The organism is Polynucleobacter sp. UB-Tiil-W10, assembly GCF_018881605.1.
In the GTDB taxonomy this organism is placed as follows: Bacteria; Pseudomonadota; Gammaproteobacteria; order Burkholderiales; family Burkholderiaceae; genus Polynucleobacter.
Genome location: NZ_JACVPZ010000001.1, coordinates 1 through 57,671 on the forward strand (window position 1 = coordinate 1; position 57,671 = coordinate 57,671).

Below are 57,671 nucleotides of genomic sequence, written 5' to 3' on the forward strand. Positions count from 1 at the left end.
TATGACCGTAGTCGTCTTTACCATCGCGGCCATAAGATTCTCTATCTTTGCCATCATGGTTGTAGCCTTCGTGGTCATAGCCATTTACATAGCCATCGCCTGCTTTATAGTCATCGCGAGTATGACCGTAGTCGTCTTTACCATCGCGGCCATAAGATTCTCTATCTTTGCCATCATGGTTGTAGCCTTCGTGGTCATAGCCATTTACATAGCCATCGCCTGCTCTATAGTCATCGCGAGTATGACCGTAGTCGTCTTTACCATCGCGGCCATAAGATTCTCTATCTTTGCCATCATGGTTGTAGCCTTCGTGGTCATAGCCATTTACATAGCCATCGCCTGCTTTATAGTCATCGCGAGTATGACCATAGTCGTCTTTACCATCGCGATCGTAACCATCCTTGTCTAGACCTGTTTTTTCGTCATAGCCACCATCAACCGATATTGAAAGCTTATTGCCAGAATTATTAGTCACTATCAAATCAGAAACATTAGCATTTGTATCTGGGTTAGCAGTATTTATATAAGCGGTAATATTAGAATTATTATTTCCAGCACCCTCAATATCACTTACTTTAATAGAGCCTGTCTTTGCAATTACCTGCCCATCAACTTTATTAAATGTTACCTTGTAACTATTATTGTTAACGGTAACATCAAGGGATTTACCCTCTAGCTCGGCAACATCTCCACCAGTAGCATGTACTGTAAACACTAGGGAGCCTTTCGCATCGGCTTTATTATCGGTTGCATCGCTAGACAAAGTTAGGGTAGTACGATCATCGACTACATGGACCGATTGCAAGCTATCAGAGGCAGTCACTGAAGAGACCTTGTAGTCGCTTTCAGCAGCTTCTAATGGAGAGGTAAAGCCATCTGTTGTGCCTGCCCCTACTGCAACCACCTTAACGCTGTAGTTGCTACCGTGTTGCTCGGCGCCAATCTCAAAAGATTGATCTAACTGATTTAAAGGAATGTACTTGGTGATAACAGCAGTGCCACTGCCATCGGTAGTGTTGTGCAGCTCTACTTTAGCAACTAGACCTGATAGGTCTGAGTTAGAAACATCTACCCCGTGCTCCACATTCAGGTGATAAGTAATCGTGCCGGTTTCTTCGTTAACTGTTACGCCTTGACCGTTACCAGAAGCTAGACTCACAGTGACATGGTCATCTTGAACAGTGAATGTATCAGTCGTATTTACATGCGTCAGATTCGGATAGTTGCTAGCAGTAAAGTTATTAGGGTTTGAATAATCAGTAGCTCCAGCATTGAGTTTATAGAGATGAGAATCATCAACAGTTACTGTAAATGTATGGCCATGAAGCTCGCTAGTATCTATCTGAAACAACTCAGTGCTTGAAGACTTGACAGGCACGAAATATGGGGATTCGCTAACTTTATTGCCGTTAGCGTCAAACTCAACAAGCATAACCTTTGCGTAATACCCGGTGGTGATATTTCCCGATGTAGCCGTAATATCTAATTGGTAAGTGAATTTGGAATCGTCAGCAACGCTAGCACCTCTATCAGTGGTGAGATTCAGGGAAATATGATTTACATCTGCTGTACCGGAAGTGTGATATTCAGTATTAGAAGCAGATGGGTCAGGATTAGTAACTGCATCAGGGCCAGTTGCATTCTTATGGTTATCGCTGCTAGGAGAATTGGAAGATGTCGAGCTAGCTTGTGTAGGCGAAGATGCGCCCTCTGCATTGCTTTGGGGGCCTTGAGATCCCTCTCCACCTTGTCCGCCTGTTTGACTGCCCGCAGGTCCTCCAGGCACTTTTGTGACACCTGCTGGACTAGTGCTCTCGCCACCCCTACTACCACCTCGAGATGAATTAACTGCATCAGCCGCTTGCTGCGTTGCAGTCTCTGCACCTCCACCTGTACCAACGCTAGAGCTTCCATCATTTCTAATAGTTGCGTTGATTTTTGAGGTTGATCCAGGCCCGTTACCATCAACCCCCGCGCCATCTAAACCAGAGTTATTGCCAGCACTGTTGTAATCGGGGCGATTATCGTTAGGGCTGGTTCCCTTATTTAAGAGACTGGGTCCATCTGGCGAGGATACATTGTTAGGTTTTACGTCACCTTGTGAACCGGCAGTTTCCGGGCCAACACCCTCAGATCCCGTAGTCGGCTGCTGCAAGGAAGTCACATTATCTAAATGCTCTGCATCTTGAGCTTGTTGAACTACATTTGGGTTTGCGTCAGCCATGGCGGTCTCTCTTTTTAATCAAGAATGGGGCATAAAACCCCTGTTTACGCCACTACTCTATGCCCTAGCAAGGCTAGCTACAATTGGAAAATTGGTTATATAACTAAAGTTATAAATATAACTATATTAGCTCAACGTTTAAATACCGCTACACCTTGAACAACGTTGCTTCCTGTAGAGAAATTATATGAAAGTCCAGCTGCCTGAGCTGGGTTTCCAGGGGCATTCCCATAAAAAACTACATTTCCAGAACCATTACATGCTGCAGTACATATGGAATTTGATCCGCTAGTTTTCACCACAGAAGTAGAAACAGTATTACTGTCAGCTGCTGCACTAAGGGAACCAGCAATATTCATATTCAAAAATGCATAACCCGTTGGTTGGTTGGTATAAAGAGCTAAATTGCCAGTTAACTGACTGCTAGCAAAATTAGCTGTGAGATTGCCGCCAGTAACAGCCCATTGAGAACCTGCAACAGTATTAACATAGGTTGGGGTTGTAGCACCAACCAAAGAAAAGTTGAGAGTGGTTGGTCCTGTATTGAGGTACTGTTGGAGACTGGTTGGATTGGTACGATCCCCTACTATGAAATGGAAACCATTGCCAGCCGGCATAGCCAACAGATTGCCGTTGTTATAGTCCGCGATGATCACATTACCATTAGCCCAGCGCCCCCAAGAAACTACGCCAGCAAGATTACCGCCCTCCATTTGTTGTGCAGTTCCAATAGCAAATGTCATAGGTATAGATGGGTTACCTTGCGCAAAATACGTAGGGTACTCAAGACCAATGTAGGTAATGTAAGTATTCAGACCGCTTCCAGCGGTAGTAATCGCATTAAGGCCAGTCTGGGGTAGCGCGGGAGCAGAGGTAGTGCTTGGCCAGCCAGGCCAATTGGAGTCAGGCAATATATTGTGCTGAGGCAAACCATCTGGTTGAATAGATCCTCCACTAGCAAGAGGCCATACCTCCGCCTTCTGCAAATAATAAGAATAGCTTGCTGGAGTTGGAGCAATCCCATCGCCCTCAGGCTTGTTGTAAAGCTGAGATGCATAAGGTGCAAATGGTGAGATGCCTGTTGCTAAATATGGGGAGGGATTGACTACTATCCCCATCATCATGGGTAGCGGCGAGCTTGGTATGGCTACTTGCTCATCTGCGCCTTTTGCTGGCGGAGTTACGGCAACCGCCAATGAAGGTATATCGGTCGTGTTTCCCCTGCCCTTCGGTTTGGCAGACTTTTGTCCGGCAAGTGGATCAGGTAAGAAATTGGGTGGTTGCGATAAACGTTTTGCTTGTGAATTGTCATCAGCAACATAGGCATATTGATCGACACCTAAAGCTTCAGTTCCTGCCTTATTCTTAATCGTAATTTGCCCCTCAAACACGCCTGCATATAAGCCATCTTTTACAGGGGTCTTATCAGTATTCAGGCAGTTACCTTCGCAATAGTTCAGGTTATAACCTGTACCGCGAATACCTACAGTAGCTACAACGGCATTTACTTGCAGGTTATCTTTGTTCTCACGACCAATCGACCCCGTCACTGCGCGAACACCGCCCTTGACTAGGCTAAGGTTTGCTTTTTCTGATCCATCAGATTTGCCGTTGAACTTGTATTCATTAATCTTAAATTCGGTTTGCGCACGCAAAGCAATCACAGCAGCATCACTCATCCGAATTTGGGCATTACTTGCAATGCCTGTAATAACAGTATCGCCCGATTGAATAGCAGTGTTTTTAGGTGCAGGAATAGTCTGGCCATTACGATTAATTTTGACATCGCCAATCGACATCAAGACACGACCAGCTTCTGCAGTGGATTGTGCGTGGGCGACTGGAGCTATTAGAGACGATATCAAGATAGTCACTACCGCAACGCTCTTTGCGGCTTTAGCCAATCGCGAGAAGAATGGGTGCATAAATGATTGACCCTGTAGATGACTCATCAGTTTGAACTCCAATCGTAGCGCAGTTTTAATGCGCCTGTCCATTGCTGATAGGAATACAGAGGTAAATTAGAGGTGTTGTTGTAGTAAGTCGCCTCTAAGCGTGCACTCAGTTCTTTGGTTAACTTATATTGCAGCACGGCATTACCAGAAAGTAAATTATCACCGCGACCTGTTTGATAAACAATATCGGATGCCTGATAGTTACTGCGCGCATAACCTGCGCCGAGGGTCAGACCCCACTTATCAGTTGGCACCACACTCAATTGCACAGTACCGCCACCAATATGACGTGCTAAATCCGGTCTATTAGAAGTATTAATTTGACTGGCGTAATTAGCCCCTATGTCAACAACGGGCTTCCATCGTGTTGTTGGAAATGCCTTACGGTAACCTACGGTCCCTACGTTTAACGTAGAGTCATAAGCACTATATTGTGTGGAGTAATTCATCCGTGTACTACCACCACCCACCATAACGGACTGGGTTTCTGTTAGTTGGCGTACATATTCAGCGCCACCACCACCTGTATTTGGAACGGGGATTTGATCGAGTCTTGCCAAACTACCAAAAGCAACCACCTTATACAAGTTAGGGCCGTCTGCATATTTGACACCAGTAGTTGCATTGCTGACGTCTAAGTTATATCCACTAATCTGGGAATAGCGTTGCTGACTGGTGTTGACGCTGACAAAGCCACTGACATTAGTGGCAAGCGGAACAACTGCATTCACACCAACACTGTCATAAGAAAAAACGGAGGGTTGCGGTAGCGACGTGGGAGACAAAAATACGGGCCCCCAATACGGCAAGACAATATTGTTAATAGCGGCAGCAGTATTCACATTGCTGTTGTAACCCATGCCGAGTTCGATGTAAGCACCATAGACTGGCTTGTAACGCCCTTCTTTTTCTTTAATCGCATCTAAGTAAGTATTGACAGTTGCCACTACACCGGCTGGTGGCTGACGTTTTTTGACTTCTTCAAACTCTTCTTTTGCCCGTTGATACTCCCCTAAGGCAAAGTAGGCGCGGCCCAATTCCAGTCTAACTAAATCATTATTAGGATCAGCTAAAAGCACACGCTCTAGAGATAGCACGCCTAAAGAAATTCGACCTGAATCAACGGCAGCAACACCGTAGTAGTAATCAAATAAGGTATCGCCCATGAGCTCAGGATGCTGATTGCCTAATTCATATGCTTCCTTTGCTTTCCCTTTTTCAATTAATACCTTCATCTCATCAGGTACAGCTGCAAAGGAAACCGCAGCACTGGCGCTGAGCAAAACAAAGCAGAGCATCTGCAATAGATTTCGCATCTCTCGACCATACGGTCTTATTGGAGAAAAGTTGATAAAGTTCAGCACGCTATAAATGAATAATTAATTTAAATAAGGATCTTTAAGTACTTTTTTATAGCACTGAATAAAGGCAGTATGTTGTTGATCGAACTCTGCGCAACGTGATGCCACTTTTAAAGTGCGTCGATGCAATTCGTCTTTGTCCATATGATAAGGACCTTTTATTTCTTCAAAAAGTTGCGCACGACGAGCTAAATAATTCGATTCAAAACCGCTCAAACCATAAAAGACGATTTCTTGGCTACTGAGGCGATATACACCTTTATATTGGTGCGATTGCATAGCCTGGAATAAATCTGGTGGCATACCCATCTCAGAAAAATAGGATGAGAGTGAACTCTCAAAGTTTTCTAACAGGCGTTTAGCGGCTGGATTGGAATTTATATCCACTTCCTTTAGGATTTTGGCATTGTTGTCGCTGACAGTAATGCGACCCCGATGAATTCCAATGGAATAAGCAGGTGCTGCTCGTACTACCCCACTAGCCAATACCAAGATGCAAGCGCTAGCGCACTGCCCAGTAACAAAGGTATGGGCATTTGCTTTACGCAACAAACGTCCCATTTCCATGGCAGCCATACCATCCCCGCCTGCAGAATCCAACAACACGATCAATCCAGCTGGAATCGGGTCACCCTTCACTTTAGGCAAGGCCTGCTTGAGGGAGATCAGGGTATTTTTTGATATAGGACCTTGAATACCAATCACAACTGCCCGATCCCCGTTTTCATCAACAAGAGGGGTAGACTGATTTGTAGACCCCTCTCTTACAGAGCTATTAATAGACTTGCTCACTTCGTCATCTAGGGAAACAACATAAAGAGAGGCATTGACTACCGGCAAAGAAACGTGACTTGCGCTGACAGCAGTACTCATAAATAGAGCGAGGAATGCACTTGCCCCTAATTGGCATGCTTTCTGTAAAGTGGAAGCAATCATTGGAGTATTCATGATTTAGCCGCACTCACAGGCATCGCCCCTAAATGGCGAATAGCTTCAGTGGTATTGATATCCCTAAAATCAAATCCACCTTCAATGCCAGGAACAATCAAACCAAAACTCGTTAATTCATGAATTGCGGCTTGCGCTTTGTGATGAGAGTCACACTCTTGCTCTATTGCCGCAGTAAGAGAGACCTCTGGATTATTCGCGGCATTATTCAAAATCGTGCGCGCTGTATCAGAAAGATTATCTAGGATGACTTGGTAATCCACCTGGATACCCTCTGGGAATACCGCACCCTCAGGCTGTGTCATCGTAAATGTACGTGAAAAAGGTTGTTCATTTGGCCGCGACCCCAGTAGGCGCGCACATGTTTGACGATTTCCAGTTTGCGGTAAATTTGCAGCCACAATAATGATCGGTCGAGCAGCCAGCAAATCGATGCCCGACTCTCCAAGCAGCATCTTGAACGAATCTAAAGTTTTAAGCCCATAAAGCTCAACCATCAAGGGGGTTGACTGAGCAATCTGACCAAGCAATCCAGCAATGCGCTCGCCAGCAGTGTTATAGATTTTTTTCTCTTCTAAACCAAGCGACTCAAAGAAGACTTCAATTTGCTTGGAGTAGCTCGCCAGCAAACGATCACGGCGATTATTGTTTGGAGCCCTTAAGCGCAATAACAAAATACCTCTTGCATGAGCAAAGTTACCCATCGCATCCATGAGAGAACTCGCAGCCAAAGGAGGCCAGGACTCTACAGAGAGCCATTGCGCAATACCTTCTTGTACGTTGTCGCAAACCCTACTCATGAAAGGCAAACCACCCCACTGCAAACTGCTATCCACCAGAGGTGCAGAACTTGGTCCAATAGCGCAAATCTCACCAACATTCCGTAGCTCAATCGCCTTACCGCCATCACGCGTACGGATATCCAACCAAGGTAGCGAATGAGGTGATAATTTTTTGGTTAAAAAATCAGATAAGGGGCGACGTAAAATTTTAGAATGCTGTGCTAGCAAGGTCGCTTTACGATAAGCATCGGCAGCATAAAGACTCTCTATACCCTCTTCTACCAACTCAGGGTGAGATGCCACTCCAATTCCCAGGTCATGCTTACCTGCCAGCATAGCCAAATGCTGAGTGGCATAGAGCTTCATCCATTCAGCCATATATTGAGCGAAATAAGCAGCCCTATCACTATCATCTAAATGGGCTTTAGGATGGCCAAACCAAGCCACCAAACTACCATCAGGAGAAATAGTGAGACGTCCATCCAAACTATCAAGTAAGGACTCTGCTTGTTTTTGCAAATCCACTAAAAAGTGATTTCTGATGGTGATTGACTCAAAGCTACTAGCAGACGCTACAAAGTCCGGTAACGCTAAGCTCACCGCTGAAATTAAGCGCCACTGATAACGCTCAGCCTTTTTATGAGCAGCAGTTCCTTTTGAGGAGCTGCTTTTAAGGGGGCCGTGTTCAGACTGACGACTACTGTTTGATTTGAGCAATTGCTCGGCAACCACTGCTGCCTTGGCGCGGCTAACTACGCCTAATTTTTTAAACAGCACAAATAAGTGCTGTTTAACGGTGCCCTGCTCAATCGCCAAATCCGTAGCAATCTCTTTGTTGCTCTTACCTTCCGCCAACAGCCCAAGAATTTGCTGTTGGCGTTCGGATAGGGACAGGCTTTTATCAGGGCTATTTTTTAAGGTGGCCATGATCTTTTTTCAGCGCAGTCATCAAGTATTGAGATGAATACATCCGTCAAGTTCTAGCGCTCGCGCATACCCTGTTTAAAGGCAACAAAGATAGGACGCAATAAGTACCTTAAAACAGACTGATGGTCGGTCACAATATCGGCCTGCACTGTCATGCCTGGATCAATTGTCTTGTCCTCGCTATTGCCAACAAAAGTCTGTGGCAAGCTAACAATGACTTTGAAATAAGGCTGCTGCTTTTCATCCAAGGTACTGTATGAAGAGACCATGGAGACGGTGCCATTGATCGTGCCATAGCGCATGAAATCAAACGTACCAATCTTTAAGCGAGCTGCTTGGCCTTTTTTCACAAATCCAATATCAGTTGGCGCAATACGCACTTCAGCATGCATCTTGCCATCCAAAGGAACGACGTTCATTAAAGTAGCGCCTGGAGGAACTACTCCGCCAACAGTACGGAACTTTAAATCTTGAACTACGCCATCAACTGGGGATAGTACGTCTACGCGATCTAAACGATCACGCAATTTATTAAGCTGCTCTTCTGTTTGAGCTAATTCAGATGAGGAGTTATTTAAGTCATCCATATTGGTACGGCGGTAACGCAATAACTCTGCTTGTGCCTGACTCAAGCTACGCTGGGCATCCAAAGCCGCTACACGTGTTGCCAACTTCTCTTTAGCCAAGTCGCTACGAATGGCGCTCACTTCACCCAAAATCTTAATTTCGTTTTGCAACTGACTGATCTGATCTTTAGATGTTTTTAAGGTGAATTCCTGCTCTTTCACCATATCGCCATACTCTTCTGGAATCTTTGAAAAATCTGCAGGGCGATCACTCAAGAGAGCACGCAAGCGCTCGACCCTGGCATATAGGCTCCAGTATTTAGCTGCCAAGGTTTGGTATTCAGCGCCAGCTTCCGTAGAATTCAAGCGCATTAAGACCTGACCTTCGGTTACTGTCTGACCATCCACCACATCAATGGTTGCGATTCTGCCGCCATCTACGTGCTGAATAATCTTCACGGCCTGAATCGGCATAATTTGACCCGGTGCCACAGCAACGACATCCAAGGTTGCAAATAGTGACCATAAAAAGAAGATGCCAATAGCGTAGCAAATCAACTTTACAGTTGTACGCATATATGCAGGTGGCGAAGCCTCTTCAAGCAATATTGCTTTCGCAACATAGTTATCAGTGCGCCCGCCCAAAGTTAACTTTGTTTTTTCTTCAGGATTCGTATCTGGTTGCGTACTCATAAGGTCAACTCGTTTTGTGAATAATTAATTAAATTGCATTAACTGCATTAAGCAGCGGTTGGCTGTTTCAACAGTACATCGGGAGGACCCGCCGCCCTGAGGTAGCCTTTATCTAAAACTAACAAGGTATCGGCCATGCGAATATGGCTTGGACGATGGCTAATAAACAGAACGGTTGCCTTACCCTTCAGAGCTTGCAACGCTTCCATAAACTTCTGATCGCCATAGTCATCTAGTCCAGCGCCAGGCTCATCAAACAACATGATGGGTGCACGGGTCAGATAAGCACGCGCCAAGGAAAGTTTTTGCTTCAAGCTCGATGGGAGCTCATTCGTGTTATCGCCAACACGGTAATCAATGCCCTTAGGCAAAGCCAAGATTTGATCTAAGGCACCCGCCATCTCTAGGGCTTGATAAACCTCATCATCCGTTGCGTCTGGCCTTGCTAAACGCAGGTTCTGAGCAATCGTCGCACGGAACAATTGGGTATCTTGGGGAGCATACCCAACAATACGTCGAAGCTCTAAAGGATCGAGCTGGCGGATATCGACGTTATCGATCAAGATCGAACCCGCTTGCGGCTGGTACATACCCAAGATCAATTTAAGCAGCGTTGATTTACCACCGCCATTAGGACCGCTAATGGCTACTAAATCACCTGGATTAATGCGGAACTCCACACCAATGAGAGCAGGATCAACGTTCATGGAATACCGGAATGAGACGCGGGCAAAATCAATGCGCCCTTCAAGTCCACGAGAAACCAAGGAAGTATTGGTTTCTTGACGCTCACCTTGAATCTTCATCAAACTATCGATTTGACGTGTCGCATTACGCACACGCTCAATACGAGTCATATTGGTGAAAATCGTTTGAATAGGATTAAGCACTCTCCACATTAAAAGCATTGAAGCAATCAGTGCTCCAGAAGAAACGACTTGCATGATGACTGCCGGAACTGTCGCAGAAATAATCAACAGCGCAGATGCCATCATCACGAAATACGAAATCGCGACCAAAAGTGAAGAGAGTTGCTCGGCTTTGTAAGAAGCCATAGTGGCATTAGCTGAAATCTCACGGAAGCGCTCCAACCATAATCCCTGGGCGCCGCACTCATGAATAATGCGCATCTTGCCAACCATCTCGACTAGGAATTCATTACGCTTCGTAATTGAGCGACCCACCGATGCAACACGATCATGAGTTTGGCCAGCAAAAATCCAATACAAGAGTGCATACACCACCAACATCACGGCAAAAATAATTAATGAAATTGGATTGATGATGGATAGCGCAATTAAAAGCACCAAGGTTGCTGGTGACTCTAGAATCGTTGAGGCCAAGGGTCCCGTAAACATATCGCGAATTGCTTCAAAGCTTTGTAAGCGAGCGGTTTGTGAACCAACTGAAGCACGTTCGGTATAAGCAGGTGACATCTTTAAAACCTGCTGCAAAATCGTAGCGCCAAACAGATACTCAATACGTCCTGCGATATACGCCAGGATATTAGCGCGATGCTTCATGAAGTGATAACCAGCACCTAAAGCGATCCCTGCGCCAATGGCGAGATAAACCAAAGTATCTTTTGCACCCGCTGGGATAACGTGGGTGTAAACAATCGAGAGGAATATTGGGCCGGACATCATCACCAAGCCAGATACCAAGGCGGAGATAGTTGCCTGTCCAATAAGTGGCATAAAACGTCTTAAGACACGCCCTACCCACGAGCGCTGATCTGCAAGATTGACTTCTGCTAAGTCATAGAAATAGGCCTTACCGCGCATATCGAGTCTTGGCTCTAAACGACCTTCACTACTCTCGGTATCGCCCACGCGCATTTGATTGCCGATTTTTCCCATCACCACAAAAGCAGGAATACTCTCATCGGGTACAAATAAACATGGCAGTGAACGTGGCTCTAAAGAACCTAAGTCACATTCCACTTCATTGGTGACGTAACCCAGTTGAGATAAAGCATTATGAAAACCGGTCAAATCAAGACTGTCCGCATAATAAGGGAGTGCTTCCGCTACTTCGCGTGAGGTGCCACGCGCATTCATTAATCTCAACAGTAAAGATAGGCAACCGGATAAATCTGTTTGCACTTTGAAGTTACCGGCAACGGTTTCGTTTGTTTTTTTCCAACGCTCTTTGTCAAGATAGCTAGTTTTATAGGGCGATGAAAAGTACTCTGCTTTAGATACAGGATGGTAATTAGCGGGCAACCCTTGCGAAGAAGTCATTCCTGAAACTGCTGCCGGAGCATTAGAAGCTTCCCGAATTGAACTTACCTTGCCTGGATCCACATCTAATAGCTGACCCTCATTAAGGAACATGGTTCGGTTAGCCAAACGCAAGAATGATGGTCTCTGGGAAACGATCACCAAAGTTACCTTGCCACGAACTGCCTCTAAGAACTTCAAGAAGACCGCGTCCCCTTCTGAATCCATTACAGAAGTCGCATCGTCAAACAAAATAATATTGGGTTGATTAGAGAGTGCTCTGACAATCGCAATACGCTGGCGGTAACCTGGTGGCAATGAATCCGCGGCCATATCACCCACAATCGAATCCCAACCACGTGGCATCTTCGATACAAAGTCGCCCAAGCCTAAGGTTTTAGCAGTGCTTAATGCACGATCAACCCTGGCAGGATCAAAGACACTGACGTTATCTAATAAGGAGCCTTCAAACATCACTGCCTTTTGCGGCAGATAGGCTACTTTTTCTGTAATGCGATTGACATCAATATCCAAGATAGATTGGGCATCGATAGAAACTATGCCGGAGCTTGGCGTCAATATGCCAGCCATCAACTGCAATAAAGTGCTTCGACCAGATCCACTGCCGCCCTTAACAGCCAAACATTCGCCAGGAGCAATCTCAAACGATAGGTTGGTAAATAAATCCGTTTTTAGACCAGGGAAGCGATAAGAAACGTTTTCAAATTTTAGGCCAGCGGGATGCAGTGGGCGATCAACCACGGTTGGCACCAGATCAAAAGAGCGTGGCTCCACAACCAAACCTGGTTGCTTGAGGATATCGGCCAAATTGTCTCTTAACACTTCATCTTGCTGATACTTTGCCCACATGCCACCCAATCTTTGCAGTGGAGCTAAGGAGCGCATACCTAACAAAATACAAGCTGCTAATTCACCATTCGTTAAATGCCCTGTAATGACCAACCAAGCACCAAGCGCTACCACCATCATATTCATGAGGGGTGAAAAAATATTACCAATACCAGAAGACATGTCTAAGGCATAAGTCACCTTTGACATAATCCGCGCGCATCCTTCTTGAAGACGCTCGTATCTGCGCAGCATCAACGACTCCATCGTCATTGACTTCAGCGTATGAACATTGCCTAGGGTTTCATTTAAGAAATTGGCGCGACGCAAGTCAGCTTGCTTTTGCTCTTTAATTAACTCTGGATCCTGACGACCATTTCTCCAGGTGATGAAAATAAATATGCTGTATCCAAACAGCAGCAAAAGGCCTACCCATGGACTCAGGATGAAAACAATAAACACATATAACAAGGTAAACGGCAAATCCATCAATTGCTGAAAGGTTTGTCCAGAGTAGTGATACTTCAACGTAGAGACAGACTTGAAACCATCCATCACCGTACCGGTACCCTTACGCTCAAATTCATTTAAAGGTTCAGCCAAGGTTCTCTCAGCGACAGACATTAATGCGCGGTGCTCAAAACGCGCAGAAATCCATGCAGTAGTGAAGGATCGAAGTGCGCGCACAATCGATTCAAGCGCCACGGCTAGAGCAACCGCCACTGCAACAATGCCCAATGTATCGAGTGATTGATGGGGCAAAATGCGGTCGTACAACTGCAGCATCAGCAATGGAAATGCTAAAGCTAATAAATTAATCACAATGCTGGAGGCAATGATCGTAGTGCGCTCACCATCAAAAGGAGAAAGCAAACCAACGGCACGCTGTGCCTCAGTAGGATTGCGAATCTGTTTTAAACGGATGACAAGATTGCGCATGTCCTCAGCAAATGCACTCCACTCTTTTTCAGATAGGCTTTTAAATTGCTTATAGTGCGCAACAAAAAGCGGCACCCAGTATTGGGGCTTGAGTCTTGCTAACCAGATTTTGGATTGCTCTTTGGCAATACCAACAGCATCGGTGGAGTGGCCTTTGATTTCAGCCCTTGAACCCCAAATTTTGCGTTGTACTGTCAATACATCATTCTTGACTACCTGAAAGATTGCATTGCCTGCACGCAGTAGTAACTCATATATATAACCTAATGCATACAAACAGTAGCCAAAAAGCTGCACTAGCTTTTGGTACGCATCTTTTAGGGATTGAATGAATTTATTCATAACTCAAGAAACCTTTTCAATTCCGCTCTAGGGTTTTTGTTGCACGATTGGCAAAGGCATTGGCTGCGGGTTATTTGGCGCTGTATCGCCAGAATTTGCCGCAGGCGCCTTAGGAAGTGGGCGTAGATCAAAATCAACTTCTGGAGACTGCAATGGATTTTGATTAAGAGATGGGCCAACACCACCTTTGCCATTATTTTTCTCGTAGCCAGGTTGTCCAGCGGCATTCACACCAACAGCTGTTTTCTTCGCAAATGCGGAATCTGTCTTCTCTTGCACTTCAACCCAACGTGCATCTGCCTTTGGAAGACGTCCACCACCAAGGCAGGGATCGTTATCCAAGGATGTACCACCGCCAATGGACTTGAAAAGATCTACTGAAGCACGTAACTGATCATTACGAGCACCAATGGCAGAATCTTCGGCAGCCAAAACAGTACGCTGAATTTCATAAAGTTGAACGTAGTCCATGCCGCCTCTTTCAACCACTTTTGCGCTCATTTCAGCAAGGCGTTGGGCACGTACACGAGAATCGTTCAAAGACTCATATTGCTTAGCGGTTAAGTTCACGCCCGACAAACTATCTTCCACGTCACGCAATGAAGAGAGCACTGCGTTTGCATAGGCCTCAAGCAATTCGACATTCTTTGCACTAGCAACTTGAATTTCAGCGCGCCTTCTACCACCATCAAATACGTTCTGAACAAGGTTAGTAGTAATGTTGTAGAACAAACTTTGCGGCATTGTCAATTGAGACAACAAGAAACTGCCGTAACCTGCACCACCTGTCAAAGCAAAGGTAGGCAACAAATTGGCTCGTGCAGCATAAAGGTCTGCCTTAGCCGCTTCTAGCGCTGCTTCCGCCCTTCTTACGTCAGGACGACGGCATAGTAAGTCCGACGGTAAGCCAGGAGAAATAACGGGAATCTTAATTTTCTCAATCGATCGAGACTGCAACTTCAGTGTCGAAGGTGTTCTGCCAACAAGCGCTGCTAGTCGATTAAATGCACGCTCTCGCTGCAATTTTAAGGCGGTCACTGAAGCATCTGTATTGGTTTGCAAAATGAGCTGCTGTGACAAATCAATAATCGTGGCATCACCGCGATCAACACGGCGCTGCAATCCTCTGCCGACGGTGCGGATGGCCTCTAAGTTGCGCTCTCCAACCGCAATACGCTCATCCAAAGAAACTACCAAGAAATACGTAGTTGCGGTATCCCCTACCAAGCTCAGAGCAACGGCTTGTCGGTTGTACTCACTTGCCAAAGCTTGAGAGAAAGCGGATTGGGTATTAAAGCCTTTTTTACCCCAAAGATCGACCTCGTAGTTGGCCAAGAAACCAGCTTGCCATAAAGGCTGACTTCCCCACTGTGAAGTGCTAGATGCATATCCAGGCCCAAGTCCAGGGGCTTGGTTACGATAAGAAGCGCCAAAATCAATGGTTGGAGATTCGTTGGCCTTAACCACATCAGCCTGAGCTCTTGTCTGGGCAACACGTGCAACGGCAACGCGAAGATCATAGTTATTGGTCAATGCGGTATCGATAAGACCATTAAGCTCTTCACTCTCAAAATCCTGCCACCAGAGTTCTTTGGGGCGTGGAAGTTGTTGCTCCACAGGAGCGCGGAATGCATCTGGCATCCAGCGGATGTATTCAGGGCCATCAGGCGCATCACCCTCTTTGGTTATAGGGGTAGTGCATCCGGTGAAGACCAATGCAGCGCAAGCTAATGCGAGAGGTAGACGCGCAAAACGCAATCGAGGTACAACACGGCGGCTAGGTCTAGTCACAGCGTAACTTTGGTTATATGTAAAAAGTGGAAAAAATGAGCTTAAATTTTGTAAATAAAATCAATATGCATTATGAATCAACACCATAGCCAAATCACCTTGGGAGACTCTAAATTCCTTTCATATTATGAAATATGTTGCTTTTACACACAATTCTTGGGCATTTACCCTTAGGTTATTAGCGAAAAAGTAGGTTTACCAAGGCAGATGAAAGTGAACAAAATTTGAACATTTGTTCATAATGGGCAAGAAGTCGAAATAAGAATGCTTTTGTAATCTTAATGCTCAATAATTCGACCATACAAAGTGATACAAATTAATTGAAGACCATGACTGAACATATTGACAAAAAACTGATGTCCCAACTGCTGCAAGTTGGAGCTTCTCTTAGCAGCGAAAAAGATATTGATCAACTTTTGGAAAATATTTTGCAATCAGCAATGAATATTACTCATGCTGATGGCGGTTCGGTTTATCGACTCACCGAAGAAAATACGCTTCGATTTGAAATTCTGCACACCAAAAGCAAAGGTGCTCATTTGGGTGGCAAAAGCGCCATTCCCGCTAACCTTCCCCCAATCTCGCTTTTTAAAGAGGATGGCAGCCCTGAGTTATCACGCGTTGTTTGCTGTGCGGTTCATAAAGATCAAACGATTAATATCGCCGATGCATACGATTCAACAGAGTTTGATTTTTCTGGCACCCGAAAGTTTGACAGTGCAAACCAATATCGTTCACAGTCATTTTTGACTATTCCGATGAAGAATCATGAGTCAGAAATTATTGGCGTAATGCAGTTAATTAATGCTAGCGATCCCGATACCGGCAAGATCATTCCCTTTTCTGAAACTAACCAAGAAATCGTGGAGGCGCTAGCTTCGCAGGCTGCAGTGGCATTGACTAACCGCCTGCTAATGAATCGCCTAGAAGAATTGTTCGAGTCTTTCATTAGCTTGATTAATCACGCGATCGACGATAAATCACCCTACACCAGTGGACATTGCAACCGCGTTCCAGAATTAACGTTAATGCTTGCAGATGCGGTGAACCGTTGTAAAGCAGGCCCCCTTGCTGAATTTAATATGACTGAAGCGGATCGCAAAGAATTAAAAATTGCTGGTCTACTGCATGACTGCGGAAAAATTACTACTCCCGTTCACGTTGTCGATAAATCAACCAAGCTTGAGAAAATTTTTGATCGCATTGCGCTCGTAAAAACCAGAGCCGCACAGGTTTTACAAAACTTTGATCTCGAAGCCGCTAAGGGAAATCTTTCTGCTGAACAAGCTACCGAACGAAAAGCGCAATTGGTTGAAGACTACGCTTTTATAGAACGCTGCAATGTCGGTGGCGAATTCATGAAAGATGCTGATATTGAACGTGTGAAAAATATTGCCGCCCTTTACCAGTGGCGTGATTTAGAGGGTAATGTCGTACCCTTCTTAAATGAAGAAGAGATTAAAAATCTCACGATTCGTGCAGGCACCTTAAATGATGAAGAACGACAAATCATTAATCACCACATTGATTTAACCATCAGCATGCTAGAGCAGTTACCTTGGCCGAAACATCTGAAGAATGTGACCGAGTATGCAGGCGGCCACCATGAAAAAATGGATGGTAAAGGCTATCCAAAAGGTCTCACCAGAGAACAGATGTCGGTACCCGCAAGATGTATGGGTATAGCGGATATTTTTGAGGCACTCACTGCTCACGACCGCCCTTACAAAAAAGGCAAGACACTCAGCGAATCCTTAGAGATTTTGGGGAAAATGAAATTAGGCGCCCACGTGGATCCGGATTTATTTGATGTCTTTATCTGGGAAAGGGTCTACGAGGAATACGCCCATAAATTCTTAGATCCAAAGCAGGTCGATGATGTAGATGTCACCAAGATTCCGGGCTACAACCCTCCGCCTGAGAACTACCAACAGGTCAAAGGTCTGAATTCTTAATTCTTAATTGAATTTTTGTTGCGCTTGAGTAAGGCTGTATAACTTGGGCTGCTTCCCTGTGATCCGGCCTTAGGATCCCGCTTTAGTACTGTCTACTCGCTGTCACTCTGCGAATTTCAGCAACGGCTAATTGTGCGATATCGCGCAATTTGTCGTGTCTGCCATCCTTGAGGTCAATCAAGGATTCAATTTGAGCGTAAGACGAGTTCACAAAGCGATCGCCGTTTTCTGCGCTACGATGCATCACTCCAAACTCAATGCGGCTGCGTTCATCGCTCGTTAAGCGTGAAACTAAATTTTTGGTTGCCCAAATGCTACCGTGACGCGCAAAATCACTCAATCTAGCGGCGCGATTGATAGTGTCACCTAGCACGGCAAATTCAACATGGTTAGCGGATTGAAAGCTACCCAACCACTCCTGGCCCTCATGCAAGCCAATATTGAGCTGCAATTCAGTTAACCAGTTTTTACGCAATTGCCAATCAGCGCTAATTTTTCGCATCGCATTGCGAAGTTCATCGGCGCAGGCTATTGCATTAAATAGATAATTCGTTTCTGGTTGAGGGAAGAAGTAGTAAACCACCCCATCGCCAGCATGCTTGCCATGAGTACCCGTGTACTTACGCAAGATCGGACTCATAGTCGACCAAATTTGATTGATTAACTCAAAATATTCATCGGGAGGCAGTTCAGAACATATCCGAACCGAATTTTGCAGGTCTGCCACCAGAACCGCTAGCGGCGTCATCACCGGCAAACGCTTGCTCAGCAAACCTTGAATTACTTGGTCGCGCTTGCCCAAGAAAGCTAACAGGTCATCTTCACGATCATTTGATGCCGTGTGAATAACGAGTATTCCCTCGCGGAAATAGACTGCGTACACCCTATACAGCACGGGCAACCCAGCCGGTCCAGTTCGAATCAAATCCAATTCCGTAATGGCAGAAGAAGGATGCTGCTCTTGAGATTTCGTTTGAAACTTCAAATCAACAAATAAATCCAACAAATCAGGGTCAGCAGCCATCACCACTTTGGTTAAAGACTCCTTGCCCATTCTTGCGCTCGCCAAATGCAAATGTAAGTTTGCTAAAGCGCGTTGGTCATTCAGGCTCAGTTTTGACTCTGGACGTGAAAACAGTTCAAAGAGATTTCTCTCTGAACTTTGTGCCGGCGGAGTAGTGAAGCAAAACAATTCGGTGCGCGCAGCCTCATTGAGCCAGGTGAGCTCAAGGTTGTAATTGAGCATATAGGCAGGCTGATCTAATCCATCTAAGGAAAGCATCATGCCTTGACTAGACTGCATTGATTGGTTTTTTGGTGATACCGCAGGCGCTTTACGTACATTAGAGCTCTTGAGTGCCGCAACCTGTACAGGTTCATGGACATACTCCGCCTCCAAATCGGATCCAGGGTCACCCACACCCAACAGCGTATCGGTAGACGCCAACTCTTGGGCAATTAAATTCATGGATAGGCCTTTGGCCTTTAATGCTTGAACAGTCTGAATGCGCTCAACTGCATCGTTCGGGAAATAACCCAATAAACGAGCTGCCCCTGCTGTATCGCCAGCATGGGACTGAACATTCGGCTTAGGCAATATGCCTAGCTGTATGTAGTTATTGAGAGTCGCTCTAGAGATGCCGGTTTGTTCCAGCAACTCCTTACTAGAAATCATTTAGTCAGGTGTCCAATCATTTTTCAATTCCCAGACCCAAAATCAGGTGCCGGGGGATCATTTATACAGCCATACAAATGAATTAGACACGTAAATTTACTAAAAACTCATAAATTGTTGCAATTGGACAACAATTTAGACAGTTGTATAGGACTTAGATACTAGAACTCTCTAGCAATTTAATGAAGTCTTCTTCAGGCACAGGACGGCTAAACAAATACCCCTGCCCCAGTGTGCAGCCCACATTCAACAACGCTTGACGCTGCTCCTCAGTCTCAACACCCTCTGCAATCGTATGCAAACTCAGGCCAGCGCCCATCGTCACCATGGCGCGCACCAATGCTTCGTCAGACTTGCTATGGGTTATCTGACGGGTAAAGGAGAAATCGATCTTGAGATAGTTAAAATTGAAGTTTCTGAGAGCTGAAAGCGAAGAATAGCCCGTTCCAAAATCATCAATCGCGAACTTAAAGCCCGCTTTATGCAGTAAGGCAATTTTTTGTGCAACTCGAGCGTTCTGATTCATCATCGTATGCTCGGTCACCTCAAGAATAATCTGGCTACTCGATAAGCCGCGCTCTTGTAAATAGTCAATCCAATCTAATGCCGAATGCTTATTCGAATTGAACTGACTGGCTGAGACGTTAATGCCAATACTGATGTCTTTATTAATAACCGCTAAGTCTTGTAAGAATTGGCATACCTGCTTAAAAACCCAGTCCCCTATCTCAATAATCAAGCCAGAATCTTCTGCGACTTCAATGAAGTTCACAGGCAGGCTCAACTGACCATTTTCTTTTCTCCAACGCAAGAGCGCTTCGGCATGGAGAATCTTTCCAGATGCAAGGTCTACGATTGGTTGGTAGTGCAAGTAGAACTGATTATTTTGCAGCGCCGTCCTGAGTTCTGAAATCACCCTCATCTTCTGGTCAGCCACTTCTTGCAAAGACTGAGTAAAGTAATGGTAGCCATTTCTACCCTGAGACTTCACGGCATACATTGCCTGGTCAGCCTTCATTAATAAGCCTTTAGTACTAGTGGCATCTTGGGGGTAAAAGGCAATACCTAATGAGGCAGAAATATGAAAGACCTTATTTTCTATTTCAATAGGCTCAGCTAGACGATCTGTTATTCCAAGAAGCACTTTGTCCAAATTCTTAGGATGCTCGAGATCATTCAAGATAATGGTGAACTCATCACCACCAATACGCGCAACTGTATCCGTCTCTCGTATCTCAGCCTTGAAGCGCTCAGAGACTATTCGCAAGAGCTCGTCACCCACATCATGACCCGAGGTATCGTTAATATCTTTAAAGCGATCCAAATCAACAAACAACAAAGCAAAGTTATTTTTGCTACGATCTGCCCGCTTAATTGCTTCGTCTACGCGATCTAAAAATAAGCGGCGATTAGGCAAGCCTGTTAGAGCATCGTAATTGGCCTGACGCGTAATAATTTCACGATATTTCTTTTGATCCGAGACTTGTGAAATCAGTCCCACCCGTTGACGAACGTTGCCTTTGTCATCCAAGGCTGAAAATAGCGATAAGAAACCTAAGTAATTGGTGCCATCACTACATTTAATCCAGACCTGACCTTCCCAATGCCCTACAGAATCTAAGGCAGGCAGCAAATCAGCATATTCACTGGCGCCCTCTGCTTTCACCAATAAGGAGTGCAAGCTAAGGCCTACAATTTGATTCTTTCCATATCCCGTGATGCCGGTAAATACATCATTCACTAAGATAAATTCATTTTTAGGGTTGGTGATGAATACCGCCTCACCGATGGCCTGATACACAGAAGAGGTAATTTTTAAAAGATCTTCATTCTTCTTTCTTTCGGTCAGATCAATTCCATAGATAGCAAATTTATCTCCAGCGCTGACAGAACCCCAGCTGATGTACTTTTTCTCACCATTCTTACAAACGATCCAGGATTCAACTGGCACCATTGGTGTATGGTCATGCCTTGCCTCGTGTACCCGCTCATCCCATAGTTGCTCAATTTCTTGACGGTAAGCTGCATTCGGATAAGCCAAGTTCCACCAGTCATCACTTACTCCAAAATCACTGGCGGTGTACCCAGTCAAGTTTGTATAAGCATCATTCACCAAATTCATGGCGCGTTTATCAATATCCAAAATGGCCATGGAAACCGGAATACGCTCCACAATTTCTTTGAATCGCCCTTCCGCTTTTACTAGGTCGATGTTTTTAGCCTGATTATTTTCAATCAGCAAACTAATCAGCAAACTCACTAAACCGATCAAGCTGAGGAATATCCAAATACTGATCGGCGCTGGGTCATTCATCATGCTGTGATTAAAAAAGCCATGACCGTCATAAGCGCCCAGTAGCGACTGAACCACCGTCATTGCCAGTACTAGCATTGCTCCATGACGGCCGTATCTCAGGGCAGCAATCAACAAGATGGGCAAAATCAAATAGCCCTGATTTACAAAGCTCGCCTCATCAAATTGAGTATTGAGCCAACCAAAGAGAACACCCTGTCCAAACAGAAATACCAAACCAAAAAATGTTAAAACCTCATATAACTTAGGTGTCTTCAGCCAGTCCTTTGGAAATCTTCTCCACACCAAGAGAACAGGTGTAAAAAATGCAGCACCAAAAAAGTCTCCAATAAACCAGGTATAAAACACTGCCTGAAATTGTTCAGTCCCTGCTAAGCCAGATCGATAAATGATGGTGGCATCAATTAAGCCACTGCATAGACCCAAAATAGTTGAAACCAACACCAGCGAGGCAACATCTACTAGAGTAGATAAATTCCGATTAAACGGAAAAACCTTGGATAAAAGGTAGGCCGAGAGAATGCAACTGAGGGTGCTGCCAATAGCCAACAAAAAAGAGATGAAGATGCTAAAACCTCCCAGCATTTCTCCGGCCACTGCAGCGACAAAAAGATAAGGCCAATAGGAAATTCCAAAATTGAGCAGTAGTGCAAGACCAATGCCAGCAGGAACCCAAATCAGACTAGCAACCGAATCTCCAGCAAAATTTTGCAGAATATAGCCAGCAATGTAGGCATATAACAAAGACCAAACCAAGACTTGGTATGTTCTTAAAGATTTAAAATCGGGGGATTGGAAGAGTGTTTTAAGAAAGTTCATCTGTCACTTAATTCTGGGTTCCGGGTCTGAGCTTACAATACTCTAACACCCCCTTTAGGCCTTCACTAGAATGCCCCACTTTGCATCGACACACATAAAACAAGCCTTAAAACCTCAGTCCGGCTTGTCAAGGTAAGATTTAGCATGATTCAAACTCTCTCTACCCCTATTCAATTTGATTATCCCCAGCAGGACTCGGCTGGACTTACCTGTACAGCTCAAGCTTGGGCCAAAGTCCCCTCTCCGTTAACGGCTCGAGAAAAATCGCAAGTACTTGAAAAAATCAAAGTGCTTTTGCGTGAAAAAGATGCTGTTTTAGTTGCTCACTATTATGTAGATGCCGATATTCAGGACTTGGCCTTAGAAACTGGGGGATATGTTGCTGATTCCCTAGAAATGGCCCGCTTTGGGAAGAATCATCAGGCGAAAAACTTGATTGTTGCTGGCGTCCGCTTCATGGGCGAAACCGCAAAAATACTGAGCCCAGAAAAGCGTGTATTTATGCCAGATTTAGAGGCAACGTGTTCTCTAGATTTAGGCTGCAATGCAACAGACTTTGCCACCTTCAGAGCGATGCATCCTGACCGGGTTGTAGTTGTCTACGCCAATACAAGCGCAGCCGTTAAAGCCCAAGCAGATTGGATGGTGACCAGCTCTTGCGCCCTAGCCATCGTTCACCAACTCAAGGTTGAGGGTAAAAAAATCTTGTGGGCCCCTGATCGTCATTTGGGACGCTATATACAGGACCAAACCGGTGCAGATATGCTGCTTTGGAATGGCGCCTGCATCGTGCATGATGAATTCAAGGCTGTAGAGCTAGAACTCCTAAAAGCCAAATATCCCAATGCAAAAGTGCTGGTTCACCCAGAGTCCCCACAAGCCGTTGTCGACTTAGCTGATGTCGTAGGCTCGACCTCTGCCATGATTAAGGCCGTAGTTGAAGGTACTGCAAGCGAATATATTGTGGCAACAGACAATGGCATCTTGCATCGGATGCGTCAACTGGCTCCTCATAAAACCTTAATTGAAGCACCGACTGCGGGTAATAGCGCAACCTGCAAAAGCTGTGCACACTGCCCTTGGATGGCCATGAACGGTCTGGCAGGGATTCTAGATTGCTTAGAAAATCATTCTGGGGAAGTTTTTGTAGATGAACCCATACGCTTACAAGCACTGGGCTGTATAGACCGCATGCTGGACTTTACAAAAAATCACCCAGATCTGCTTGCCAAAGCGCAGCATGGTTTTATTAAAAATATTGGCGCCGCCTAATCTATTAAAAAGCAGATAAGAAATAATCTATGTTTGATTTCAATGAGACTTTAGAGCAAGCGCGCCAACGCAATATTCATGATGCACTTTTAGAGGATATTGGCACCGGCGATTGGACTGCGAAGTTAGTTCCCAGCAAAATTGTTCTGGCCCAACTGATCATTCGCCAAGAAGCCGTCCTTTGTGGCGTTGATTGGTTTGAAGGCACATTAAAAAAACTAGACCCACAAGCTAAGGTGACATGGCATTACATCGAGGGTGATTTGATGAAGCCTAACACTACAGTTTGCGATATTGAAGCAGACTCTCAAGCCCTTCTCTCGGCAGAACGTACTTGTATTAATTTTTTACAAACGCTCTCTTGGACAGCTACCATCACTCGCCAACATGTGGAGGCTATTGCAGGCGCAAGCCCCAACCCCAATGGCTGTGCAGTGCTAGATACTCGCAAGACCCTTCCTGGTTTACGTCAAGCTCAAAAATACGCAGTTCGAGTAGGACGCGGTCAAAATCAACGTTTAGCTTTATGGCATGGAATACTCATTAAAGAAAATCATATTGCAGCTGCTGGTAGCGTCACTGCTGCCCTGAAGAATGCACAAGCCTTGAATGCGGGCGTTGAGATTCAGATTGAAGTGGAAAATTTTTCTGAACTGGAAGAAGCGCTCGCGGCAGGAGCAAAAAATATCCTGATTGATAACTTCAATATCGAGCAAATGAAGCAGGCTGTTGGCATCTCTCATGGTCGCGCCCTACTCGAGGCTTCTGGCGGTATCAATCTTGATCAAATGCGGGCGATTGCCGCTACTGGGGTCGATCGAATTTCTCTAGGTAAATTGACTAAAGATGTTATCGCTGTAGATTTCTCAATGAGAATTCTCGGGTAACACTAATATATTTTCGTGCTACTAAGCGTCTTGAGGGGTTTCACCACCCTCGGCTTGAGGGGTCAAAATCGTTGGGTAAGAAACAGCCCAGGTGCCTGGATAGTCTCGGCTGTAATGCAGCCCCCTACTCTCTCTACGCATTAAGGCCGAGCGCACAATCAGTTCAGCGCATTCCAATAGATTACGTAGCTCAATCAGATCTCGCGTTACTTTAAAGTTTGCGTAGTACTCTTGCACTTCATAGCGTAGCAATTTGATGCGGTGTAGTGCGCGCTCTAATCTACGGTTTGTTCTCACAATACCGACATAGTTCCACATTAGCGATCGCAACTCATCCCAGTTATGGGCAATCACCACTTGCTCATCAGCATCTTCCACCTGACTCTCATCCCACAAAGGCAGAGGTGGTATGGCTGGTGTCTTGAGTGACGAGATATCTTCCGCAGCCGCTTTACCAATCACCACACACTCTAAAAGTGAGTTGCTGGCCAAGCGATTAGCTCCATGCAAGCCGGTATAGGTCGCTTCACCCACTGCATAAAGACCCGGTAAATCTGTGCGCCCTTTAAGGTCCGTTACAACACCTCCGCAGGTGTAATGTGCAGCAGGAACAACGGGAATAGGTTCCTTGGTGATATCCAAGCCAAGACTTAAGCAACGCGCATAAATCATGGGAAAGTGCTCTTTGATAAATGCCTCACCCAAGTGGGTGGCATCTAAATGCACATAATCCAAGCCATGCTTCTTCATTTCAAAGTCAATGGCACGGGCCACAATATCACGAGGAGCCAATTCCTTGCGCTCATCATGCTCAGGCATAAAGCGCGTACCATCTGGCAACTTTAATAGGCCACCCTCACCCCTCATTGCTTCAGTGATGAGGAAGGTTCGATCGCTCGGGTGATACAAACAAGTGGGATGAAACTGAATAAATTCCATATTGCCAACTCGGCATCCAGCGCGCCAAGCCATCGCAATACCATCCCCAGTTGCGGTATCGGGGTTGCTTGTGTAGCGATAGACCTTACCAACCCCGCCTGTTGCCAGCACTACTGACTTTGCTTGAATGGTTTCAACCCGATTATTTTTGATATCTAAGGCATATACCCCATAACAACGATTGGGCTTGCCGCGTAGCGTCTTTGTATCTAATTGACGATTGGTGATGAGATCAAGAGCAATCCAGTGTTCTAAGATTTGAATATTTTTATGTGCTCTAGCCTTATCCAGCAATACCTCATGGATAGCTTTGCCAGTAGCATCTGCAGCATGCGCAATGCGGCGATGGCTATGGCCACCTTCACGCGTGAGGTGCAATCCCATTGGGCCAGTCTCATCCTCAGTAAAAGGCACGCCTTGCTCGACTAACCAACGAATCGCTTCAGCGCTTTCCTCTGCTATGTAGCGTGCAGTAGATTCAACTACAAGCCCTGCGCCAGCATCCAAAGTATCAGCAACATGGGAGTCGATACTGTCATGCTCCTTATCGACTACACCGACAATGCCGCCTTGGGCCCAAGCCGTAGCAGCCTCACCCAGTCCGCGCTTAGCCATCAGGATTACTGGCTGGGTTTCTGCGGTGTGCAATGCCACCGTTAAGCCAGCTAAGCCAGCACCAATAATGAGGACGGGTAAATCCGCTTTTGCTTGGGAGGGAGAAGGTGTTGAGCTAGCCATGTATGAGCCATTCTAAAGGGCAATTCAAAATGATGAGGTCTATGTAAAAAGGCTCCTTTTGGGAGCCTTTTTACCGATTGCCGAAAATGCTTAAATATTAGCAGTCAGACTAGGACCATTAGGAGCGTTGGTACCGTAGCCCATGATTTGTGCAGCCCGCCCACCTTTAGCTAACTTCACTGCACAGTACTTAAACTCTGGAATTTTTCCAAATGGATCTAAGGCCGAGTTCGTAATCAGATTAGCGGCAGCCTCATAGTAAGCAAAAGGAATAAAAATGACGCCTCGTGGAGTGCCATCGTCCCTACGCACATGAATGCCAACCTCACCACGACGTGATTGAACGGTAATCACATCGCCAGCGGATACGCCCAACTGCGTCATATCCTCGCCATGCATAGAAACAGTGGCCATTGACTCAATGGCATCCAGTACCGTTGCTCTTCGAGTCATGCTGCCTGTATGCCAATGCTCAAGCTGTCGTCCAGTGATCAATACAAACGGGTACTCAGAATCTGGGCGCTCGTTTGCAGGAATGATATCGGCAGGAACCAGCTTTACCTTTCCATCCGGAGTTGCAAACTGATCATCAAAGACAATCGGGCGACCTGGATCTTCTAACGATAAGCATGGATAAGTCACGCTAGATTCTTTTTCTAAGCGCTCCCAAGTAATTCCATTAATTGCGCCATGCATCGCTTGACGCATCTCGTCATAAACTTTTGCAACCCCTGCATCAGGTCCTTCGTAATTCCAGTTCAGACCCATGCGCTTAGCAATTTCTTGGATGATCCACAAATCGGGCTTAGCATCACCCGGAGGTTCAACTGCCTTTTTGCCCATCTGTACCATACGGTCGGTATTACTAGCCGTACCCGCCTTCTCAGGCCATGCACTGGCAGGCAAAACGACGTCAGCAAGTAGTGCCGTTTCAGTCATAAAGATATCCTGAACCACTAAGTGCTCCAAGGATGCTAGGGCATGACGGGCATGATTCAAATCAGGATCGCTCATTGCGGGATTTTCACCCTCAACATACATGCCGCGGATCTTATCGGGATCGCTATCAGGCGCAGTGATCTTATGCATGATTTCAACAACGGTATACCCAGGCTTTTTATCTAGCGGCGTATCCCAGAACTTTTCAAACCAAGCATGAGCCTCAGGGTTATCAACGCGTTGGTAATTCGGGAACATCATCGGAATCAAACCTGCATCACTTGCACCTTGCACATTGTTCTGACCACGCAGAGGATGCAATCCAGAACCAGGCTTACCAATTTGGCCTGTAATGCTGACTAAAGAGATTAAGCAACGGGCATTATCAGTACCATGCACGTGTTGACTAACACCCATCCCCCACAAGATCATTGCTGATTTAGTGGTGGCAAATTCTCTAGCGACTTCGCGCAACGTTTCTGCAGGAATACCGCAAAGAGGAGCCATTGCTTCTGGGCTGTACCCCTTGATATTTTCTTTCAGGGCTTCGAAATTATTGGCACGATTCTGAATAAAATCTTTGTCCGCTAATCCCTCTTCGATAATGGTATAGATCATGGCATTGAGCATCGCCACATCGGTATCGGGCTTAAATTGCATCGTGCGCCATGCATGCTTGCTAATTTCCGTCATACGAGGATCACACAGCACAATCTTTGCACCACGCTTAGCGGCATTCTTAAACCAGGTTGCTGCAACAGGATGGTTTGCTGTGGGGTTTGACCCAATCAACAGAATCAAACTGGAGTGCTCTACATCATTTACTTGATTACTAACAGCACCAGAACCTACACCCTCTAACAAAGCGGCGACGGATGACGCATGGCAAAGACGCGTGCAATGGTCGACGTTATTACTGCCAAAACCTGTGCGCACCAATTTTTGAAATAAGTAAGCTTCTTCGTTGCTGCCTTTTGCTGAACCAAAGCCTGCCAATACTTTTAAGCCGTGCTGATCCTTCAGCTTTTTCAGGCCACCACCAGCAAAATCTAAGGCCTCTTCCCAGCTCGCCTCTCGGAAAATATGGGACCAGTCTTGCTTGCCTTCAAGCATAGACTCATCCTTAGGTACTCCAGGCTTGCGAATCAATGGTTTCGTTAAGCGCTGTGGATTGTGGATGTAATCCATTCCGAAGCGCCCTTTGACACACAGGCGATTGTGATTGGCCGGTCCATCGCGACCCTCAACGCTCACAATTTTTTCATCTTTAACGTTATAAGTAATCTGACAGCCCACGCCGCAGAATGGGCAGACTGAATCCACCTTGCGATCAACGATCTGAGAACCAATTAAGCCCTTAGGCATCAATGCGCCTGTTGGACAGGCTTGCACACATTCGCCACAGGCCACACAAGTGCTATCGCCCATGGGATCATTTAGATCAAATACGATTTCGCTATGAGCACCGCGCATGGCGTAACCAATCACATCATTCACCTGCTCCTCACGGCAGGCGCGCACGCAACGATTGCACTGAATACAAGCATCAAGATTGACTGCCATTGCCGGATGAGACACATCGCTGGTCACTTTTTCGCGGCGCAAGGCTTTGAGTTCAGGGCGAACCGTAACATCCATACGAGCCGCCCAAGTGCTGAGCTCACCATGTTGGTTTTTTTGCTCCTCTTCCGCGCTATCACCAACCCATTTAAAACCTTCATCAGGCATATCTGAGAGCAACATCTCGAGCACTAGCTTCTGACTCTTCACAGCGCGTTCGCTGTTAGCTTTGACTTCCATACCAGGTGTAGCACTTCTACAGCAGCTCGGAGCTAGCGTACGTTCACCATTAATTTCAACTACGCAAGCGCGGCAATTGCCATCAGGACGATAGCCATCTTTAAAGCAGAGATGCGGAATATCAATGCCATGTCTCTTGGCGGCTTTGAGAATTGTTTCACCTTCGTAAGAGATGATGGTTTGACCATCTAACTTGAATTCAACGGTTTGCAGCTCAAGTTCTTTTGGATTGGTTGGGGCGTTCATATTTGTCTCGTTCTTCCCTGTTCTCTTTTTATTAGGCAACTTCTTGTGGGAAATATTTATGAATACAGCGAATCGGGTTTGGTGCCGCTTGACCTAAGCCGCAAATAGAAGCATCCACCATGACCGTTGCTAAGTCCTCAAGGGTATCTTGGTCCCAGGATTTCGCTTGCATTAAGGTAGCGGCTTTACCAGTACCAACTCGACATGGAGTGCATTGACCACAACTTTCATGCTCGAAAAAATGCATCACATTTAAAGCCATATCGCGGGCTTTATCTTTGTTGCTGAAGACCATAACCGCTGCAGAGCCAATGAAGCAACCATAGGGCTGCAAGGTATCAAAGTCGAGCGGAATATCATTCATTGTGGCTGGTAAGATGCCGCCGGAAGCACCGCCTGGTAGATAGCCATAGAACTGATGGCCATCTTGCATGCCACCACAGTACTCATCAATCAACTCTTGAATCGTGATGCCTGCAGGCGCCAATTTCACACCAGGATTTTTCACGCGCCCGCTGACGCTATAGCTTCGTAATCCTTTGCGATCATGACGACCATAAGAACTAAACCATTCTGGCCCACGTTGAACGATGTCACGCACCCAGTAGAGGGTTTCAAAGTTGTGCTCTAAGGTTGGTCTACCAAATAAACCCACTTGCGCAATATAGGGCGGACGCATACGCGGTTCGCCACGCTTACCTTCGATACTTTCAATCATGGCGGATTCTTCACCACAAATATAAGCACCCGCACCACGACGCAATTCAATCAGCGGAATTGGAAATGGTGGATTTGCTTGAAGCTTTGCTAACTCCTTTTCAAGCAACGCACGACACCCATGATATTCATCACGAAGGTAAATATAGCAAGCATCAATACCAACTACATTGGCTGCTATCAGAAGCCCCTCTAAAAAACGGTGTGGATCACGCTCTAGATAAGTACGATCTTTAAATGTACCTGGCTCGCCTTCGTCAATATTGACAGCCATGAGCTTGGGTGCAGTCTGATCTTTAACAATACGCCACTTTCGTCCTGCAGGGAAACCAGCGCCGCCCAATCCACGCAGGCCAGAATTTTCCATCGACTTAATGATGCTTTCTGCATCGCGCTTGCCATCAACAATCTCTTTTGCCAAGGTATAGCCACCCTTTGCACGGTAGGCTTCGTAACCAACATAGTCAGGCGAGATTGCTTGACGTTGGCCTTGTGGGGAGATGCCTTGTTCCGCTAGTTCTGCGGGCTCAAAACTTCCATTATCTTGTGCATCTGGTTGAGCAGTTAAATTGTTGTTAACAGCGGCCTGTACTTTGTCAGTAGTCGCAAAAAGAACTGGATACTGATGAACGACTGCAACTGGAGCCTGCTCGCAACGACCTACACACGGCGCAGCGATTACTTTGATATTGGGATTGCCTAAGATGGTTGGTAATCTGGTTAAAAGACTTTGTGCGCCAGCAAGTTCGCAAGCAATACCATCACACACTCTTACCGTGATATCAGCAACCGGATCATTTGCACGAACCACTTCGAAGTGATGGTAAAAAGTCGCTACTTCATAGACTTCTGCCATTGGCAAATTCATTTCTTTTGCCAAAGCCACTAAATGGTGATCATGTAATGCGCGATATTCATCGTTTAGTTTATGAAGATGTTCAATTAATAAATCGCGGCGATGCGGTGCGCTACCAATCAATTCTCGAACTTGCGCAATCGATGCATCGTCTGCCTGACGACCCTTCAATTTACTTTTACGACGAATAGTCTCCCTGAGATCATCTGCAGTAGCAACGGCAACTGCCTTGACTTCTCCGGAAGGTTTTGGGTGATTCATAGTCTCTAGTCTCTAATTTTTGTTGTTTTTAATACCCGTAGCAGCGCAATCCCAATAAAGGAGGCGCACATAAACAAGCTTGATTTTGGGTTATTTCAATCCCTAAGTCCTTGACGGCGCTCAAGGGATTAAAACTAGGGTAAACCCTAGTCTATATCAAAGATGGGGAAGGCTTATCGCCAGGCGGGAGTGAGTAATCCAGCTTGCGCTCATAAAGACGTGCTTTATAGCAGTCTTGATAGCCCTTGCTACCAATTTGCCAGCCAATAGAAGTGCAGTCGTCTTGTGCGGCTGATTCAATGGATCCACAGGCCGATAGGCCGGCAGCTAGGGTCAAAGTAGAAAAAAGTGCGAAAGGTAATTTTGTTAACTTCATAACCGCAGTCTACTTGATTTTGATTTCAACATCGAGGGGAACACCCTCCTTGCCGGCGTCTACAGTTTTTACGTCGCCTAACAAAATACGCGCCTTCAGACCAGGATCATCTTTGACCATGGCGTCGTAGGCTACCCTAGCGCGATTTTTGGCCAACTCCTTTAGTTCAGCATCGCTGACCTCAATTGCAGCAATTAATTCATTATGCAATTGCTCATTACGAGCATCACCTTCGGGAAGCATCAGCAAGCGTTGTCCCAATTGAATTCTGCCAACATATTGCGCATAGGCAGCCCTCAGACCAGACTGCACTCTGGGATCAGCAAAACTAGGGGCTGGAACGGGCTCTCCCGGCTTTAACTTGAAACCTGCATCATTCAAGATTGCAGTATCCGCTCTGACACGCGCAAGCTCTTGCTTATCCTTAACGGGATCGTAAGTTCCAATTATTTCAAGATTCGCATTGGGGCGCTTGACAAGGTACTGACCAAACTTTTCTAAATTGTCTTGATCTACGGGCAAGAAGACAGCCTCCCCCAGAACTGCATTGACACCTTCATTCGCGCTAATGCCAATTAGTGCAGCCAAGGCTCTAAATGGTGCGGTAGCGATATTCGTTAATACATTCCCAATAGCTTGCCAAACTAAGCCACTAGCACTGAACTCAGGAGAATCCACATTGCCAGCAATTTGGATGGTGACATCAATCGTATCGTCAGAGTCTTCTAATAAAGCAATAGCCAAACCTAGGGGTAATTTTTTGCCCTTGAAATCCGGAACCTCATTACCCAACTTGACTTGCTTAATAATGATTTGATTGCTGCCATTCAGGTCGCCATCTTTAGATCGATAAATTAAATTCAGACTTAAGCGACCGCCCACGATTTCATAACCGGCAAAGGTCATTACTGCAGGATTAAATGCAGTAAGAGGAAGGTTGCGGAAATTCACTGCGATGTCGTGATTACGCCGAGGATCATCAAAGGAGGCGCGGCCTTTAGCCTTAAGACTACCTACACCTGCAACCACTCCATCCGCAGCCACTACAGCCGATCGACCAGGCGTATTACTGACCCCAAGCAAAGTGGCATTGAATTTTTTAATATCCACTTTGAAGTTTGGCTTCATTGAGAGATCACTAAAAAATACTTCGCCATTTTTTAGATTAATAGAACGAATGTCCAAGGCAAATGGAGCTTTTTGCTTGATCTGATTAATCTCACCAACCTGACTAACCTGCTCTGATGAAGCCACTGCATTCGCATTGGCTGGAGGAGAAAATAATCTTCTAAAGTTTGAGAAACCTTCTTCATTAATTTCAAATTGCAGGCTGGGTTGATCAATTACGCATTCACCTAAAGTTAAGCTACCACCTCTAGACGCATCTGCTTTGGCTATCTGATATTCAAACTGACGGAAATCCGCTAGCTTCCAAGCGAGGAAAGGCGTCTTCTTGCCGCTCTCGGTAATCAGCAAATCAGTCCATTGCGCACTTCCTGAAATGATGTTGCTATCACCCCCCACCTTTACCAATACATTGGCATCAATAAATCCACTGACCCCCACCAACTCTTTATTTGCAGGCAGTAAGGGAATAAAGGGAGCAGTTGCGAGTTTCTGAATTTCTAACTTGCCCTCCAATAATTTAGAGGCGGTATTCAGGGTCCAATGCGAATGAAGATCCCCCTCATCCAGCTTTAAATTAATCTGCGCACCCAATAGGTTTGGCTCAGGATTGTCTAAGCTACCCGATACCGCAACATGCTGAAATGAAACTGTTTTTTTCAGTCCCGGGATGAGTGCCTGAAGGCTCCCTAAATTAAAATCATATTGACCGCGCACGCCAGTAACGATGCCTTTTTTATCGTAATTTGCGACATCCATGAGCTCGATAGAAAAGGGTTTAAGTTCCTCCTGAATTTGATTGCCGGGATCTAGCAAATGCGCGGTTGCGGCATGGACCTTGAGCTCATCAATAGAAATCTTTAAAGGTGTTTTAGATACCTGAGGATCATTAGGCGGAAGATTATTTTTGACGGCACCGATAAACTCTTCCCAGTTCCAAAGCGGCTCACGTCCAGCATTTACTCTAGGAGAAATCTTTTCTAAGGTCATTTTTGGGACTTCAAGCAGGATCTCATCAAAACCTAATTCACCTACCGCAAGCTTGGTCCATTTCAAAACAAGGACTAACTTATCAAAACTCAATAAGTCTTTACCGCCCTTTTTGGACAAATGCATGCCATCGACTTCAACACTTAAGCGCAGTGGCGAAACACTCAATTTTCGGTAATTAATTTCATAACCAATTTTGTCGCCATAGCTAGAAATCGTCTTTTGTACATACTGAGGTAAAAAAAGGTGGCATGCACCCCAAAATAGGGCAATAAGCACTAGACCTAAAGCTAGCGCGCGCAATAGGTAAGTTTTTAATCTCGTAAAGTCCATGAACAACATCTTCTAACCTAGATTGATTGAGTGGATACCAATAGAAACTATCATAATTCAAGCAATTTTGGCCACTCTATTAGGTGTATTTAGCGCTAAAATAGGCGACTAGTTACCGAGCAGGGGGTTATATGAAGAAAGTCTATATTCATTGCCTGATTTCAGGGGTCATCTTATTGGGGTCTTCACTTTCGGTTGCTCATGCAGGTCAATGTAAGCAAGTGAAGTTAATGAATTCATCCACCGCCATCAATAAGCCCGTTGTTTACCGATATGCGCGCCCCTTGAGAGTTCACTCCGCCTATTACTGCCCTGATAATGGCATGTACTATCCTCAGACCCTTGGATGCATGGGTCCTTGGGTACAGGTACAACGTTGATTTTTATATAAGCCATTTTTAGATGTTCGTGAACAGCAAGCTCAATTACAAATTACTAGCCATTTTTAGCGGATGCCTTGGTGCGATGCTTTCTCAAAATGTTTGGGCCATTGAAGCAAGTCCGCAACAGAATGTGGCATCTGCCAACAAGCCTGTAGCAACTACAGGCTCTCTAAAAGACATTGCCTTCCCTCTCCCTCAAAAATCAAGCATCTCCAGTGGGTTTGGAATGCGCGCTGATCCATTTACTGGGCAGTATCAAAATCATGCCGGTATTGATTTGCCGGCCCACTTTGGAAGCGCCATATTGGCTGCTAGCAATGGACGAGTGAAATTTACTGGGTACCTGCCTCGCTATGGCAATTTAGTTGAGATTGATCATGGCCAAGGCTATATCACCCGCTATGGGCATGCCGATCGAATCTTGGTAAATGTAGGTGATGCAGTGATGGCATCACAAATGATCGCAACGGTTGGAACAACTGGCCGTACAACAGGTCCCCATCTGCATTTTGAAGTGAGTCACAATCAAAACTCGATGGATCCGCGGGCGTTTTTAAGTGGCGAAGGAGTGGGCTTCTTAAATCTGCCAACCCTCACCCCTGTAGCATCCATCAATCGACCGATGCGCTATCAAATACCCCAGCACTCAACGTATCGGGCGCCTACGCTGAATGCTGCCGCTACAACTTATGCTAATAAAAAATTGGCTGCAGCTTCCGATGAAATAAAACCCCGCATCATCTATGTCACCGGAAGATAAGTTGTACTGATTTCTTATTTTGTTACTCAGTTACTTTGCTACTTTGTTAACAGCAAAATACACTTACCAAATTCTTCAGTACCACTCTTAAATCCAATATCGCGACAACGTTTGCGATAGTCCTCATAATTTAATGTGAGGTCATCAGGAGGTGGCTTGCTAGCTGTCACAGGCGGCAATCTAGAATCTTTAATTGGCAATGGCATGCCGTTATCCCAGAACGCATCTCTTACTTTGCCATCCGCATAGGTATAGACGCCACGCCCGTTGCGCTTACTGCCACGCCATTCCCCAGAGTATTTATCTCCATTGGCATAGTTCATGGTGCCTTGGCCGCTAAAAAAATCATTTTTCAAGCTGCCTTCATATTGGTTGCCATTGGCGGACACATAACTTCCCTGCCCATTGCGCTTGCCATCAACCCAATCACCCAAGTAACGATCGCCATTGGCATAGTTCATGGTGCCTCGACCATTTTGCTTGCCATCCTTAAACTCTCCGGTATAGCGATCGCCGTTTGTCAGGGTCATGCTTCCGATTCCATTGAGCTTGTCATCACGCCAATCACCTTCATAGATGTTGCCGTTAGCAGTGCGATAGGTACCTTTCCCATCACGCTTGTCATCGCTAAATTGACCTTGATACTGATCACCTTTGAAAGCATTTTTAGCTAAGTAGTAGAAAGTACCCTGGCCATTGCGCTTACCGTTGCGCCACTCGCCCACATATTTATCGCCGTTAGGGTAAGTCATTGTTCCTTGGCCATTGAAAGCATCATCCTTGAGTGAACCTTCATAACGATGCCCACTTGGCATGATGACTACAGCAATGCCGTTCAAAGTCTCGTCTGTCCAATTACCTTCATAACGAATTCCGGAAGCGCCGGTATAGGAACCAGGGCCATTGCGTTTGCCAGCTTTCCATTCGCCAGAGTATTTATCGCCATTCGGAAATAACATTACGCCCTGGCCATTAAATACATCATCTAGCCAATCGCCATCATATTTAGATCCGGCATGAGAGAAGTAGGTCCCGCGTCCAGAACGTTTGCCCTGTCTGTACTCGCCGTCGTATTTATCGCCCTTGGCAGAATTATTGGCGAGGTATAAATACACTCCAAAGCCATGACGCGCTCCTGAGCGCCACTCTCCCTCATACTTATCACCATTGGCAAAAATCATGGTGCCGCGACCGTCAAATAGGTCGTCTTTAAAATCGCCTTCGTATTTAACGCCGTTTGCTCCAATAAATGAGCCTTTGCCATTGCGCATGCCATCACGCCAATCGCCTATATATTTATCGCCATTAGAAAAGAAAAAACTGCCTTTGCCATTTTGGCGGCCATTTTTAAACTTCCCCACATATCTATCGCCATTTACAAAAGTAAAGGTTCCGTAACCATCGAATTTGCCATCAAGAAATTCGCCGTCATATTTATTGCCGCTTGCTAGTGTTTGTGTTGCGGTACATGCGGTCCAAGTCCCGATATCAGTGCCCAAACAAGATGGTAAATTTGCAGCATAGCAAACCGATGAGATTGGCCAAATAAAGACCAAAAAGAATCTCAACTCCATTAACTTTCTGTACATGCAAAACCCTTAGCCAAGCATTATTAAAATACGAATCATTCAAACAAGATAATAGAGGAAGTAATTACCCATTTTTGCAGTAAATATCAGCATTTATGCAATTATTCCCAATACAGATAGCAAATTGATTAGGGAACCTCATATTAGCAATCAATATCGCCCTAATTGTATAGGCTTGGGGCCAGACTGGGATTACCTCCCCCTCTCATTCGACCCTTGCGACCCCGTATATTGACTGGCAAAATAGCCAATACCCCTAAACTTCCCCAATGACCAATAAATCCACCCTCTCCCTGGTAGTCCCTGTTTTTAACGAGGCCGACTCAATCACACCGTTTATCAACAAGGTAAAAAGTGTATTTTCCAGCCAACCCGATATCGGTCTTGAGATTATTTTCATTAATGACGGTAGCTCTGACCAAACTCTTGAAAACCTCATTGAAGAACAGACCCTGCTTCCCATTATCAAAATCATCGATCTGAGCAGAAATTTTGGCAAGGAGGCGGCCATTACCGCCGGACTTGAACAATCCAAAGGGGATGCCGTAGTGGTCATTGATGTGGATCTTCAAGATCCACCTGAGCTCATATTGCCGATGCTTGAAAAATGGCAAGAAGGCTTTGAAGTCGTTCTCGCCTGCCGCAGCAATCGTGAGTCTGACAGCTGGCTTAAAAGAGCTTCAGCCAATGGTTTTTATTGGGTTCATAACCTCTTATCTAATCCTAAAATTCCGGCCAATGTTGGAGATTTCCGCCTAATGGATCGCGTGGTTGTAGAGGCTTTAAAGCAGTTGCCCGAAACCCATCGCTTTATGAAGGGCTTGTTTTCATGGGTGGGATTTAATAGCACTGTAATTCATTATTCACGCCCAAAAAGAGAATTTGGCGTTTCCAAATTTAATGGCTGGAAATTATGGAATTTTGCCCTGGAGGGCTTAACCAGCTTTAGTACTGATCCGCTGCGGATATGGACCTATATCGGTCTATTCGTATCTCTTTCTTCTTTTTTGTTTGCCGTGTTTATTGCCATTCGGGTGGTAGTTTCCGGGGTAGATGTGCCTGGTTATGCCTCAATCATGGTCGCCGTAACATTCTTGGGCGGTCTACAGCTAATTGGCATTGGTGTCCTCGGTGAATATATGGGGCGTACTTACATCGAAAGTAAACGACGACCGAACTACATTATTCGCAAAATTTTCGACGTAAAAAATTAAGTATGGACTTAAAAGAAACCGAAATATTAGGTGATGGTATTGCAGATCACTGGTACTACAGTTCAAAAGCAAAAATGCTTGAACAAGTGATTGGCCCAATCTCAAAAAACAAAATTCTCGACATTGGTGCAGGCTCTGCCTTCTTCTCGAAGCACCTTCTCAAAAATACCTCAGCACAGGAATGTATGTGCCTGGATATTAGCTATCCCGAAAATACCGAAGGAACAGCGTACGGCAAACCCATCCATTTCTACCGGGATACTGTGCCCTATAGCGCAGATCTTGTTTTGCTCATGGACGTACTAGAGCATATTCCAGATGATGTTGCTTTTTTAAAATCGCATGTCGACCCACTGCCATCGGGCACCCATTTTTTAATTACTGTTCCAGCATTTCAATTTCTCTGGAGTAGTCATGATGTATTTCTTGAGCACCAGCGCCGCTACACCCTGAAAAGACTTGAAAAAGTGGTTCTAGAATGTGGGCTTATCCCTCAGAAGCAATTCTATTTCTATGGCCTCGTCTTTCCGCTAGCTCTGATTACTAGGTTAGCCGATAAATTTAGCAGTCAAGACCAAGTACCTCGATCCAAACTGGTCAAGCATCACCCCATCATCAACTGGCTTCTCAAAAAAATCTGTTCTTTGGAGTTGCACTTGATGGGTATGAATCAAGTTGCGGGACTGAGCGTTGTGTGTCTTGCTAAGAAACCCTAAGGGATCACTATTGAAGCCCTTATTTAGAATATTGAACTTATTCAATTTTTATGGTCGTGCAGATAGAGCGGAATTCTGGAAAATCAATTTGATTGTGCTTTTGATTGGCCTACTACTCCAACTGCTTGCGCTAAGCCCGATGGGAAATGCCGCCGGCCAAATCCAAACCTATATTGATGGAACCTCATCTTGCTTTACTGCGCTGACTTCATTGATCCTATTGGCCCTTGGCTCACGCAGGCTGCATGACATAGGCAAATGTGGGTGGTGGCAGTTAATCATGCTTACGGGGATTGGGATTATTCCCCTAACCATTTGGTTCTTGAGGCATGGTGATAGCAAAGCAAATTGCTATGGCTTACCCACCCAATAAATACAGAAATACTTATAGATGGAATTAAGCTATTGGAGTTAAGGTAGCTTTGACAATCGCATCGGAGAGATTCGCATAGAACGTCAAGGCCAATCTCGTTGGCACTAAATGTTTTTTGCGTGAATCCTCATCATCAGCAACGATATCGATATACCCCTTAGCGATCAGGCTTTTGATTCTGGAGTGCAGGGTAGCCTGTGAAGCAATCATCTTCAGGGCGATTAAGTCGCCCATTAAAGGGAATTGACCGTTGTAATAAGCCGAGATTAATTTATCTAAAAGCTCTTTTTCCACGTGATCCAATTTTGAAGTCAGATTCATGCGGTCGAAAGATTCGGCTAATTGCATAAAACGCAAATATGCAGGCAGAGTTTTAGTAGATAATGGCATGTACACATAATCGATTAAAAGCCATGCCTTCTCAAGGTAGAAAACTACTATATTTAAGGGGACTAAAAGACCATTTTGAGGTCTTTTTCTATGAAATTTTACTTTCAGGGGCTACCTTTGGCCTTTTCTACATACTAAATCTGTCAATGACATCCTCCATTACCCCTATATATGGGGCTCATTGGATATTTCTCCCTGCCGGTGCAAGGCTCTTGCTGACTCTCGTATTTCCAATTAGTGGACCAATTGGCATCGGTATTTCCGCCTTTCTAATTGCTTATTTCTTTCGCCTGCCAGGGCAACTGATTACCGCATTAGGCATTGGAATAACAGTAGGAGTTTCTCCCTTTATTTCTAGGCTCATCGTCGTTCGGCAATTTAAAATTCTGCCCGATCTTAGCAATATTAGTATTACAAAAATCTTCTACTGCACCCTCGTCTTCTCAGCCGTTAGTGCTGTGTTACATCACTCTTGGTATGTTTATCGAGATCTTCGGTTGCCTGGGTTCAATGGCTTTGGGATAGAATTTGTCGGCAATGCCATTGGGACCTTTTTGGTATTGTCATTCTTCAAAATCCTTGCCGAAAAGTTTATCCCGGCAAATAAATCCGTAGATTAAGACTTGTATTTATGCAGGTGGAAATCCTGCTTTTTGTGGCCACATATTATTGAAGACATGAATGATGGGTTTTTCATAAACACCCGCAATCGTGAAAGGCTCTTCCTTTAACCAAGCCTCGACTGCCTGACGATCTGCAAACTCCATCACCAAGAGACTGCCTAAAGTTGTTTGCCCGTCATCAGATGTCAGGGGCCCTGCAAATGCCATGCGTTCGGAATGCTTTGCCAAATAAGCGCGATGCTCTGGGCGAATCTGCACACGCAAATCCGCAGTTCCGGGTTTATCCATTAAGAAAATTGTGAAGATCATACGCGCCCCTTTTAAAACATTAATATAGTACAAAATTAAATTCAGATGAAATGGCCTGAACAGTAAGTTTGATTTCTGCCAGCGTTTTTGGCGTGATACATCGCCTTGTCACAGGCGGCATAATATTTTTTCACAATGGCTGCAGAATCATCCTCCTCATCATTGTTTGGATTGTAAATAGCCGCGCCAATACTAATCGTAATAGAAATTTCTGTGCCCGTTGTGGTGCGAAATGAGGTATTTTCAATTGAAGCCCTCAATCTCTCCGCTATCGCGATAGCCCCTTCCCTCTCAGTTTCAGGCAGGACGATCAAAAACTCCTCTCCGCCTACTCGCCCAAAGATATCTATTTCACGCAATTCTTCAAGACATGTTTTTACAAGTTCAATGAGTACTAGATCTCCTGTGGGATGACCGTAGGTGTCATTCACTAACTTAAAATGGTCAATGTCCAGCATTAAAAAAGATACTGATTTTTTATTTCTGAATGCTTTTTTGATCTCAAGATTAGCTCGCGCAAAGCTCTCTACGCGACTCATCGCCGCAGTCAATGAGTCTGTTTTTGATGACAGGTCTAAGACAAAGTTTTTCTCCTCAAGATCAATTAATAACTTTTTAAATTGAATCATGCCCAGCAGCAGAAAAAAGGAGATGGGCACAGCTAGAAATGCATCTATTAAATTAGGACGGATTCCACTTAGCGCATAAATAATGGGTGAGAGCCGGCGGCCAATCATTAGCACTAACCCAAACAATAAAAACCCAGAAGCCAAGCGATAGGATTTTGATCGGAGGAAAAGATTTAGCGCATATAAGGCGGCTGTAACTTGAGCTAAAAGCGCAATGACATACAAGAGAATGCCTAGATCCATGACTTATTGAGTCTCGATGATTGCCTGAAGCGTGTTACCTTCATTGAGCAACTCAAAGGCCGCATCCACTATCTTTGCATCCAGCTTAGTGCCCGCTTCTGCACGAATTTCTTCCATCGCTACATTTAAGCCCCGTGCTGGCCGATAGGGCCTGTGAGTTGCCATCGCCTCAATCGTGTCGGCAACCGCAAGAATGCGTGCCTCCATGCAAATCTGATCCCCTTTTAATCCCTTGGGATAGCCGCTACCATCCAAGCGCTCATGATGCTGATGAACCATCTCAGCAATTGGCCAAGGGAAGGGAATGTCTTTCAAGATCTGATAGCCCGTCTCCGCGTGCTCTTGAACCATTCTCATTTCTAGATCAGTCAAATGGGTTGGCTTAGTCAAGATTTCTGAGGGAACCGCAACCTTGCCAATGTCATGGACCATGCCCGCCATATACAAAGCTTGAGTAGCTTCATCCGACCAACCTAATTTTTTCGCAATGGAAGTGGCTATAAACGCCACCCGCTTTTGATGTCCAGCGGTATACGGATCGCGCCATTCCATAGTTTTAGCCATTGCCTCAATGGTCGAACGTAATGCGGCGGAAAGACGCTCTTGAATTTTTACCTTCTCAAGAATTTGATCATCCAGCTTATGTTGACGATCAATCGCCCTTAATCCAAAGCCGATTTCTTTTGCTAGGCTTTCAAACAAAAGGACTTCTTCTGGACCAAATGCATTTGGTTCCTGGGAATAAATCAAAAGAGTGCCAAAAGGTAATTTACCGTCCTGTATGGGACAGCCAACGGCCGAACGAATTCCGAATGTGCGAGCTAATTCTTTCCAAGATGCAAAGCCGACATCAACTTCGGTATCCGCAATCACGCATGGCTTTCCCGAACGAATAGAGACACCCGCCGGACCCATACCACTGACATTTTGCTCGGACCAACTCACAGCAATATTCTTGACATATGCAATCGCTGAACCCGCCCCACCGACAACGCTCACGGTCTTATTGTCATCATTCTCCGCTTTACCAACCCAGGCCAAAACATAGCGCCCTTGGGACGCAATGGCACCACAGACCTCTTGTACGAGCAAATCCTGAGACTCTGCTCGCGCCAATGCAGCGGCGGCCTCTGACAAAGCAGATAATGCCCAGCTACGTTTTTCAATAGCAAGCTGCGCTGCGGCTTCTGCTGCATCGAGTGTCATCTTTAATTTTGTAGACATATTGTCATTATTGATCGAATCAAGGTCATGTGGTGATGTATATATATTTTCTCCAAAATGAGGCTTTTTTAGCAAGCGAGATGTGTTCCCTTGCATTAATAACTCAATAGGTAGATGATCAGATGATGTAGATACCCTGGAACTTGCATGAAAGAAGACATCGACAAAATTTATGAGAAGTTGATAGCCCTTGAAACAGAGGTGCTGAACTTACGCCAGGGCTATGTCATTATTAGCGAGCGCTATACGGTGGCTATTTCTAGCCTAAAGTCTCTTACCGCAAGCGCATTAGAGGCGGCAAAGCGCGCCGCAGTAGCAGCAGAAAAATCTCTTCTAGCAGCTCAAAATTCTGCTAAAGCGGCTAAGCTTGCCGCCTCTGAATCTGTGATTGATGCTGCAGAAGCTGCAGCGGATTCAGCAGCCGCCTCTGCGGAAGCATCAATTGAAGCAGCAGCGGCGGCCTCAGCTGCTGCTGCGGCGGCTGCAGCAGCAGTCGCTCATCAGGCCGAAGAGTCGTCCTTGAAGGCATCAGCGGAAGCAGCAGAAGCAACAAAGCGCGCTACTGAAGCTGCGGCTGAAGCAGTCAGAATGTCCAATTTTGCTGCTGAGTCTGCGCGTAATGCCAGAAAAAAACAGTAGCTAAAACGGAAAAATAATTTCTTCCATTACATAGCGGTAAAAGTAGTTTGGCCCTTGAAATCCTGCTGACTTCCCATATCCAGCACGCGTTTTAAAATAGTAATCATTGGATGCAACGGGACTGGTGGCCGCTAATTCATATAGTTGAGTTGTGGTACTAGGATCTTGGCTGACTTTTTGCCTACCCACGCCAGCAGTTCCACTGAGCATCCATCCTGAAATTCGCTTTCTTGCGCCAAAGGCCACCATTGTCTCGGTGTAATGATCTGGATTGAAGTAATTATTGGGGACGGCAGTATTGGTATCTCTGAACTGCCGAAACCGAAGTTGTGCCGTTAAGCCGTACTCAGGAATTAAGTCATAAATCAGCTTTGCACGAACAATCGGTCTTGTATTGGTATCCGAAAAATACATATTGCCCAGCATAGCAATTGCTGTGAGACGTTCAAGTACTTGCTGTTCCACACTAGCTGCACCTAGCGTGTAGTAAATACCATTATTCAAAGAATTCTGCGTCTCTACTCGATCACGATTGAGTATTACTTCAGCCTTAGTAGTATCTGTTATTCGAAAGCCGTAGTTACTGTCGGTAGTAATGAGCTTGTGGCCATTCTCTAGGTTGTAGCCGACATTCAAGTTATATCCCAATCCCGTTCTTGGATTAATGGACTTGGTTAATAGCGTATATACCTCCGCAGAAGAGTCCCATCCTGACTGTGTAAAGTAATTATGTTGATAGCTAATGCCGGTATATTTTTCGCCATGCTCATAAAGAGGGAGATACCCGGCATTGTATTTATAGGTAGAAAAGCCTTCACTATCGGAGGCAATGTACACATTCGGAATCGATACTGCTTGCTTTGAAGCCTGCTCCTCTTCAGCCTTGACATTTGATGCAAGCACTAACAAAAAAAAGTATAGCCATAAAATTTTAGGCAGATTGCTCACTTGGTACCCCAGTTTTTTTTAAGATTAAAGAACTCAGAGAAGTAACCATAAACACAGGCTGGCTGCAATATCAACCCATAAGCAAAGACATAGAAGAAAAATCCAAATACATTAGCCCGCACTTTGAGATGCTCTTTTTCAAACATCTTGCGGCTTTTAGAGAACATATATAAGTTGAGAGCTAGTGCCATAGGCAAAACGGAAAGAGTCATGGGACCTACAATCCAAAAAATTCCAAAACAAGCAAGCACTAAACCAGGAATAAATCCAAGGGCATAAGCAATATCCATCAAGGGGAATAACGTATTCCACCAAATATAGATGGTAGATAAACGGGGTTTTAGGAGAATCATTGGGTTCACTTTAAAAGCCTCAATGAGCCCTCGAGACCAACGTTGTCTTTGCTTAATGAAAGCATTTAGTGTTTGTGGACAATTAGTAAATGCAATGGCATCTTCTGCATGACCGACCCGATAACCAGCAAGCAGGAGCTTCCAAGTGAGCACGATGTCTTCACCCACCATCTCTGGCCAACCCCCTATCTCATTCAATGCCTTCCTGTCGTACAAGGAAAACGCTCCTTGAGCAACTAATGTGCCCTGAAATAAAGACTGAATGCGTTTGATACTAGCGATACCCAAAAAATAATCCCACTCTTGGGCTTTGGTGATCCAATTTACTCTTGAGTTTCTAATGAGAATTTCACCTGCTACTGCTCGGGTATTGGCTGGATCAGACATATAGCGACCCACCAAATTCTTGATGGCGTCAACATGCAGATAGCTATCGGCATCCACAGAAATAATAATATCAGTGATAGACATTTTTAAACCATGGTTTAACGCTGCAGCTTTCCCGCCATTTTTAACTAAGCTAACGAGTTCTATGTTGGAATATATATCTTGATTTGACTTAATGGCATCCACCGTCCCATCGGAAGAACCATCATCTATAACGATTACACGAACTGAGCCATGGTAATTTTGTCGAGCGATTCCTTCCAATGTGGAGCCTATAAAGCCCTCCTCATTAAAAGCTGCAATCAAAATCGTAATGTCTGGATTCTTTTGATCCTCAATAACTGACGGTCTTTTATCCAATAGCAAAGATACGAATACAAAGGCGTTCATACACCCAGGAATAATAGCAATGAAGGTTATTAAGAAGAATGCTAAGAACGGGCCCACGTGGACCGAAAGGTCTTGGTACCAAGGTTGAGAGTACCAAACAGAAAAACATCCCCAAGCCAGTCCAATAATTGAGGCGATTACGAATTTGCTACGGACTGGTAGGTATATTGCCATACACACTTTATTGATCTGTGAAAATTAGTATAGCGCCGCCCAAATGACCGCTGACTGTTATTCACTGACAGCAGACTGTTGAGGGTAAAGAAAAACCACCCGAAGGTGGTTCTGGTATTGCTTGGCGGAAGGGGCGGGATTCGAACCCGCGGTAGGCTATTAACCTACGCACGCTTTCCAGGCGTGTGACTTAAACCGCTCATCCACCCTTCCGGAAACCATGATTATACGTTTGCCGAAAGGGTTTGCTCCAAAAGCTGCTGTGTACTGCTTACAGCGACTCTTTGAGCTGGTCCAGGATATGGGGATTTTCGAGGGTGGAGGTGTCTTGAGTCACCTCTTCGCCTTTAGCAATCACACGCAAGAGACGGCGCATGATCTTGCCAGAGCGGGTCTTCGGCAAGTTATCGCCAAAACGCACATCCTTAGGTTTGGCAATTGGGCCAATCTCTTTACCTACCCAATTGCGCAGCTCAGTCGCAAGCTTCTTAGCCTCATCACCTGTTGGGCGACCGCCTTTAAGCACCACGAATACGCAAATTGCTTCGCCAGTCAACTCATCCGGACGACCAACTACTGCGGCCTCAGCAACCAATGGATTAGCTACCAAGCAAGATTCAATCTCCATGGTTCCCATGCGGTGACCGGAAACGTTCAAGACGTCATCGATACGACCGGTAATAGTGAAGTAACCAGTATCTTTATTGCGGATTGCGCCATCACCTGCAAGATACAAAGTGCCACCCAATTCTTCTGGGAAATAAGATTTCACAAAACGGTCTGCATCATTCCAGATCGTGCGAATCATGGAAGGCCATGGACGTTTTACTACCAAGATACCGCCTTGGCCATTAGGAACGTCTGCACCAGCCTCATCCACAATCGCCGCCTGAATACCCGGCAATGGTAGCGTGCATGAGCCTGGAATCATTGGTGTTGCGCCTGGCAATGGTGAAATCATGTGACCACCAGTTTCGGTTTGCCAGAAAGTGTCTGCGATTGGGCAGTTGGAATTACCAACATGTTCGTAGTACCACATCCATGCTTCTGGATTGATTGGCTCACCAACAGAACCTAAGAGACGTAATGATGACAAATCGTAGCTCTTTGGGTGCACTGCTTCATCATTACTTGATGCTTTGATCAATGAACGAATGGCGGTTGGTGCCGTATAGAAGATTGATGCTTTGTGTTTTTGGATCATGTCCCAGAAACGGCCAGCATTTGGATAGGTTGGAACACCTTCAAATACGATCTCAGTAGCGCCAACTGCAAGTGGGCCATAAGTAATATAGGAGTGACCTGTTACCCAACCAATGTCGGCAGTACACCAGAACACATCGTTTGGCTTGATATCAAAGGTCCACTTCATTGTGAGAATAGCCCACAAGAGATAGCCGCCAGTAGAGTGCTGCACACCCTTTGGCTTACCAGTTGAACCGGATGTGTAAAGAATAAATAAAGGATGCTCTGCGCTTACCCACTCTGGCTCGCAAGTCGTTGCTTCATTCACTACGATCTCTTGCATCCAAACGTCGCGACCAGCCTGCATAGTGACATCAGTACCAGTACGCTTGCTAACGATGACATGCTTCACCTTAGGGCACTCGCCAGTAGATAGGGCTTCATCACAAATCGCTTTTAATGGCAATGCTTTGCCGCCACGGAATTGGCCATCAGCAGTAATCACTGCTACTGCGCCCACGTCCATGATGCGATCACGCAATGCTTGGGCAGAGAACCCACCAAACACAACAGAGTGAATTGCACCGATACGGGCACATGCCTGCATGGCAACAATGCCTTCGATGGTCATTGCCATATAAATAATGACGCTGTCGCCGGACTTAACGCCCATCTTGCGCAGTGCATTTGCCATTTTGCAAACGCGCTCAAGCATCTCTTGATACGTTACTTTGGTAACAGTACCGTCATCCGCTTCAAAAATGATGGCAGTCTTATCGCCTAAGCCAGCTTCAACTTGACGATCTAAACAGTTGTATGAAGCATTGGTTGTGCCATCTTCAAACCATTTATAGAAAGGCGCTTTAGATTCGTCCAAAACCTTGGTAAAGGGCTTTTTCCAATAGATATTCTCTTTAGCAAGACGACCCCAGAAACCGTCGTAATCTTTTTCAGCCTCAGCACAAAGCTTGTTATAGGCTTCCATGCCTGGAATTGCCGCATTCTTTACAAAGTCAGCAGGTGGGTTAAAAACGCGGTTTTCTTGCTTTAATGGTTCCATGCTTCAAAGCCCTCTATCTAATAATCAATAATCTAAAATCAACTACAAATGCGAGAAAATGTCGCAAAATGACAGTTTTACACCCTCAAGACCTTAGAAGATAAGTGAAAACACTTGGGATTTGCTCTATGGCAAACCCTTAAAATAGGGCAAACCTTACTAATAATGTGGAAATAAGCCTAAAACCATGACCAATATCAAACAAAACGACCTCATTCAAAGCGTTGCAGACGCATTTCAGTTCATCTCCTACTACCATCCTAAGGACTTTATTACTGCCATGGGCAAGGCGTATGAGCTGGAACAGGGTCACGGCGCAAAAGATGCGATTGCTCAAATTTTGACCAACAGCCGGATGTGTGCCGAAGGCCATCGACCAATGTGCCAAGACACTGGCATCGCAGTGGTGTTCCTGAAGATTGGTATGAATGTGCAATGGCCTGACGCAACGATGAGCGTCAGTGACATGGTGAACGAAGGTGTGCGTCGCGCTTACCTCAATCCCGAAAACATGTTGCGCGCTTCTGTATTGGCAGATCCAGCAGGCAAGCGTAAAAACACCGGTGACAACACTCCGGCAGTCATCCATTACGAAATCGTTCCTGGCGATGATGTAGAAGTGATTTGTGCAGCCAAAGGCGGCGGCTCAGAAAACAAGGCCAAGATGGTCATGCTCAACCCTTCCGATTCGATTGTTGATTGGGTTCTCAAAACCGTTCCCACTATGGGCGCAGGCTGGTGCCCTCCTGGCATCCTAGGCATTGGTATTGGCGGTACACCAGAAAAAGCCATGCTCATGGCAAAAGAATCTTTAATGGGTCCAGTCGACATTCAGGAACTGATTGCTCGCGGAGCTAAGACTCGCGCTGAAGAACTACGCTTAGAACTCTATGAAAAAGTAAACAAACTGGGCATTGGCGCTCAAGGCCTAGGTGGCTTGGCTACTGTTCTTGACATCAAGATCATGGAATACCCAACCCATGCCGCTTCCCTGCCCGTTGCCATGATTCCGAACTGTGCAGCAACTCGTCACGTACATTTCCATTTGCATGGCGATGGTCCAGCAAAACTAGAGACCCCTTCCCTCTCCGATTGGCCTGATGTCACTTGGACACCAGATGTTCAAAAATCCAAACGCGTGAATTTAGATACCCTCACTGCCGAAGAAGTGGCGAGCTGGAAACCAGGACAGACCTTACTACTCAACGGCAAAATCTTGACAGGTCGTGACGCTGCACATAAACGTATTCAAGACATGCTTGCTAAGGGCGAAGAATTACCAGTGAGCTTTAAGAACCGCGTGATTTATTACGTTGGTCCAGTTGATCCAGTACGCGACGAAGCGGTTGGTCCAGCAGGCCCAACTACTGCAACTCGCATGGATAAGTTCACCGAGATGATGCTTGCTAAAACTGGCTTGATTTCCATGATTGGTAAAGCAGAGCGTGGACCTGAAGCGATTGAGGCCATTAAGAAACATAAGTCGGCCTACTTAATGGCTGTTGGTGGTGCCGCTTACTTAGTATCTAAAGCCATTCAAACTTCTAAGGTAGTTGGTTTTGCCGACTTAGGCATGGAAGCCATTTATGAGTTTGATGTGAAAGATATGCCAGTGACTGTCGCAGTGAACTCAGAGGGCATTTCTATGCACAATGAAGGTCCGCGCGAATGGCAGGCCAAGATTGCTGGTATTCCAGTGAAGATTGCTTAATTTCATTACTTCTTAATCAGCGACTACTGAGCAAATATTGGCACTTATTGGGGTTTTCGATTCTGGCGTTGGGGGTTTATCCATTTTGGATGAGGCTCTGCGTCAGCTACCCCAACATCACTATATTTATCTCGCTGATTCTGCCAATGCTCCTTATGGTGAAAAGACCAGTGAATGGATCGCAGATCGCAGCTTAAATCTTTGCAGATATCTAGCTAGCAAGGGATGTGACGCCATTGTGATTGCTTGCAATACTGCAACGGCTGAAGCTATCAAACAAATTCGGGAGGCGATTGCTATTCCAATTATTGGGGTTGAGCCAGGCATTAAGCCAGCCGCCATGCAATCGCAGAATAATATTGTGGGCGTTCTCGCTACAGAAGCAACCCTTAAAAGTGACAAGTTCATTGCTTTACTCAATACGCTGCCAAATGATTGTCAGTTCATCAAACAAGCTGGTGCAGGATTGGTTCAGTTAATAGAGTCCGGCCAAGCCGATAGCGTAGATACGCTTGAGCTATTAGCCAAACATCTTGAGCCTATTCAGGATGCGGGGGCTGACACCTTGGTACTAGGATGCACGCACTATCCCTTTTTGAGAAAGTCCATCCGAAAACTGCTTGGTGAATCCATCACACTGATAGATACCAGTGATGCCGTTGTCAGACAACTGAAGAGACAGATTGATTTGCTTAAAACAGAAAGTGGAAATAAAGAATTTGGTTCGGTACTATTTCTGAGTAGCAAGAATGAAGCGTCGTTACTGTCAATGGCACAAGATTTAATGTCTGCAGATTTAACTTCACATGCCGTTGAAGCTCGCATCCTAGGTGAAGTGAGATGAGCGCTTTTCTGAAAAAATTGGATTCCTATATTCCGTTCAACAAAACGGAACGCATCATTATTGGCATCGTCCTCCTGCTGCACGCCCTCCCTGCTCTTGAGTTTTTACACTTTAGTACGCGCTCTCCGCAAATGGATGATGCGCGCGTCATGGCAAATTTAGTGAGCCCGGAAGCTGCACAAAGCCAACAACCCCCTGCTGCTGCTCCGCCAAAACCCAAAGAAGAAAAGAAAGTGGTTCAGGAGAAGCCAAAGGAAAAGCTGACGGAAAAGCCCAGTCCAACCCAGACCCAACCGCCAACCCCCGCAAATCAAGCTCAAAGTAAATCTGAATCTCAATCGCAATCTCAGACTCAGAATGCTGCTGTTGCCCCTGCAACCGGTGGTGGCACAAGCGGCACACCAATTCAGACTGACATTGGTAAACTGGTAGTGGTTTACCAGCCAGATGCAGATGCTTATTACCCCTCATTTTCTAAGCGATCCGGCGAACAAGGGGCAGTGGTAGTGCGCTTAATTATTGATGAGACTGGTAGCGTAGAAGATGTAGCATTACTGCAGTCAAGCACATTTCCTAGACTTGATCGTGCCGCTACGGATATCGGTAAACGCTATCGCTTTAAACCTTTTTTAGTAAATGGCTCACCCCAAAGAATTTCGACCAATCTTTTAATTAAATTTAATCTCAAGAATTAATCAATATGAATACACCATTTGGCATAGCAAATCTCTGGCTTGAGGGCGATCTGATTACCCGATTTGTGGCGCTTGCCCTACTAACCTGCTCGATTGTGACTTGGGTGATCTTATTAACTCGACTATGGGATTTGCGTAACCTGCGCAAACTTAAACCTGAGCTCGAGCAATTTTGGCGCGCTACTTCTTTTGATCAAGGCTTGCAAGCCTTTAGTAATCATGCCGTCAATCCTTATTATCAAATTGCGAAGCTGGCAACGAAGGCGTCAGCGCATCACCAAAGCCAGTCCACCAATCACCGTGAATTGCTGCAAACATTGAACTACTCTGAGTGGATGGCAAGAAGCGTGAAAAATAGTGTTGATACCATTGCCGCCGGATTGCAAAAGGGTCTGACTTTCTTGGGCTCTACTGGCGCTATCGCACCATTTATTGGTCTATTTGGTACCGTCTGGGGAATCTATCACGCCTTGATCTCTATCAGCAGCTCTGGAAGCGCACAGATTGATCAAGTGGCTGGCCCTATTGGGGAGGCGCTCATCATGACTGCGCTTGGATTGGCCGTGGCGATCCCTGCAGTTCTAAGCTTTAATGCCATCAATCGCGCTAATAAATTATTTGTTGCCGACCTCAATCGTTTTGGCAATGACTTATTGGCTTACTTTGTTACAGGTGCCCGCGTTAATTCCGGGGAATAACGATGTCTTTTCATATTCAAGACGACCAAAACGACGATAGCATCATGTCGGAAATCAATATGACACCGATGGTGGATGTCATGTTGGTGCTATTGATTATTTTCATCATCACCTTACCCGTCATTCAACAGGCAGTGAAGGTGGAATTGCCCAAGGCCAATAGCGTACGCAATGAAGTGAAGCCTGAGTCAGTGCAACTTTCAATTGATGCCGCTGGAAAAATCTTCTGGAATAGCACGCCGATTGATTTAAAAACCTTTGATGGGTATGCAGAAAAAGCCGCTCAGAAAGATCCACAGCCAGAAATCAATTTACGTGCCGATAAGTCTGTGAAATATGAATATGTTGCACAAGTGCTAGCAGCCTCTAGGCGAGCAGGTTTAACTAAGCTGGGCTTTGTGACGGAGCCAGATTAAGGCTTTAACGCCCCTTAGCAGGCAAGCAGCTCTCTTCGCTAGTCCGAGTTCCGTTACCGAGATTACTGCCCAAGATTCCCCCTTGAATTGTCTCGACTTTTTTTAACTTACCAGTCACTTGATTTAGGGTAAGCAGAGTCGTTACCGTACCTGCAGGATAGGCAATGCCTGCCAATATCTCAGGCTCAAAATGGGCATCAATCAGCATCACAATATTGGGCGGGGTAATGTGAACATTTTTCACAAGCTGGGACCCATTCCCATCAACTTGGTCTAAGTCTCTGCCGTCAAGATAGATCTTGGCCTTGGATAACTTGGTAGCCACTACCAACTTCATTTCATACTCTTCTGTGAAGTCTTTTTCTGCTCTCTTGCAGTCAAACACGAGCGTCTCGGTGGCCATAGCCAACCGGAACGGAGCAACCATGAAGAGAAATACTAAAAGATAGAGTTTCATTACTAAATATCTGTGTGTATCTTTGTATATCTGCTTGTGCCTGTGCATCACTCCAATATTGAAGAAATACGAACAGAGAGGCCGTATTACTGGAGCGAGTTAACCAATGATTGAAAGTTCTCTTCGCTTAAAGGCTTGCCATAGAGATAGCCTTGATAAAAACAGCAACCCTCTGCAAGGAGGTAATCGCGCTGCTCAATAGTTTCTACACCTTCGGCAACGACATCCAATTTTAAGGTTTGAGCTAACGATAATATCGAGCGAATGATAGCGCGATCTCCCTCATCCCAAGCAATATCGAGAACAAAACTTTTATCAATTTTGAGCTCATCAAGTGGCAAGCGCTTCAGGTAGCTTAGCGATGAATAACCGGTGCCAAAGTCATCCATTGAAAATTTAATACCCAATTCTCTCAAGACATTCATTGTGCCGATCACTGCATCAACATCCTCCAGCAAGAGGCTTTCTGTCAGCTCCAACTTGAGTAATTTAGGATTAATTCCCGCAGCACTGACTGCGGACTTCACCATTTCAATAAAGTTTTCTTTCCTAAATTGCTTTGCACTGATATTTACTGATAAAACCAAATTCTGAGTGCCTTCATCCTGAGACCATCTCCTCAATTGCGCACAAGCGCCCTTCAGCGCCCATTCACCAATGGAAATAATGAGCCCAGCTTCCTCTGCTATCGGAATAAATATATCCGGAGAAATCACCTCTAAATCCACTGGGCTCCAACGCAACAATGCTTCTGCACCAATGACTTTGCCTAACTGATCGACTTGAGGTTGATACATCAAACTCAATTCACCCTTATCCATTGCCCTCTTTAAGCTGGCCTCCATGGTAATTTTTTCGGTAAATTGAATATGCATCGCATCATTAAAAAAGCGCACAGTATTTCGGCCGGCAGCTTTAGCTTGGTAAAGCGCTAAATCAGCCTCTTTTAGCAATTCATTGGTACCTTGAGTCTTATCAGAAAACAAGGTGATTCCAACGCTAGCAGTAGTAGTGTGAATAATCCCATTCAAATTGACTGGCTCTGAAATACTTTTATGCAACTTGTCCGCGATGAGATTGAGTGCATGCATGGCATTTTCGGCATTGGATCCCAAATCAGGGATTAAGACAATGAATTCGTCTCCTCCAAGCCTCGCAGCAGTATCCATCTCGCGCAAGTTGCTTCTTAAGCTCTGAGCTACTGCCATCAATACTTGATCGCCCATATCATGGCCTCGAGTGTCATTGATTGACTTAAATCGATCAATGTCAATCAATAGAACCGCGCCGTATACATGGTTACGTGAAGCTGCAATACGAGCCTGATTCAAACGATCCAGCAAGAGGCGTCTATTGGGCAAGTTAGTCAGTGGGTCATAGTAAGCGAGCTCTAAAATCTTCCGCTCTGCTTCTCTTGGATCGCTAGTATTTGAGTAAATACCAATGTAGTGAGTATGAGTGCCATCCTCACCTTTCACGGCAGAAATCGATAACCATACCGGAACAGTGCGCCCCTCTTTATTTCGGTTCCAAACGCTTCCTTCCCACTTCCCTTCTGTTGAAACCGCCTCCCATAAGTTACGATAAAAAGCTTCATCGTGATATTCAACAGATTTAAAAATAGAAGTATTTTTTCCAACCAGTTCCTCGGCTAGATAGCCGGAAATTTTTTCAAAGGCCGTGTTCACTCGCAATATAGTGCCTAGATGGTCAGTCACAATCATGCCATCGCTAGATTGGAATGCAACCGAAGCAATTCGCAACTCTTCTTCCGCTTTTTTTCTGATCGTAATATCTTCGGAAAAAAAGATTAAGCCGCCAACAGCGCCATCTGAATGCATCCAAGGCCTGATCTCCCAGCGAATCCATCCACAACTACCATCAGGATAAATAATTCGATCCTCATTACAGCATGCCGATTCTCCGAGTAAGCACTTTTGATGCAGTCGCTTATTCTCTTCGGAAATATTAGGCGAAATCTCGTAATAACTTTTGCCGATAATATCAATGCCCTCTATTTTTCGATCTTCAAGCCAACGTCGACTCGCGTAGAGGTATCGCATTTGACTATCCAGCATCACGATGCCTGTCGGGGCATTTTCAATAAAAAGCTGTAATTGCTTATTAACGCCGGTCAATTCTTGTGCTGTTACTTCAACGGCATTTTCTAGCAAGCGGCGTTCGCGATCTACCTGATGGTAGGTTTCATTCACGACATTAACAAATGCTAGCCAATGCTCATCATTCATCGCTGCAATTTCAGGGAAACTTCTAAATTGCCGCTTTAAGAGTCGGTGCTGGTTTTTTATCTCAAAGCCCATATCAAAGAATTGCCTTATTCCGATAACAGCGTGAGGGTTGTGGTTTGATTATGTAGGGCGCAGGTGGCCGGCTCAAAAGGAGCAATTTCACCATAAGAATAAAAGCCAAACACTGTCGTTTTTGCACCCAATATCGACTGAATCGCCTCTATCTCTTCGCCTGCAATCTGATCCATCACCAGACGCCTGCCAACGCAGCTGACCACCAAGCATAGGGAGTCTTGTGTACTTACTTCATGGTGTAGGTTGTTCGTCAAACTCACTGACGCGTCAATTAGCGAATCAATGTCTGTCTTCATGAGTTTGCACAAACTCCCCTGCGGCACACCTCCCGCAAAACTTAAACTCAGCTCGTCCCAATTGACTCCCAACAAAGTGCGAACGTATGATCGCCCCATGGAAGTATCGGTTACAGAAAGAGGAAAACGTAAGCCGCTTCCAGGAAGCTCCGTGGAAAGATCACCCAAATACTTGGTATAGATTTCTAAGGCAGGTCTATGGTCTATCTCATAAACAACGCTTCCTTCAGCCCGAGTTACCCTGCGCTCAGGACCAAACTCCCGCCAACCTGTAGAGAATCCATAGGAAACGTTCAGGTCCCCATAAAAACCAATCAATGCAATCTGATGCTGCTTTGCTGGCCCATTTACCATCACCCAAGAGGTTTTAAAGCGATCGGCATCTCCTGCCAAACCACCAGTAACAGGAACATCTAATACGTTTAGTGTTTTAGTTAGTTCAGAGCCGCTGATCGATAAACCATCTGAAAGTACGAACAAATGCTTTGGCTTAGAATCAGAAAATTCTTGAGACAAGCGACCAACTGCTGACCCAACATCTTCATTGCCTTCAATAAAAGCATTTTTAACTAATACTCGGGTTGCTGAAAATGAGATGGCTGACAAAATAATATCTCGATCAGATATTCGATCTCCGCAAATATTTCCAGAAGAAGAGCAACCTACAATTTCAGCAGATGGAAAAAAAGATTTGATCTCGTCGTAACATTGAGCCTCTTTAAAGAAAGGATGCTCGGCATATACGATGACCAGATTGACCTCTGGGTGCAGAGATAGGTCGCCCCATCCCTGAGATTCAGTCCACCGGTAGGTATTTACTTTCATTAGTTCATTTTATACAACGAAAGCTACTTTTTTTACTTAAATTCAAGGATAAAAAAGTGGATCGCGCGCTTTACCAAAGCGGAAGGAAGTAATTCTCATGGTGCCCGAGGCCGGAATCGAACCGGCACGACTTTTTTGAGTCGGCAGATTTTAAATCTGCTGTGTCTACCGATTTCACCACTCGGGCTCGCACTAGCAATAAAGCAGTGCTAAATAAATCAAGACAAGCGAAATTTTAGCATGCAAGCCCCTTTGTAGCCCCCTGAACTCCTTTTGGGCCCTGATCCAACGCTGAGCCCAATAAAGCATCTAAAATGTTTCCATGAATTTTCCGGCAAAATCATCTGGGTTTAGCAAGCTTGTGCGGGCCAGCCTATGGCTAATAGGTCTATGTCTGACGGCGGGTTTAGCATTCACTGTCGCCTATTTATATTCTGCACAATCCCATATCTCGGGCAAGCGGACTATTAGAGGGCTAGGCGATTCCATAGCCATCACTTTTGATGAGGCCGATATTCCCCACATTAAGGCCAAAAGTCAGGCAGACGCCTACTTTGCCTTAGGCTATTTGCATGCCAGCGAGCGCTCCTGGCAAATGGAAATGAATCGTCGCATTGCTAGTGGGCGACTTTCAGAAATCTTGGGCAATGACACGGTAAAAATTGATCGCTTTGTCCGTACCCTAGGCGTCAAGCGTGCAGCAGAGCACCAATTTGATCGCTACCCCGTTTCTGCCAAGCGACTACTTCAAGCCTATGCTGATGGCGTAAACGCTGGCAATGCTCAATTAGGATGGGCTCTCCCGCTTGAGTATCTTTTGACAGGATCAAAACCCGGACATTGGTCTCCAACAGATAGTGTTGCCTGGATGCTGATGATGGCTTATGACCTAGGGGGCAATTGGCAGAAAGAATTGCAAAGACTGGAACTTTCTCAATACCTCACAACCAAACAAGTCTGGGAGGTGCTCCCACCCTATGAGTCTAGTGAGCCAGTCAGCAATATGGATTTTTCCAAACTGTATCGCGATCTGAGAGTCTTTAACCCAATTCCAGGCCAAACTGAAAGTAAATCTCAAAACTTACCAGCAACCGAGTTAAGTCAATGGGATCAAATGGGTGGAAAAGATGGCATCGGATCCAATAACTGGGCTCTGAGCGGAAAATTAAGCGCCACTAGCAAGCCATTGCTGGCCAACGACCCTCACCTAGGTCTGTCTGCCCCGGCCATCTGGTATTTTGCCCATCTTGAAGCGCCAGGCCTCAATATCATTGGCGGAACTTTGCCTGGTATACCGGCCATTATTTTGGGAAGAACGGATAAATTCGCTTGGAGCTTTACGAATACCGGTCCGGACGTTCAAGATTTATACATTGAGCAAATTGATCCGAAGAATCCTGGAATGTATCGAGGTCCTGATGGGCCCCTTCCTTTTAAGGTGCATCAAGAGATCATTGATATCAAAGGGGCTCCGCCCCTTACCTTCCTGGTAAAAGAAACTCGGCATGGCCCCGTTATCTCCGATTCTTATGCAAGAGCTAAGCGTGCGATTGACACTGAACATTTTGCTCTCGCATTACGCTGGACTGCACTCGACAATGAAAACCAGTCTGTTGCAGGTTTACTAGAAATGAATCGCTCTACAGACCTCGATCAATTCAAGCAAGCACTGCGAAAAAATTACGCCCCAATGCAAAACGTAGTGATGGCAGATAACGAAGGCAATATTGCTTATCAAGCAGCTGGTATTGCTCCTAAAAGAATTCTGCATCAAGGGCTATATGGTGTAGCCCCGGCACTAGGCTGGGATCGACAATACGATTGGAATGGCTATGTACCCTTTGAGCAGCTTCCCGCTAGCAATAATCCTGAGCAAGGCTGGATTGCGACAGCCAATCAAAGAATCGTCGCTGCCAATGATCCTAACCCTCTAACGGGCGACTGGGATTTACCAACACGCTACGACCGCATTGTT

Annotated in this window: 42 protein-coding genes and 2 tRNA genes (1 of these 44 running past the window's edge); 16 read left to right on the forward strand and 28 right to left on the reverse strand. The window is 45.5% G+C overall.

The genetic code is table 11. The features are described 5' to 3' along the window. The 8 genes from ICN33_RS00005 to ICN33_RS00040 all read right to left on the reverse strand — a co-directional run. Positions 1–2,224, reverse strand: a 2,224-nt coding sequence (locus ICN33_RS00005) for a hypothetical protein (RefSeq protein WP_370623205.1), incomplete at its 3' end; no start/stop codon positions are given. Positions 2,225–2,355: 131 nt separating this feature from the next. After that, positions 2,356–4,176 (reverse strand): FecR domain-containing protein, encoded by a 1,821-nt coding sequence (locus ICN33_RS00010; RefSeq protein ID WP_216193338.1) that lies wholly within the window; start codon positions 4,174–4,176, stop codon positions 2,356–2,358. Continuing rightward, a complete protein-coding gene (locus ICN33_RS00015) occupies positions 4,176–5,495 on the reverse strand; it encodes a tetratricopeptide repeat protein (protein WP_216193339.1) in 1,320 nt (439 codons plus the stop codon). The genes ICN33_RS00010 and ICN33_RS00015 overlap by 1 nt, the downstream gene beginning before the upstream one ends. 63 nt (positions 5,496–5,558) lie before the next feature. Then, positions 5,559–6,488 carry a hypothetical protein gene (locus tag ICN33_RS00020; protein WP_216193342.1) on the reverse strand — a complete coding sequence of 310 codons (930 nt, stop codon included), beginning with the start codon at positions 6,486–6,488 and terminating at the stop codon, positions 5,559–5,561. Continuing rightward, on the reverse strand, positions 6,485–8,197 hold the full coding sequence (locus ICN33_RS00025; RefSeq protein ID WP_216193344.1) for a helix-turn-helix transcriptional regulator: 1,713 nt from the start codon (positions 8,195–8,197) through the stop codon (positions 6,485–6,487). Before ICN33_RS00025 ends, ICN33_RS00020 begins: the two co-directional genes overlap by 4 nt. A 53-nt stretch (positions 8,198–8,250) precedes the next feature. After that, complete coding sequence (locus ICN33_RS00030; RefSeq protein ID WP_216193346.1) at positions 8,251–9,456, reverse strand: HlyD family efflux transporter periplasmic adaptor subunit; 1,206 nt, start codon at positions 9,454–9,456, stop codon at positions 8,251–8,253. 47 nt (positions 9,457–9,503) lie between these two features. Then, entirely contained in the window at positions 9,504–13,808 is a 4,305-nt protein-coding gene (locus ICN33_RS00035; protein ID WP_216193348.1) for a peptidase domain-containing ABC transporter, read from the reverse strand. Positions 13,809–13,835: 27 nt separating this feature from the next. Beyond that, on the reverse strand, positions 13,836–15,599 hold the full coding sequence (locus ICN33_RS00040) for a TolC family protein (protein ID WP_216193350.1): 1,764 nt from the start codon (positions 15,597–15,599) through the stop codon (positions 13,836–13,838). Positions 15,600–15,928: 329 nt separating this feature from the next. On the opposite strand from ICN33_RS00040, the gene ICN33_RS00045 reads away from it, so the two are divergent. Further along, a complete protein-coding gene (locus ICN33_RS00045) occupies positions 15,929–17,554 on the forward strand; it encodes an HD domain-containing phosphohydrolase (protein WP_216193353.1) in 1,626 nt (541 codons plus the stop codon). An 82-nt stretch (positions 17,555–17,636) separates the two neighbouring features. Here the strand turns inward: ICN33_RS00045 and ICN33_RS00050 are convergent, their stop codons facing one another. Then, complete coding sequence (locus tag ICN33_RS00050) at positions 17,637–19,229, reverse strand: adenylate/guanylate cyclase domain-containing protein (RefSeq protein ID WP_216193356.1); 1,593 nt, start codon at positions 19,227–19,229, stop codon at positions 17,637–17,639. Between the two features lie 154 nt (positions 19,230–19,383). Then, on the reverse strand, positions 19,384–22,362 hold the full coding sequence (locus ICN33_RS00055) for a GGDEF domain-containing phosphodiesterase (RefSeq protein WP_216193358.1): 2,979 nt from the start codon (positions 22,360–22,362) through the stop codon (positions 19,384–19,386). Positions 22,363–22,506: 144 nt separating this feature from the next. Here ICN33_RS00055 and nadA point away from each other — a divergent pair, with 144 nt between their 5' ends. Both nadA and nadC read left to right on the forward strand, forming a co-directional pair. Next, positions 22,507–23,634: a quinolinate synthase NadA gene (gene nadA, locus ICN33_RS00060; protein ID WP_216193360.1), complete on the forward strand. Its 1,128-nt coding sequence runs from the start codon at positions 22,507–22,509 to the stop codon at positions 23,632–23,634. Between the two features lie 29 nt (positions 23,635–23,663). After that, entirely contained in the window at positions 23,664–24,521 is an 858-nt protein-coding gene (nadC, locus tag ICN33_RS00065) for a carboxylating nicotinate-nucleotide diphosphorylase (protein WP_216193368.1), read from the forward strand. A 21-nt stretch (positions 24,522–24,542) separates the two neighbouring features. Here nadC and nadB read toward each other — a convergent pair whose 3' ends face one another. The 5 genes from nadB to ICN33_RS00090 all read right to left on the reverse strand — a co-directional run bounded on the left by nadB (position 24,543) and on the right by ICN33_RS00090 (position 33,850). Next, the gene (gene nadB, locus ICN33_RS00070) at positions 24,543–26,198 is read right to left on the reverse strand and encodes an L-aspartate oxidase (protein WP_216193370.1); all 1,656 of its coding nucleotides are present in this window, start codon (positions 26,196–26,198) and stop codon (positions 24,543–24,545) included. A 90-nt stretch (positions 26,199–26,288) separates the two neighbouring features. Beyond that, positions 26,289–29,183, reverse strand: coding sequence for a formate dehydrogenase subunit alpha (fdhF, locus tag ICN33_RS00075; RefSeq protein WP_216193372.1), 2,895 nt, complete (start codon positions 29,181–29,183; stop codon positions 26,289–26,291). Positions 29,184–29,214: 31 nt separating this feature from the next. Beyond that, on the reverse strand, positions 29,215–31,017 hold the full coding sequence (locus tag ICN33_RS00080) for an NAD(P)H-dependent oxidoreductase subunit E (protein ID WP_216193374.1): 1,803 nt from the start codon (positions 31,015–31,017) through the stop codon (positions 29,215–29,217). Between the two features lie 151 nt (positions 31,018–31,168). Further along, positions 31,169–31,393: a hypothetical protein gene (locus tag ICN33_RS00085; protein ID WP_216193376.1), complete on the reverse strand. Its 225-nt coding sequence runs from the start codon at positions 31,391–31,393 to the stop codon at positions 31,169–31,171. A gap of 9 nt (positions 31,394–31,402) precedes the next feature. Beyond that, the gene (locus ICN33_RS00090) at positions 31,403–33,850 is read right to left on the reverse strand and encodes a DUF748 domain-containing protein (protein ID WP_216193378.1); all 2,448 of its coding nucleotides are present in this window, start codon (positions 33,848–33,850) and stop codon (positions 31,403–31,405) included. A gap of 122 nt (positions 33,851–33,972) precedes the next feature. Between ICN33_RS00090 and ICN33_RS00095 the strand changes: the two genes are divergently transcribed. Both ICN33_RS00095 and ICN33_RS00100 read left to right on the forward strand, forming a co-directional pair. Further along, entirely contained in the window at positions 33,973–34,221 is a 249-nt protein-coding gene (locus tag ICN33_RS00095) for a hypothetical protein (protein ID WP_216193380.1), read from the forward strand. Positions 34,222–34,306: 85 nt separating this feature from the next. Continuing rightward, entirely contained in the window at positions 34,307–34,984 is a 678-nt protein-coding gene (locus ICN33_RS00100; RefSeq protein WP_216193382.1) for a M23 family metallopeptidase, read from the forward strand. A gap of 38 nt (positions 34,985–35,022) precedes the next feature. On the opposite strand, the gene ICN33_RS00105 is transcribed toward ICN33_RS00100, so the two are convergent. Beyond that, on the reverse strand, positions 35,023–36,573 hold the full coding sequence (locus ICN33_RS00105) for an MORN repeat-containing protein (protein WP_216193383.1): 1,551 nt from the start codon (positions 36,571–36,573) through the stop codon (positions 35,023–35,025). 269 nt (positions 36,574–36,842) lie between these two features. Here ICN33_RS00105 and ICN33_RS00110 point away from each other — a divergent pair, with 269 nt between their 5' ends. From ICN33_RS00110 to ICN33_RS00120, 3 genes are read left to right on the forward strand one after another with little or no spacing between them, the layout of a single operon-like run. After that, entirely contained in the window at positions 36,843–37,787 is a 945-nt protein-coding gene (locus tag ICN33_RS00110; RefSeq protein WP_216193385.1) for a glycosyltransferase family 2 protein, read from the forward strand. A gap of 2 nt (positions 37,788–37,789) precedes the next feature. Further along, positions 37,790–38,503, forward strand: a complete 714-nt coding sequence (locus ICN33_RS00115; RefSeq protein ID WP_216193387.1) for a bifunctional 2-polyprenyl-6-hydroxyphenol methylase/3-demethylubiquinol 3-O-methyltransferase UbiG — start codon at positions 37,790–37,792, stop codon at positions 38,501–38,503. Between the two features lie 10 nt (positions 38,504–38,513). Then, on the forward strand, positions 38,514–38,876 hold the full coding sequence (locus ICN33_RS00120; protein WP_216193389.1) for a DUF805 domain-containing protein: 363 nt from the start codon (positions 38,514–38,516) through the stop codon (positions 38,874–38,876). A gap of 24 nt (positions 38,877–38,900) precedes the next feature. Here the strand turns inward: ICN33_RS00120 and ICN33_RS00125 are convergent, their stop codons facing one another. Further along, positions 38,901–39,266, reverse strand: a complete 366-nt coding sequence (locus ICN33_RS00125; RefSeq protein WP_216193391.1) for a hypothetical protein — start codon at positions 39,264–39,266, stop codon at positions 38,901–38,903. A 23-nt stretch (positions 39,267–39,289) separates the two neighbouring features. On the opposite strand from ICN33_RS00125, the gene ICN33_RS00130 reads away from it, so the two are divergent. After that, the gene (locus tag ICN33_RS00130; protein ID WP_216193393.1) at positions 39,290–39,886 is read left to right on the forward strand and encodes a hypothetical protein; all 597 of its coding nucleotides are present in this window, start codon (positions 39,290–39,292) and stop codon (positions 39,884–39,886) included. Between the two features lie 9 nt (positions 39,887–39,895). On the opposite strand, the gene ICN33_RS00135 is transcribed toward ICN33_RS00130, so the two are convergent. The 3 genes from ICN33_RS00135 to ICN33_RS00145 all read right to left on the reverse strand — a co-directional run bounded on the left by ICN33_RS00135 (position 39,896) and on the right by ICN33_RS00145 (position 42,294). Then, positions 39,896–40,198: a YciI family protein gene (locus ICN33_RS00135; RefSeq protein WP_216193394.1), complete on the reverse strand. Its 303-nt coding sequence runs from the start codon at positions 40,196–40,198 to the stop codon at positions 39,896–39,898. Between the two features lie 41 nt (positions 40,199–40,239). Beyond that, positions 40,240–40,971, reverse strand: a complete 732-nt coding sequence (locus ICN33_RS00140) for a GGDEF domain-containing protein (protein ID WP_216193396.1) — start codon at positions 40,969–40,971, stop codon at positions 40,240–40,242. Between the two features lie 102 nt (positions 40,972–41,073). Further along, a complete protein-coding gene (locus ICN33_RS00145; protein ID WP_255530460.1) occupies positions 41,074–42,294 on the reverse strand; it encodes an HD domain-containing phosphohydrolase in 1,221 nt (406 codons plus the stop codon). 147 nt (positions 42,295–42,441) lie between these two features. On the opposite strand from ICN33_RS00145, the gene ICN33_RS00150 reads away from it, so the two are divergent. After that, positions 42,442–42,933 carry a hypothetical protein gene (locus ICN33_RS00150; RefSeq protein ID WP_216193397.1) on the forward strand — a complete coding sequence of 164 codons (492 nt, stop codon included), beginning with the start codon at positions 42,442–42,444 and terminating at the stop codon, positions 42,931–42,933. On the opposite strand, the gene ICN33_RS00155 is transcribed toward ICN33_RS00150, so the two are convergent. The 4 genes from ICN33_RS00155 to acs all read right to left on the reverse strand — a co-directional run bounded on the left by ICN33_RS00155 (position 42,934) and on the right by acs (position 47,430). Beyond that, on the reverse strand, positions 42,934–43,836 hold the full coding sequence (locus tag ICN33_RS00155; protein WP_216193400.1) for a hypothetical protein: 903 nt from the start codon (positions 43,834–43,836) through the stop codon (positions 42,934–42,936). It lies immediately after the preceding gene. Positions 43,837–43,877: 41 nt separating this feature from the next. Further along, entirely contained in the window at positions 43,878–45,011 is a 1,134-nt protein-coding gene (locus ICN33_RS00160; protein WP_255530461.1) for a glycosyltransferase family 2 protein, read from the reverse strand. A gap of 296 nt (positions 45,012–45,307) precedes the next feature. Then, positions 45,308–45,398 (reverse strand) — tRNA-Ser (locus ICN33_RS00165). Positions 45,399–45,456: 58 nt separating this feature from the next. Further along, entirely contained in the window at positions 45,457–47,430 is a 1,974-nt protein-coding gene (gene acs, locus ICN33_RS00170) for an acetate--CoA ligase (protein WP_216193403.1), read from the reverse strand. A gap of 187 nt (positions 47,431–47,617) precedes the next feature. Between acs and ICN33_RS00175 the strand changes: the two genes are divergently transcribed. From ICN33_RS00175 to ICN33_RS00195, 5 genes are read left to right on the forward strand one after another with little or no spacing between them, the layout of a single operon-like run. Continuing rightward, positions 47,618–49,141 carry a fumarate hydratase gene (locus ICN33_RS00175; protein WP_216193405.1) on the forward strand — a complete coding sequence of 508 codons (1,524 nt, stop codon included), beginning with the start codon at positions 47,618–47,620 and terminating at the stop codon, positions 49,139–49,141. A gap of 37 nt (positions 49,142–49,178) precedes the next feature. Next, a complete protein-coding gene (gene murI, locus ICN33_RS00180; RefSeq protein ID WP_216193407.1) occupies positions 49,179–49,985 on the forward strand; it encodes a glutamate racemase in 807 nt (268 codons plus the stop codon). Next, the gene (locus ICN33_RS00185) at positions 49,982–50,680 is read left to right on the forward strand and encodes an energy transducer TonB (RefSeq protein ID WP_216193409.1); all 699 of its coding nucleotides are present in this window, start codon (positions 49,982–49,984) and stop codon (positions 50,678–50,680) included. Before murI ends, ICN33_RS00185 begins: the two co-directional genes overlap by 4 nt. Before the next feature lie 5 nt (positions 50,681–50,685). Next, complete coding sequence (locus ICN33_RS00190; RefSeq protein WP_216193411.1) at positions 50,686–51,378, forward strand: MotA/TolQ/ExbB proton channel family protein; 693 nt, start codon at positions 50,686–50,688, stop codon at positions 51,376–51,378. A gap of 2 nt (positions 51,379–51,380) precedes the next feature. Continuing rightward, positions 51,381–51,794 carry a biopolymer transporter ExbD gene (locus ICN33_RS00195; protein WP_216193412.1) on the forward strand — a complete coding sequence of 138 codons (414 nt, stop codon included), beginning with the start codon at positions 51,381–51,383 and terminating at the stop codon, positions 51,792–51,794. Between the two features lie 4 nt (positions 51,795–51,798). Here the strand turns inward: ICN33_RS00195 and ICN33_RS00200 are convergent, their stop codons facing one another. The 4 genes from ICN33_RS00200 to ICN33_RS00215 form a co-directional block, all read right to left on the reverse strand. After that, positions 51,799–52,251: a hypothetical protein gene (locus tag ICN33_RS00200; protein ID WP_255530466.1), complete on the reverse strand. Its 453-nt coding sequence runs from the start codon at positions 52,249–52,251 to the stop codon at positions 51,799–51,801. Between the two features lie 86 nt (positions 52,252–52,337). Beyond that, positions 52,338–54,500 carry a bifunctional diguanylate cyclase/phosphodiesterase gene (locus tag ICN33_RS00205; RefSeq protein ID WP_216193414.1) on the reverse strand — a complete coding sequence of 721 codons (2,163 nt, stop codon included), beginning with the start codon at positions 54,498–54,500 and terminating at the stop codon, positions 52,338–52,340. 86 nt (positions 54,501–54,586) lie between these two features. After that, positions 54,587–55,696 (reverse strand): FIST signal transduction protein, encoded by a 1,110-nt coding sequence (locus ICN33_RS00210; protein ID WP_216193416.1) that lies wholly within the window; start codon positions 55,694–55,696, stop codon positions 54,587–54,589. 98 nt (positions 55,697–55,794) lie between these two features. Next, a tRNA-Leu gene (locus ICN33_RS00215) sits at positions 55,795–55,883 on the reverse strand. 135 nt (positions 55,884–56,018) lie between these two features. Between ICN33_RS00215 and ICN33_RS00220 the strand changes: the two genes are divergently transcribed. Further along, a protein-coding gene (locus tag ICN33_RS00220) for a penicillin acylase family protein (protein ID WP_216193418.1) crosses the window boundary here: on the forward strand, positions 56,019–57,671 show its 5' portion. The gene runs 807 nt beyond the window's last position; 1,653 of the gene's 2,460 nt are visible here — the first part of the coding sequence; the start codon lies at positions 56,019–56,021; its stop codon lies off the right edge, out of view.

Bases quoted from the DNA above. Each gene is read 5' to 3' on its own strand.
- ICN33_RS00010 (WP_216193338.1), bottom strand. From the start codon at position 4,176: ATGAGTCATCTACAGGGTCAATCATTTATGCACCCATTCTTCTCGCGA.
- ICN33_RS00015 (WP_216193339.1), bottom strand. From the start codon at position 5,495: ATGCGAAATCTATTGCAGATGCTCTGCTTTGTTTTGCTCAGCGCCAGT.
- ICN33_RS00020 (WP_216193342.1), bottom strand. From the start codon at position 6,488: ATGAATACTCCAATGATTGCTTCCACTTTACAGAAAGCATGCCAATTA.
- ICN33_RS00025 (WP_216193344.1), bottom strand. From the start codon at position 8,197: ATGGCCACCTTAAAAAATAGCCCTGATAAAAGCCTGTCCCTATCCGAA.
- ICN33_RS00030 (WP_216193346.1), bottom strand. From the start codon at position 9,456: ATGAGTACGCAACCAGATACGAATCCTGAAGAAAAAACAAAGTTAACT.
- ICN33_RS00035 (WP_216193348.1), bottom strand. From the start codon at position 13,808: ATGAATAAATTCATTCAATCCCTAAAAGATGCGTACCAAAAGCTAGTG.
- ICN33_RS00045 (WP_216193353.1), top strand. From the start codon at position 15,929: ATGACTGAACATATTGACAAAAAACTGATGTCCCAACTGCTGCAAGTT.
- ICN33_RS00050 (WP_216193356.1), bottom strand. From the start codon at position 19,229: ATGATTTCTAGTAAGGAGTTGCTGGAACAAACCGGCATCTCTAGAGCG.
- ICN33_RS00055 (WP_216193358.1), bottom strand. From the start codon at position 22,362: ATGAACTTTCTTAAAACACTCTTCCAATCCCCCGATTTTAAATCTTTA.
- nadA (WP_216193360.1), top strand. From the start codon at position 22,507: ATGATTCAAACTCTCTCTACCCCTATTCAATTTGATTATCCCCAGCAG.
- nadC (WP_216193368.1), top strand. From the start codon at position 23,664: ATGTTTGATTTCAATGAGACTTTAGAGCAAGCGCGCCAACGCAATATT.
- nadB (WP_216193370.1), bottom strand. From the start codon at position 26,198: ATGGCTAGCTCAACACCTTCTCCCTCCCAAGCAAAAGCGGATTTACCC.
- fdhF (WP_216193372.1), bottom strand. From the start codon at position 29,183: ATGAACGCCCCAACCAATCCAAAAGAACTTGAGCTGCAAACCGTTGAA.
- ICN33_RS00080 (WP_216193374.1), bottom strand. From the start codon at position 31,017: ATGAATCACCCAAAACCTTCCGGAGAAGTCAAGGCAGTTGCCGTTGCT.
- ICN33_RS00085 (WP_216193376.1), bottom strand. From the start codon at position 31,393: ATGAAGTTAACAAAATTACCTTTCGCACTTTTTTCTACTTTGACCCTA.
- ICN33_RS00090 (WP_216193378.1), bottom strand. From the start codon at position 33,850: ATGTTGTTCATGGACTTTACGAGATTAAAAACTTACCTATTGCGCGCG.
- ICN33_RS00095 (WP_216193380.1), top strand. From the start codon at position 33,973: ATGAAGAAAGTCTATATTCATTGCCTGATTTCAGGGGTCATCTTATTG.
- ICN33_RS00100 (WP_216193382.1), top strand. From the start codon at position 34,307: ATGCTTTCTCAAAATGTTTGGGCCATTGAAGCAAGTCCGCAACAGAAT.
- ICN33_RS00105 (WP_216193383.1), bottom strand. From the start codon at position 36,573: ATGTACAGAAAGTTAATGGAGTTGAGATTCTTTTTGGTCTTTATTTGG.
- ICN33_RS00110 (WP_216193385.1), top strand. From the start codon at position 36,843: ATGACCAATAAATCCACCCTCTCCCTGGTAGTCCCTGTTTTTAACGAG.
- ICN33_RS00115 (WP_216193387.1), top strand. From the start codon at position 37,790: ATGGACTTAAAAGAAACCGAAATATTAGGTGATGGTATTGCAGATCAC.
- ICN33_RS00125 (WP_216193391.1), bottom strand. From the start codon at position 39,266: ATGCCATTATCTACTAAAACTCTGCCTGCATATTTGCGTTTTATGCAA.
- ICN33_RS00130 (WP_216193393.1), top strand. From the start codon at position 39,290: ATGCCTTCTCAAGGTAGAAAACTACTATATTTAAGGGGACTAAAAGAC.
- ICN33_RS00135 (WP_216193394.1), bottom strand. From the start codon at position 40,198: ATGATCTTCACAATTTTCTTAATGGATAAACCCGGAACTGCGGATTTG.
- ICN33_RS00145 (WP_255530460.1), bottom strand. From the start codon at position 42,294: ATGTCTACAAAATTAAAGATGACACTCGATGCAGCAGAAGCCGCAGCG.
- ICN33_RS00150 (WP_216193397.1), top strand. From the start codon at position 42,442: ATGAAAGAAGACATCGACAAAATTTATGAGAAGTTGATAGCCCTTGAA.
- ICN33_RS00160 (WP_255530461.1), bottom strand. From the start codon at position 45,011: ATGAACGCCTTTGTATTCGTATCTTTGCTATTGGATAAAAGACCGTCA.
- acs (WP_216193403.1), bottom strand. From the start codon at position 47,430: ATGGAACCATTAAAGCAAGAAAACCGCGTTTTTAACCCACCTGCTGAC.
- ICN33_RS00175 (WP_216193405.1), top strand. From the start codon at position 47,618: ATGACCAATATCAAACAAAACGACCTCATTCAAAGCGTTGCAGACGCA.
- ICN33_RS00185 (WP_216193409.1), top strand. From the start codon at position 49,982: ATGAGCGCTTTTCTGAAAAAATTGGATTCCTATATTCCGTTCAACAAA.
- ICN33_RS00190 (WP_216193411.1), top strand. From the start codon at position 50,686: ATGAATACACCATTTGGCATAGCAAATCTCTGGCTTGAGGGCGATCTG.
- ICN33_RS00195 (WP_216193412.1), top strand. From the start codon at position 51,381: ATGTCTTTTCATATTCAAGACGACCAAAACGACGATAGCATCATGTCG.
- ICN33_RS00200 (WP_255530466.1), bottom strand. From the start codon at position 52,251: ATGAAACTCTATCTTTTAGTATTTCTCTTCATGGTTGCTCCGTTCCGG.
- ICN33_RS00205 (WP_216193414.1), bottom strand. From the start codon at position 54,500: ATGAATGATGAGCATTGGCTAGCATTTGTTAATGTCGTGAATGAAACC.
- ICN33_RS00210 (WP_216193416.1), bottom strand. From the start codon at position 55,696: ATGAAAGTAAATACCTACCGGTGGACTGAATCTCAGGGATGGGGCGAC.